The sequence below is a fragment of the Sphingobium sp. genome (assembly GCF_035511395.1).
Lineage (GTDB): Bacteria > Pseudomonadota > Alphaproteobacteria > Sphingomonadales > Sphingomonadaceae > Sphingobium.
Genome location: NZ_DATKFP010000199.1, coordinates 1 through 56702 on the forward strand (window position 1 = coordinate 1; position 56702 = coordinate 56702).

Sequence of the window (56702 nt, forward strand, 5' to 3'; positions counted from 1 at the left end):
TTCAAGAACAGCTCGGCTCAGCAGCCCAAAACCCGAAAGGAGAAAACCCCATCTTGACCCACCCCTGACATCCGAAACATAATCGCAAGGTGGGTCACTTCTCGATGAAAACCCCGGGTCACTTCTCAACGGCAATCAACAATCCCGCCACAGCATGAAATCGATGCTCTGATGATGAGCGGGCAAACAACCATGATCACCGTGCCGGACAGCAAGGGCGGTGGCGAATATCCTTTGGAGGTACACCCCGAGCTATTGAATCGCACGCGTCACTGGATCGAATTTGATCGGCCTGATGTCCTCCGCGCCGCACGCGAACGCACGAAGCAAAGTGGCCGCCGGTTTATCGAACCACCTGAAGTTTTCGTGACAGTGCGTGGCAAAGCCATCGATCCTCGCACGATCTCAAATACTGTCCGCAATGGCTGCAAAGCCGCGCAGGCCGCTGGCGACCTTGATCCAGGGGTCCGCGTCTGGGTGCACGGCCTCCGCCATAGAGAACTTAGTCACGACTATAAGTCGCGGGTTGATGCTGGCCAAAGAGGTGCCGAAGAACTGACCAAGCGCCGGGGTAATCACAAGAGCATCAAATCCACAGCGCCATACATCCATCTTGACCAAGGGCGTAGAAATCCAGCGCCGGCCAAAGGGAAACCGCGGGAAAAGGCGCCGAACTGAGATGCCGAACGTCCGCCTGAAGCGCCAAAAAATCGAATTACCCAAAGTCGCTACCGTCCATGCACCAGCGGCACAGCGAAGCCGAATCATTGTTGATGGCAAGCCGTTTCCTATAGACGAGATCGAGAGCCTTGAGAATCTTGGTCCCGTTCTCGATGTGGTTCAACGACGAGCGAGTTCGTTCAGGAAACCGATCGCCTATCTGCATCAAATCCGGCCATTCCTGCAATGCTGCGCTATGCACGGACGGATCGATCGATATGCCCTGGTGAAGTATAAAAAGATCGTAGGGAAACAGAATAAAAATGACCATAATACGAAGGCAGAGACTTTCGGATACGCTCTAAACCTGACCAGGTATCTTTTTGATATCGAGGTGCTTGGACATTTTGACCTGCCGAAGAATTTCAAAAGAAAGGAACAGAAGCCGAAAGCTAGTTTGTTTGATCTTGCGCCCATGGTTTGGGAGCAGGCGCCGGACGCCATCAGAGACCTTGCTACTGATGCATTCAGGCTCGATGAAGTTGGCCAAGAGGCAGCGCTGACGGCGGCAGTGCTTTCTGCGCGCTTGGAAGCGGTGAGGCGGGCTGCAAAAGCCGAAATTGCTCAAATTCACCATGCCTATGTTTCCACGCAAGCATTGATACATGAAGCCAAGCGGACTGGGAGGTTTAATGAGCTTATCAACCTACGGAATTTTCCCCATTCCCTGAGCGTCGACGACGCGATTGTATGGGCATTTGCCCGGTATGGATCGACACTTCCTCAATCTGATCAGTGTGATCAGGCTTTTTATTGGTTTGCAAAGAACAGGCTTGGCGGCTTTTCGTCTTTGCAAAAGCGATTTGCTCCTGACCTCGATGCTTTGACTCCGTTCATCGCCCTACAGCTGAGCGAACATGTGCTGGCTTGTAACGTCGATGGAGTCATTCGATACACTTATCGGGGGTGTCTGGGCGAAGGCGAATCCAATGCCACGCAGGTCGTCACCTTCGGAAAGTGGCGTGGTACGGCGCAAGAGATTTCACGTGAGTTGTTACGCGGCCGCAAAGGCGAATGGACTCTACCAAGGGCGCTCGACTTTCTCCATGTCTACACCGGGGAATTACTCGATGCGCAGCTTCCGATTGATCCCCGGATAAACGATTCCGAAGGCAGGCAGTGCCTCTATATTCATTTTGACAAGGTACGTAACAAATGGGTGACGTGGCTCAACGAGTCTTCGTCAAATAAGGCGCTACGCCGATTTTTCAGTCGTGCTGCCAAGACGGAGCCTATGCTGTCCCCTCTGGTGACGCCGATAAGAGGAGACAGTTTTCGGCCATCTATCGCTCTTTTGGATCGGATGGAGGGACGTTCGATATTCCAGACTCAGCGGTTACTTGCTCACGACAATCCCGAGACGACCGCCCAATATACCGATCGTCAATCCGTGGCCTCTCAAGCCCCGCTCCATGCGCTTGGCTTTCAGCGCTTCCTCACAGAAAAAATCACCACTGCTCGGACAGAGGTTCCGCCTGAAGCGAAACCTGTTGGCAATGGACTTTACTGCACGGATCCAGCTTCCGGGGGACCTCGTGGCGAAACCGTGGACGGCGTGTGTGCGTCGCACGACCTGTGCGATCACAAATGCGTCGCGTCGGTAATCGTCGTCGAAGATCCTCCGTCAGTGGCGCAGTGGATTGCCTGGTCAAAACACATTGAGGCTGGCCGATCGGCCCTCAAGGCCTCCAACCCGGACAGGTGGAAGGTTTGGGAACGTCGGGCAGCTCTCTATCAGGTCCTTCTCGATAAAACGTCAGCACGCTGCAAGCGCATTGCGGAAGCGTTCGTCGACGAAATCGCATCCACCCTGCCATCCCTGGTGTGAGGAAATGATGATAGATCGTTCTGAAAATGTGGCAGATCAGGAATTTCGTGCAGATGACTTTTCATCAGCGTTTGAGATTGATCCACGCACTACACGCACTGACTGGCTCATCGGCCACTTTGATGATCTTGATTGGATTTTAGCGACACCGATACCGGGAAATCCACCAGCCAGCGTAAGATTTTCTTGGAACTTCCCGGTCAGTGAGGGTGAGCGCCTAAGCGACTATCGCTATCACGATTGGCTGGAACTGGCTCGTTATGCGGCATGGTGGTATCGCGAAAGCGACAAGACAGAATGCAACAAAGATAGCAGCCGGCACTTATTTGCAACAGATCTTCGTCGCGGTATTGTTTGGTTTATCCAATATGGCTTGCAAGGACCAAAGGATCTAACACCTTATCACCTGACGAAATATGAAGATCATCTCTCGCAATTAAGCCTTAGCTGCTCGACAGTTCAAGGTCGACTGATAGCTATTCGAATGCTCTGGGTTCTCAGAGCTCATCTCCCAGTGAAAATCTCGTTTGAGCCGTATCGCTCCAAGCGATCGCTGTCAGAGGCTGTGCGAAGGATAGGTCGCCCAAATCAGCATACAACCACCATACCTCCTCGGCAGTTTTACGAATTATGTGAGCATGCCCTCCAGTGGATGGACCATGCCGATAGGATAATTACAATTCGCGATAATTACCTAATGGGGCTATCCACACTACGCAAAGAGAGAGGTTACAATGTAGCGCAAAAGGCTTGTAGGCGAGAAATGTCCGAATCATTGATCGAACATTCCCAATCATGGCCTTTTAATTTCTCTCAGAACGATAATGATCCGTTAGGTTTTCTAAAATCATGTCTTAAATGTCTTTATGCTTCTTGTATCGTGACCGTCATTGCATTTATCGCGATACGAAAGCATCAGTTCGCACTTATAAATGCAGATCCGATCAAAACGGTAGGAGATATCGAATATCTCGTTGGATCGGTACGAAAATCAAGCCCGGACGAGCAAGCTATTCCAACAGAACACGCAGTTGACAGCATCGTGCGTCAGGCCATTGCTCATCTTGATCATCTGTCGGATTTTGCTCGAACGGAAAAGCATTCCAGCCTTCTTATCTCCGACCCTTTCCTCTCGAGAGGCGAAGCGATTGGTTCGCCTCTTCTGACAGGTAGCCTATACAATATGCTAGACGAATTCGCAGTGTCTGCGGGTTTTGATACGGAACAGTTTGGGAGTTTACGCCCGCAAATGATCCGCCGAGCAAATACACTAATCTATGTCTGGCAATATGAAATTTCTGACCTCCAACTGCTTCAGAAACATTTGAATCAGACTAATATCAAGTCTAGTTCGGCATACACAAACGAAAAGAATCTTTCTCTCTATCAGAGCGACGCCAATAGGCAGTTGGCCTACCGCGTTCTCGAAGAGTCGCTGACAGGCCAGAAGCCTATAGTCGGTGGCTTCTCTCATTATATCGCGAAGCTTCGTTCCAAACTGAAAGTCTTGACGGTCGATCGCCTTCAGATTTTCGTCGCGCAGCTTGTCGAGAAACATGACATTAGGTTCACTGCGCATCCCCATGGGTATTGCGTACTCGCATCCCACCGTAAGCAATTCGCTCGTTGTAGCACTGACGGTATGGGTCCTGATTACGCTCAGCGGCGTGATGTAGACTGTGCGGTCTGCCCGAACTTCGCGACCCACCGCCTGTTCCGTGGGCACTGGGTCAATCAACAGCGGATACATCAGCTTGTTATCGACGATGCCCGCTCTACGTGGAATGCCGTTGCCGCTGCGAAGTTGGGCTTGAAAGCCTCTGCCAAAATGCTGGAGGATATCGATGGCACATAAGCCAAAGACCAGCCGGAAGACCGTGTCCGAGCCAAGCGCACGCAAAACGCCGTCAATCGCTTCAAGACGCCAGGGTGAGTATCACGCAGCAGCCATGCGGGAACTACAACGCCGAGAAGAGTCAGGTGAATCTCTCGATGTGTCGTCGATCATCGCGGCGGCAACCTACCAAGGGTCCCCGGAGCACGCAGACGGCACTCCCCTAAACCGCACGACAGTGTATGCTAGGAAGTCGGCTGATCGCACGCGCGTCCATGAAGCCTTCTTCACAGCGATCGAGGCCGCAGTGAAGAAACGAGCGGCCCTGACCAAGCGCGTCCGATCCAAGCGCTCCGCAGCGGATTATGAACGTGAAATCGCGGAATTGAGGGAGAGCAAGGTCTCTTTGGCCAACCAACTCGTCGAGGCGCGCATTTCCGAACAGCAAGCACTGGGGAGTAAGGGGGGATCTGATACCTTTGTCCGGAACCACCGCAATGAAACGTATGTCATGTGCAAAGTGATATCGTCGATCACACCCGCGAGGCCTTTCAGGATCCGATCCATTATCGAAAATTTCGAGCGCGATTTGGACCCGAAGGATCTAGCCGAACTCAATGTGCAGGCCGAAGAAATAGTGCGCGATGTGCGCTCCAGAGATCCATAGGCCCATTCGGTATAGATCCGCCGTTAACCGACGGGCGATTGCGTACATTAATGCCCGATAGCCTATCCTTGTTTGGTCGCGATTGCAGGCGGCGCGGCTCTCGCCAACCAAGAGGAGCACGGAGCATTTGACATAACGGATCGGCACCATATTTCAGGCATGCAATGCACCTCCCTATAGGTGTATTTGATATTTATCTCTGCCCGCCTGCTCATGCTGACCGCAGGCGGCAGGCGCAAATTAATGTTCTCTAATGACGGGTTCCCGGTTTCAGGGTAGAATTGTGAGGAACTCCAGATCGCCAGTCCCAGACCCTCTCGGTTATCCAGACTGTCGGGATAGAAAGACGACCAATTCTGGTGCTCGAAACGCACCTTAAGGCGTTGAGAACGCTAGATGAAAGGAATGTAAGACAGTGAGTGGAAGTGTGAACAAAGTCATGCTGGTCGGCAATCTCGGCGCCGACCCGGAGGTCAAGAGCTTCCAGAATGGCGGCAAGGTGTGCAACCTGCGCATCGCCACGTCCGAAAGCTGGAAGGACCGCATGACCGGGGAGCGCAAGGAGCGCACCGAGTGGCACAGCGTGTCGATCTTTTCCGAAGGCCTGGCAGGCGTCGCCGAACGGTTCCTGCGCAAGGGATCGAAAATCTATGTCGAGGGCCAACTGCGCACCCGCAAGTGGCAGGACAATAATGGCAATGACCGCTACACCACCGAAGTCGTACTCCAGGGGCCGAGCGCGGTTCTGACCATGCTGGACGGCGCGCAGGGCGGCGGCAGCCAGGGCGGTGGCTTTGGCGGCGGCGGTGGTGGTCGCTCGCAGCAGGGCGTCAGCGACTGGAGCGGCGGGTCGAGCGGCTTCGGCGGCGGCGACTATGACGATTTCGGTGGCGGTTCGGGCGGCGGCCAGAGTGGCGGCGGCTTTGGCGGCGGTCGCTCCTCGTCCGGTGGCGGCAGCCGCGGCGGCACCGGCAGCCCTAATTTCGACAACGACCTGGACGATGAAGTGCCGTTCTGAGTTTGCATCGCCGATCGTCCGGTAAATCCGCGTCGATCATTGGCGGCATTGTATCCATGGCGATCTGGAAGCACTTCGGGAGCTGCCGCTTCCGGGGTGTTTTCTTTGCGAATGACTGCTCCCGTCGTTCCCATCAGGTGTTGGAGCGCCTAATCTGGCCTCTTTCTTCGATCCCTCGAACGGCCGCCAGTCCCGACTGATTGACGCCGCAAGCCCGCGTCGCCATGGTGCGCCCCGATAATCTCTACAGGAGAATCTTTGTCGCGCCCGGACGGTCTGCGCTGTCCCGTGGAATCAAAGTGTCAATTTTGCGCGTTACTGAATCATGGTTTTCGAGAAGAGGGACAATATGAAGACGGCGTTAGTGACCGGCATTTCTGGGCAGGACGGAGCTTATCTGGCGGAACTTCTGCTGCATAAGGGTTACAAGGTCTACGGAACATATCGCCGCACGAGTTCCGTGAACTTCTGGCGTATCGAAGAACTGGGCATCGCCAATCACCCCAATTTGTCGCTGGTCGAATATGACCTGACCGATCTGTCTTCCAGCATCCGGCTGCTCCAGTCGACCGAGGCCACCGAAGTCTATAATCTGGCTGCCCAGAGCTTCGTCGGCGTTTCCTTCGACCAGCCGATCACGACCGCGGAGATTACCGGCATCGGGCCGCTCAATCTTTTGGAGGCGATCCGGATCGTCAATCCCAAGATCCGTTTCTACCAGGCCAGCACGTCCGAGATGTTCGGCAAGGTTCAGGCCGTGCCGCAGGTGGAAGACACGCCCTTCTATCCGCGCAGCCCCTATGGCGTCGCCAAGCTGTACGCCCACTGGATCACGGTGAACTATCGCGAAAGCTACGATATTTTCGGTTGCAGCGGCATCCTGTTCAACCATGAAAGCCCGCTGCGTGGCCGCGAGTTCGTGACCCGCAAGATCACCGACAGCGTCGCCAAGGTGAAGCTGGGCAAGCTCGATTGCCTGGAACTGGGCAATCTCGATCCCAAGCGCGACTGGGGCTTCGCCAAGGAATATGTCGAGGGCATGTGGCGGATGCTGCAAGCCGATGAGGCCGACACTTATGTGCTGGCGACCAACCGCACGGAAACGGTCCGCGACTTCGTGCGGATGGCGTTCAAGGCGGCCGAGATCGACGTCGAATTTTCCGGCAAGGAAGACCATGAGGTCGCGATCGACACCGAAACCGGCAAGACGGTGATGCGCGTCAACCCGCGCTTCTATCGTCCGGCCGAGGTGGACCTGCTGATCGGCAATCCCGAAAAGGCGACCAAGAAGCTGGGCTGGAAACCGCAGACCAGCCTGGAACAGCTGTGCAAGATGATGGTGGATGCCGACCTCGTCCGCAACAGCGTGAACGCATCCTTCTGATCTCCTGAAAAGGGATTTCGGGGTTATATATAGCGTGACGACCTGGCGGCGCCTGCCGCCGCCGGACCTCGCGTCAACGCAGCTACGGTGACATGTCTATGAGCAGGATCTTGATTACGGGTGTGGACGGCTTCACCGGCCGCCATCTGACCGCGTTGCTGGCGCGCCAGGGCCATGACGTCATCGGCATTTCGCATCGTCCGATCGCCCATCCGGTCGAAGGGCTGGCCGCTTCGCATGTGTGCGACCTGACCGATGCGGAAGGGCTGAAGCAGGTGGTAGCCGAGCTGCGACCCGACAAGGTGGCGCATCTGGCGGCCATCGCCTTCGTCTCCCACGGGGTGGTGGAGGATATCTATCGGACGAACATCGTCGGCACCCGCAACCTGCTGGAGGCGGTCGTCGCCGCAGGCAGCGCCGATGCCGTGCTGCTGGCGAGCAGCGCCAATATCTACGGCAACCGTGTGAGCGGCGCGATCGACGAGAGCGTCGCGCCCGATCCGGTCAATGACTATGCCGTCAGCAAGCTGTCGATGGAATATGTCGCCCAGCTCTATCGCGAGCGCCTGCCGATCATCCTCGCCCGCCCGTTCAACTATACCGGGGTCGGGCAGTCGATCGATTTCGTCATTCCCAAGATCATCGACCATGTGCTGCGCAAGGTCGACCGGATCGAACTCGGCAATCTGGACGTTGCGCGCGACTTTTCCGACGTGCGGGACGTCGTGCTCGCCTATGAAGCGCTGCTGTCGACGCCCGGCGCGATCGGCAATATCGTCAACATCTGCTCGGGCGAGGCGCATTCGCTTCAGGACGTGATTTCGGCGATCAAGGATATTTCCGGGCATGATTTCACCATCAGCGTCAACCCGGCCTTCGTCCGCAAGAATGAGGTGAAGATGCTCTGGGGCGATCGCACCCGGCTGGAGGCGCTGACGGGCCTGCGCCCGACCTACGGCCTGCGCGACACGCTGGCGTGGATGCTGGGTCGGCAGTGACGCGCAGGAGGTATTGAGAGCCAGGGAAGGGCGCTGCGTCGAACTGGAAGCAGCGCTCCTGGCTTTTGTTGTCGCATCGTTTTAGGCGCAAAACCGGTTCCCACCTTCGCGTTATGCTCCATGGGCATGGCGCAGCGCAGTGATTTCACGCGGTGGGCCGTCGCTCATCCGGAAGGTTGGGAAGCCATGCTGCGAAGGTCCGCGCGACTGGCGCCGGCCCGAAGTCTTTTCCGACCCTATCGGAAATCTGGAGCGGGCGAAGGGATTCGAACCCTCGACCCCAACCTTGGCAAGGTTGTGCTCTACCCCTGAGCTACGCCCGCTCGGGCGGCCGGAAGGATATGTCCTTCACGGCTATGGTGGCCAAATGGCTTTGAAAACTGGAGCGGGCGAAGGGATTCGAACCCTCGACCCCAACCTTGGCAAGGTTGTGCTCTACCCCTGAGCTACGCCCGCTCTTGGCGGCCGGGAGAGTGTGTCCCTCTCGGCGGGTGGCGGCCAACTAGCAAGGCTTTCCCATATCGGCAAGGGGGAGAATTGCAGAAAAATGAAATTCTCTTTCGCGGCCAGGAAGATTGACGGATTTCCGTTGGTTGGCCAATGGCTGACGCGGTGCGGCCGGTAGCGTCTCTACCGGGCATATTCGAATCAGCTGGAGAATCCCGATCGCCTGGCCTTTGGAGCGGGCCCAACATCTGCTAATCTGACACCAGTTTCCCGGCGGCCGGGATCATTTGCCGCCGCACTTCGTACTCATCAGCGTATCAACAGGGAGGACCAGCCATGACGTCCGATCACCTGACGCGTCGCGGCCTGTTGCGGGGCAGCGCAGCCCTTGCGGCTGCCGCGCCGGTCGTTTCGCAGACAGCGAGCGCCGCCGCGCCGCCCAGCAGCAAAGGAGCCAGCATGAGTCCCGTCGAACTGATCGTCAACGGGCGGGAGGTGCATCTGCAACTCGACCCGCGCACCACCCTGCTGGATGCGCTGCGCGAGCATCTGCATCTGACGGGTACCAAGAAGGGGTGCGACCATGGCCAGTGCGGCGCCTGCACGGTGATCGTGGAGGGGCGGCGGATCAACAGCTGCCTGACGCTGGCGGCGATGCATGATGGCGAGAAGGTGACGACGATCGAGGGGCTGGGTACGCCCGAATCGCTCCACCCGATGCAGCGCGCCTTCATCGTCCATGACGGCTATCAGTGTGGCTATTGCACGCCGGGGCAGATCTGCTCGGCAGTCGCGGTGCTGGACGAGATCGAGGCGGGCTTCCCCAGCCATGTGACCGAGGATCTCGACCATGTCGCGATGAGCGATGTCGAACTGCGCGAGCGGATGAGCGGCAATATCTGCCGCTGCGCCGCCTATCCCAATATCATCGCCGCGATGCGCGAAGTCGCAGGGGAGAAGCAGGCATGAAAGCCTTCACCTATGAACGCGCGACGAGCGTCGAAGCGGCGGCGAAGGCCGCAGCTTCCGTCCAGGGCGCACGATTCATCGCCGGCGGCACCAACCTGCTCGACCTGATGAAGCTTCAGATCGAGACGCCGACGCACCTGATCGACGTCAATCATCTCGGCCTCGACCGGATCGAGCCGACGGCGGAGGGCGGGCTGCGCATCGGCGCGCTGGTGCGCAATACCGATCTGGCCGCCGACAAGGCGGTGCGCCGCGACTATGCCGTGCTCAGCCGCGCGCTGGTGGCGGGCGCGTCGGGGCAGCTGCGCAACAAGGCGACGACCGGCGGCAACCTGCTGCAACGTACGCGCTGCCCCTATTTCTACGACACGCGGATGCCATGCAACAAGCGCCAGCCGGGCAGCGGCTGCGGCGCGATGAAGGGGATGAGCCGCAGCCTCGCCATATTGGGCGTGAGCGATGCCTGCCTCGCCCAGCATCCCAGCGACATGGCGGTGGCGATGCGCCTGCTCGACGCGCAGATCGACATGGTCGGCCCGGACGGGACGAAGCGTTCGGTCCCTGTCGCCGACTTCCATCTGCTGCCGGGCGATACGCCGGAAAAGGAAACGGTGCTGAAGCCAGGCGAGATGATCACGTCGGTCACGCTCCCCAGGCCGATCGCCGGCACCCATGTCTATCGCAAGGTACGCGACCGCGCCTCCTATGCCTTCGCGCTGGTGTCGGTGGCGGCGATATTCGGCAAGGATGGCACCGCGCGCTTCGCCTTTGGCGGGGTCGGCGCGAAACCCTGGCGCGTGCCTGCGGCCGATGCGGCGGCGAAGCAGGGCGCGAAGGCCGTGGCCGAAGCCGCGCTTGGCGGTGCCCGCACTACCCATCATAACGACTTCAAGAAGCCGCTGGTCGAACGCACGCTCGCGTCGCTCTATCGGCAGCAGGAGGCACGGGCATGAAGTTCGATACGCCAGCCGGCACCAACCCGATCGACAAGGGGCGGGTGATCGGCATCCCGCATGACCGGATCGACGGCGCCGCCAAGGTGACGGGCAGTGCGCCCTATGCCTATGAGCGCCATGATGCTGCCCCCAACGCCGCCTATGGCTGGATCGTCGGCTCGGCCATCGCCAAGGGGCGGATCGCGGCCATGGACCTGCGCGCTGCCGAGGCCGCACCTGGCGTGCTGGGCGTTGTCACCCATGCCAATGCCGGCAAGCTTGGCAAGGGCAGCATGAACACCGCACCGCTGCTCGGCGGGCCGCAGGTCGACCATTATGAGCAGGCGGTTGCGCTGGTCATCGCCGACACGCTGGAAAATGCCCGCGACGCCGCCAGGCTGGTGCGCATCGACTATACATCGGAAAGCGGCAAATTCGACCTCGCGGCCGAGCGGCTGAACGGCGTGATCCCGCCCGAAGGCTTTGGCGGCCCCGCCGACACCAAGGCGGGCGATTTCGATGCGGCCTTTGCGAACGCGGCGGTGAAGGTCGAGCAAACCTACACCACGCCCGACCACAGCCATGCGATGATGGAGCCGCACGCCACGACGGCGGCATGGAATGGCGACAAGCTGACGCTCTGGACCGCGAACCAGATGATCGCCTGGGGCGTGGGCGAAGTCGCCACCACCCTTAATATTCCCAAGGAAAATGTCCGGCTGGTGTCGCCCTATATCGGCGGCGGTTTCGGCGCCAAGCTGTTCCTGCGCGCCGACGCGATACTGGCGGCGCTGGGCGCGAAGCAAATCGGTCGCCCGGTCAAGGTCGCCATCGCCCGCCCGCAAATCCCCAACAACACCACCCATCGCCCCGCGACCATCCAGCGCATCCGGCTGGGCGCGGACAAGGCCGGGGTGATCGACGCGATCGCGCATGAAGTCTGGTCGGGCGACCTGCCCGGCGGCGGTGCGGAAACGGCGGCGCAGCAGACGCGCCTCCTCTATCGTGGCGCCAACCGCATGACCGCGCACCGGCTCGTCACGCTCAACCTGCCCGAAGGCAATGCCATGCGCGCGCCCGGTGAGGCGGTCGGTCTGCTGGCGCTGGAAGTGGCGATGGACGAACTGGCCGAAGCCGCAGGCGTCGACCCGGTCGAGCTGCGCATCCGCAACGATGTCCAATATGATCCCGAAGCCGGGCCGCAGCGCCCCTTCTCCAGCCGCAAGCTGGTGGAATGCCTGCGCGCGGGTGCAGATCGATTCGGCTGGGCGAAGCGCAACCCGAAGCCGGGGCAGGTGCATGACGGCCGCTGGCTGGTCGGCATGGGCATGGCCGCCGCCTTCCGCAACAATCTCGTCGCCAAATCGGGCGCGCGCATGGGCGTCGACGCGCAGGGGCGGGTGATCGTCGAAACCGACATGACCGACATCGGGACCGGCAGCTATACCATCATCGGCCAGACGGCGGCGGAAATGCTGGGCGTGCCGCTGGATCATGTGACGGTGCGCCTCGGCGACAGCCGTTTTCCCGAATCGGCGGGTTCGGGCGGTCAGTGGGGCGCGAACAGCAGCACGGCGGGCGTCTATGCCGCCGCCATGGCGTTGCGCGCGAAGCTGGCGGAAAAGGCAGGCTATCCCGCCGATCAGGCGCAGTTCGAGGATGGCCTGGTCAAGCTGAACAACAAGTCGCAGACCCTCGCCGCGTTGGCGGGCCGAAACGGTGTGTGGGCAGAAGACAGCATGGATTATGGCGATCTCGACAAGCGCTATGCCCAGGCGACCTTCGGCGCGCATTTCTGCGAGGTCGGGGTCGATATCGACACGGCCGAAGTGCGTATCCGCCGGATGGGCGGGGCGTTCGCCGCCGGTCGCATCCTCAATCCCAAATCGGCGCGCAGTCAGGTGATCGGCGCCATGACCATGGGCGCGGGCGCTGCCCTCATGGAGGCGCTGGATGTCGACACGCGCTTCGGCTTCTTCGTGAACCACGACATGGCCGAATATCTGGTGCCGGTCCATGCCGACATCCCCGAACAGGATGTGCTGTTCATCGAGGAACTGGACGACAAAAGTTCGCCGATGAAGGCCAAGGGCGTAGGCGAACTGGGAATCTGCGGCGCGGGCGCGGCGGTGGCCAATGCGATCTACAACGCCACCGGGATCAGGCTGCGCGACTATCCGCTGACGATCGACAAGCTGCTCAAGGCGCAGGCGGCCTGAGAGAAGCAGTAACTGAAATCCGTTCGTTTCGAGCGAAGTCGAGAAACAGTGCCACAGCGCTATCCGCTTCTCGACTCCATCCGCCCGGCGGATGAAGTTTATCCTGAGCGCCTGCTGCAAGCAGGTAGTCGAAGGGCTCGAAGCGAACGGACGTCGACGTCACACGAAGTTCGCCGCCACCTCCGATGGCACGCGCAGGATCCGGCCCGACGCCTTGTCGATGATCGCCCAGGTCGATCTGGCCGCAACCTTCACCTTGCCGTCCGGCCCGGTGAACTCGATCAGCCGATCGAACCGCGCCCCGCGCGGTCCTTCCGGAATCCAGGTGCGGGCCGTCACCGTCTCCCCCTCGGTCACATTGCCGCGATAGTCGACCTCATGCCGGGTCACGACCCAGATATAGGCTTCGACATGGGCAGGATCGGCGTCCTGCCGCCAATGCTCGACCGACACCTGCTCCATCCACTGGACCCAGACCGCGTTGTTCACATGGCCCAGCTCGTCGATATGCTCGGGAAGGGCCGTGATCTGCTTGGTGAAACTCGAAGCCATCAGCCCTCCACACCCAATTGCCACAGGATGAAGGCGAATTCCTCCGCCGTTTCGTGCAGGCTTTCAAAGCGCCCCGACTTGCCGCCATGGCCCGCACCCATATTGGTCTTGAGCAGCAGGATGTTGCTGTCGGTTTTGGTCGCGCGCAGCTTCGCAACCCACTTCGCCGGCTCCCAATAGGTCACGCGCGGATCGTTGAGGCCCGCCGTCACCATCAGCGGCGGATAGTCCTGCGCGCGGACATGGGTGTAGGGATCGTAGCTCTGGATCGTGCGGAACGCGGCTTCATCCTCGATCGGATTGCCCCATTCCGGCCATTCGCCCGGCGTCAGCGGCAGCGTCTCGTCCAGCATGGTGTTGAGCACGTCGACGAACGGCACATGCGCCACGACCGCGCCCCACAGGTCGGGATCGGAGTTGATGACCGCGCCCATCAGCTCGCCACCGGCCGACCCGCCCGAAATGCTGATCCTGCCCTTCGAAGCATAGCCAAGGTCGATCAGCCCCTGCGCCACATCGACGAAATCGGTGAAGGTGTTGACCCGCTTGTCCAGCTTGCCGTCCAGATACCATTGCTGGCCCAGGTCGTCGCCGCCGCGAATATGGGCGATGGCGAAGGCGAAGCCGCGATCCAGCAGCGACAGGCGGCTGGTCGAAAAGCCCGGCTCCATCGCCAGCCCATAGGCGCCATAGCCATAAAGGTGCAGCGGGGCGCTGCCGTCACGGGGGAAATCCCTGGGATAGACGATCGACACCGGAATTTCGGTCCCGTCGCGCGCCGCGATCATCAGCCGCTCGGCGGCGTAGCGGGTCGCGTCATAGCCCGAGGGGATTTCCTGGACCTTCAACACCTCCAGTGCGCCCGTTTCCAGATGATAGTCGTAGATGGTGTCGGGTGTGACCATCGATTCATAGCCGATACGCAGCTTGGTCACGTCATATTCTGGGTTGTCGTCCAGCGACGCCGAATAGCTGGCTTCGGGGAAGGGGATGCGCTTCGCCGAATGCGTGGCGTAATCGCGCAACTCGATCTGGTCGAGGCCGTCCTGCCGCCCTTCGGTGACGTAGAAGCCCTTGAACAGGGTGAAATCGGTCAGGTAGAAATGCGCGTCCGCGCCGATCACCTCCTCCCACTGGTCCGGCGCGTCCAGCGTCGCCTTTACCAGCCGGAAATTGGGATGGCTGTCGTTGGTGCGGATGTAGAGCGTGCCTTCATGCTCATCGACATCATATTCGCGCCCCGGCTTGCGGGCGGCCACCAGCATGGGCGTCGCGGTCGGATTGTCGGCCGGCACCAGCCAGGCTTCGCTGGTGACATGATCGCCGGTCGCGATGACGATCCACTTTTCCGAGGAGGTGAGACCGATCGAGACGCGGAACCCCTCATCATCCTCGTGGAACAGCTCGACGTCGCTCTCGACGCCCTGGCCCAGCCAGTGCAGCCGCGCATTGTCGGTCCGCCAATTTTCATTGGCAAGGCCATAGAGCAGCCCCTTGCTGTCCGCCGTCCACACCAGCGACGACAGCGTATCGGGGATCACTTCGGGCAATATCTCGCCGCTGAACAGATCCTTGATCCGCGCCTCGAACCGTTCCGACCCGTTGGTGTCGATGGCGTAGGCAAGGTAGCGGCCATCGGGGCTGACCGACATTGCGCCCAGCCGGAAATAGTCATGCCCCTCCGCGAGCGCAGGTTCGTCCAGGATCAACTGGTCGTCACCGCCTGCGACCGGCTTGCGATACCATTTGCGATATTGCGCGCCCGTCTCGAACGCGCGCCAGTAGACATAGTCGCCATCCTTCTGCGGCACCGACTGGTCGTCTTCCTTGATGCGGCCCTTCATTTCCTGGAACAGCGTGTCGAGTAACGGCTTGTGCGGCGCCATCGCGCCCTCGAACCAGCCATTCTCGGCCTCAAGATAGGCCAGCACATCCTTGTCCTGCACATCGGGATAGCCCGGATCGCGCAGCCATGCCCAGGGATCGTCCACCGTGATGCCATGATGCGTGACGCTGTGCGGGCGGCGTTCGGCAATCGGGGGAAGGGCAGTAGGCTGGCTTTGATCGGTCATTAACTATCCATGGTTCAGACAGGGGCTGCGCTGGAATAAGCGCGCCTGCCCCTCTATGTTGTCGGCATTGTCGCCGGTGCAAGAGGCCGGAATGATCCAAGGAAGTGTTGATGTCCAGTTATGAAGATCGCCTGAAGGCTTTGCGCGCGCAGCTGGTGCGCCAGAAGCTCGACGGTTTCGTGGTCCCCCTGACCGACGAGCATATGAGCGAATATGTCGGCGCCTATGCCCAGCGGCTCGCCTGGCTGACGGGATTTCAGGGGTCTGCGGGCAGCGCCGTGGTGCTGCCGGAGGAAGCCGCGATCTTCGTCGACGGCCGCTACACGCTCCAGGTGCGCGAGCAGGTGGACGGCGCCCACTGGCAATATGAGAGCGTGCCGCAGACCTCGATCGCTGCCTGGCTGAAGGATCATGCCGGGCAGGGCGCGCGCATCGGATACGACCCCTGGCTCCACACCCGCGCCTGGGTGAAGCAGGCCACCGAAGCCCTGGCCGACAAGGGCGCCGAACTGGTCGCTGTGGACACCAATCCCGTCGACGCCGTCTGGCCCGACCGTCCGGCCCGCAGCGACGCCAAGCTGGTCGTGCATGGCGACGATTTTGCCGGTCAGTCGGCCGCCGAAAAGCGCGCCGCCATGGCCGACTGGCTGGTGTCGAAAAAGGCCGACGCCGCTATCCTCTCCGCGCTCGATTCGATCGCCTGGACCTTCAACATCCGTGGCAAGGACGTGGAGCGCACGCCGGTCGCGCTCGCCTATGCCATCGTCCATGCCGATGCGACCGCCGACCTCTATGTCGCGCCGGAGAAGATGGACGAGGCCGTCGCCAAGCATCTGGGCAATGGCGTGCGCGTGCATGACGCTATGAACTTCGCCGCCGCACTCGAAGATTTCGCCGGCAAGACCGTCGTCGCGGACCCCGAACGGGCCGTCGCCGCGATCTTCAATGGCCTCGATGACGGCGGCGCCACCGTGCTGTCGCTGCGCGATCCCGCCGTCCTGCCAAAGGCGATCAAGAACGCCACCGAAATCGCCGGTCACAAGGCAGCACAGGCCCGCGACGGCGCGGCGCTCAGCCGCTTCCTCCACTGGGTTACGGTGGAAGCGTCCAGTGGCGACCTCACCGAACTCTCCGCCTCTGATCGGCTGGAGGCATTCCGCAAGGATACCGGGCTGCTCGAAGACCTGTCCTTCGACACGATCAGCGGCGCGGGCCCGAACGGCGCGGTCGTCCATTATCGCGTCGAGGAGAAGACGAATCGCCCGATCGAGCTGAACAGCCTCTATCTGGTCGATTCGGGCGGCCAATATCGCGACGGCACCACCGACGTGACCCGCACGCTCGCCATCGGCACGCCGACCGACGAGATGCGCCGCCGCTTCACGCTCGTGCTAAAGGGCCATATCGCGCTCGCCCGCGCCATCTTCCCGAAGGGGACGCGCGGCGGCCAGCTCGACGCGCTCGCCCGCCAATATCTCTGGGCCGAAGGGCTGGATTATGCCCATGGCACCGGCCATGGCGTCGGCAGCTTCCTGTCGGTGCATGAAGGGCCGCAGCGAATCGCGACCTTCGGCGGCGGCGACGAGCCGCTGGCGGCGGGCATGATCCTCTCGAACGAGCCGGGCTATTACAAGACCGGCGAATATGGCATCCGCATCGAGAATCTGGTGCTGGTTGAGGAACGCGACATTCCCGGCGCGGAAAAGCCGATGCTGGGCTTCCAGACGCTGACCTTCGCGCCGATCGACCGGACGCTCATCGCCACGGATATCCTGAGCGAAGAAGAACACGCCTGGCTCGACACCTACCACGCCGCCGTGCTGGACCTTGTCGGCCCGCAACTGGAGGGCGACGCGCTGTCCTGGCTCAAGGCCGCCTGCGCACCGCTTTGACCTGAAATAGCCCCTCTCCTTCAGGGGAGGGGTTGGGATGGGGGTTCAGTTCTTTTCATCTGCAACGGGAGGGGGCGGTGCCGTTCCCTCCTGCCCTGTTTCGGGATTTTGGGCTTCCCGGCTCTGCGCCTTGCGCCGCCGCAGATTGTCCCGCAACGCTTGCGCCAATCGCGCCTTTTTCTCGTCGTTCGTCTCAGCCATGACGATGCGCATAAGCAAAATGCAACTTCCGCCGCAAGTCGCCTTGACATGGGCAGCACAGGCGGCCATAGGCGCGACCTCCGAAGCGCAGACGCGCCTCGGCGAAGAAACAGAGTGCTGCCGTAGCTCAGTGGTAGAGCGCATCCTTGGTAAGGCTGAGGTCGGGAGTTCAATCCTCCCCGGCAGCACCATTTCTTCTCTTTTCCGATATTTGCCGGTTTGAAGCAGCCCTTCGGGGGCGGCGGAGACATGTGGGCGCCAGCGCTGCCCCTATGCGGATACTATCCACATCCGTTCGGGCTGAGCCTGTCGAAGCCCCGCACTTTTCTTCAGGAAAGAACAGCCCTTCGACAAGCTCAGGGCGAACGGTGGCGAGCAGGATTCGGAACCCTACACCAGCCCCAGTCGCGTCAGTTCGCCCAGCAGCTTGGGTGGCATCGCGTCCAGATCGTCGGCCTCGCCGTCGTTCAGGTCGGGCGGCGCGTCCTTCTCCTCCAGATAGCGCCAGCCCTGATGCGCGCGTTTCGGCATGGCGCGCAAGGGGATCAGCATCGGCGCCAGCCTGATCCAGTAGCGCCCCTGTCCCGTCTCCTGAAAGCCCAGCAGCGGACTGCGCCCGACCAGCGCATGGGCGTGGATCCAGTAAAGCGACCCGCCGGTCATCTCCTCCACCCGCTTGGGCAGATAACGGGTGGTGAGGCGCGCTTCGCCCTCATGGCTTTCGAGCCAGGCGCGCAGGGAGGCAGGGCTTTCGCTCTGGAAGGCGATCTTGGTGAGGTTCAGCGGCATGGAAGGCCCTAGATGGGCCTTCGCATCAGCCGGTCAATCCCGCAGCCGTCGCCAGGCCCAGGAAAGCGAAGAAACCCATCGAATCGGTGATCATCGTGACGAAGATGGACGATGCGACCGCCGGGTCGAGGTTCATCCGGTCGAACGCCAGCGGCACCGCCGCCCCGGCCAAGCCCGCAGTTACGATATTGGTGATCATCGCCGCGGCTATCACCCCGCCCAGCGCCATATTCTGGAATACCAGCCCGACGCCGATTCCCAGCACTACCGCCACGGTCGCGCCGTTGAGCAACGCCACGCGAAGCTCCCGGATGATGGTGCGGCGGGCGTTCGACCCGGTAATCTGGTTGGTGGCGAGCGCGCGCACCGTCACCGCCATGGTCTGGCTGCCGGCATTGCCGCCCACGCCCGCGACGATCGGCATCAGCGTGGCGAGCGCCACCATCTGCTGGATCGTGCCTTCGAAGATGCCGATGATGGTCGATGCCACCAGCGCGGTCAGCAAATTGGTGAGCAGCCAGCGCACGCGCGCGCGATAGCTGTCCATCACCGGTTCGTTGATGTCGCCTTCGCCGGCGCCCGACAGGCGAAGAATATCCTCGCCGGCTTCCTCGGAAATGATGTGGACGATGTCGTCCACCGTGATCATGCCGACCAGCCGGCCCGACGAATCGACCACGGCGGCGGAGATCAGCGCATATTTCTGGAAGCGCAGCGCGACTTCTTCCTGGTCCATGTCGACCGGGATCAGCGTCTGTTCGCGCTTCATCAGGTCGGCCATGGCGATGCCGCGCGGGCAGGTCAGCACCCAGCTCAGCTGGCAGGTGCCGATCGGCTTGTGCGCCGCGTCGACCACGAAGATTTCCCAGAAATCGCGGGTCAGATCGTGATTGTCACGCAGATAGTCGATCACCTGGCCGACTGTCATATGTTCGGGCACCGCGACCAGATCGCGCTGCATCAGGCGGCCGGCGGATTCTTCGGGGTAGGACAGGGCGGATTCGATCGCGGCGCGATCTTCCGGCTCCATCGCGTCGAGGACGGCCTGCTGGTCGGCCTCCTCCATGTCTTCGATGATCGCGACCGCGTCGTCGGTGTCGAGTTCGGACGCGAACTCGGCCACCTGTTCGGGCGCTAGCGCGCCGATCAGGTCGTCGCGGACATAGTCGTTCAGTTCCGACAGCACTTCCGCGCCGACCAGATCGCCGAGCGCGGCGGCGACGTCCGCGCGCTGGTCCGACGGGGTCAGTTCGAGAAGATCGGCAATGTCGGCAGGATGCAGCGGCGAAACGAGGTCGCGCGCCTTTTCGCTGTCGCCTTCCTCCACCGCGTCGAGCACGGCGGTCAGATATTCGGGCTTCAGGCGATCGTCCTCGTCGTGGCTGGCCTCGGCCGCCTCGATCAGGATGTCTTCAAATTCTTCCCCGTGCACAAGGGGTTCGGCGGAATCGCCGCGCTCGCTCATGGCGCCCCCTACTGTCCGGTTCCTGTAACATTCTGCCGCTTTCGCCCATGCTCACGCGAAATGCAATGGGGAGACAGCGCTTCCATCGGCCTCATTAGCCCTTATATGGGCACATTGCATATTTCCCCCGGCAAGAGAGGACTTCATGGCCGACGAAACCCTTACCCTCACCCTCGACAGCGGCGGCGACGTCGTGATCAAGCTGCGTCCGGACCTCGCGCCCGGCCATGTCGAGCGCATCGTCGAGAACGCCAAGGAAGGCTTCTATGACGGCGTCGTCTTCCACCGCGTCATCCCCGGCTTCATGGCGCAGGGCGGCGACCCGACTGGCACCGGCATGGGCGGGCACCCGAACAAGCCCGACCTGAAGGCCGAATTCAGCCGCGAACCGCACGTCCGTGGCGTCTGCTCGATGGCCCGCGCGGCCAACCCGAACAGCGCCAACAGCCAGTTCTTCATCTGCTTCGACGACGCGACCTTCCTCGACGGACAGTATACCGTCTGGGGCGAAGTGACGTCGGGCATGGACCATGTCGACGCGCTGCCCAAGGGCGAGCCGCCCAAGACCCCCGGCAAGATCGTCAAGGCCACCGTCGCCTGATCTGCCCGGTCTGAAAGCCGAAACAAAAGAACGCCCGGCCCCTCGAAAGGCCGGGCGTTTCTGTGTTCAGTGCGGCTTGCGCGCCATGCCGTCGGTCATGGAAATGGCCTTGGCCGGCTCCGCGCCATTCGCTGCCTCGTCGGTCGCGGGCGGAGGCACATAGGCGCCGATCGCCTCGATGTGCCAGCGCTTCTGCTCTTCGGTCGCTCCGGGGACGTCATTGATCCGGCGCAGCGTCACCTGCCGCAGCGTATAGAAGGGTTTGCCATTGGCCGCGATCCGGCCATAGACCTGCACCGGCACGACCACATATTCCGAACCGGCGGCGCCTTCGGGGTCGGACGGTGCGCCGATATGGGCGTGGATTTCGCTGAAACCGCGGAAGCGCGCCTCGAAATGCGCGTCATCCTGCGCCCCGATCGCGCCCTCCTGGTTCCACAGATCCTGTGCATCCTCGAACCGCTTTTCCTCCAGCAGGCCATAATAGCCCTGCACCACCTGCGCAGCGCCCTGCGCACTGTCCGGCTCGATCGCACCCTCGGCGATCGGCGCGGGATCGACGGGCAGGCCGCCCGGCGTGCCGGGCGGGGGCGGGTTCAGCGGTTCCATCAGCGCCATCGCCTCGGCACGGACGTTGTTTTCCACCTGTGTCGAATTGGCGCCATTGGCGATATTGTCGATCGCGCTCTCCTCCCGCCCGTCGCAGGCTGCGACGAGCAGGAGGGGAAGCAGCATGGCGGGCCTGATGAATCCCCGCATCAGTCCGGGCGCACCCGTGCGCCAGGCTCGCGGCCGCCGCCCGATCGGACGGGACGATCGGCGCGCATGCCGGGGGAGGGGCGGGCGCCCCATTCGCGCTGCGGGCGCGGTTGGCTCATCTGTGGACGTCCTTGCTGTGGTGGGCGGAAATTGGGTTGCGCGCCGGCGGAAGGCGCCGGGCGGGCGCCGTCATTGCCGCGCCAGCGTCCGGGGCCGCGACCATCGCCGCGCGACGACGGTGCCGGCCGGGTCCAGTTGCCGTTGGCATCGCGCCGCGGCGGGTTCCAGTTGCCGGTGCCCGGTCGGTTGCGATCACGGTCGCGCCAGTTGCCACCCGGACGATTCCCGTGCCAGCGGCCATCATCGGGACGGTTGCCACGGCGGCCTTCCCAATAGCGGCGCTGTCCGTCGGTCCAGCGATGGCGCCGCCCGCCACGGTCATACACATAGTAGCCGTTACCCGGATAATAATAATTGTCGTACCAGCCATAGCCGCCTGGATAGTAGCCGGGGCTGTAATAGGGGTCGTAATAGCCCCCGCCACCATAATAGCCGCTGCCGACACTCACTCCGCCATAGCCATAGCCGTCGTCATAGGCGCAGCCACCCAGGGCCAGCGCACCGGCAAGGCCAAGGGCGGCGAGAAACCTCCGCGTGGTCCCAGTCATCGCCTGTCTCCTTCAACAGTCCTTCTGATGACGGGATAACGCCCTCAGTTTGAATTGGTTGTGAATGGTTAAAGGGGCGCTGCGCAAGCATTTATTCCCCGTTCAGAAAAGTCGCCTTCCGTTCATCTGGCTGACAGAAACCGTGTTCTTTCCGTCACATAATCGGCTTTTGCCCGATTTTCGCGATCCGTTCAGGAAACCTTCCGGCGGTCCGGGCCATTTCTTCCCCGTCGCCCGGATGCTTGCAGCGCCGACCATGCGACCCGGCGGGTCCACACCGCCGCAAAATTCCAACAGACAAAAAGGGTCACACCCATGAAGACACTGCTTTTCACGGCAGCCGCTGCCGCGTCGCTGATTCCCGCCGCCGCCCTCGCTCAGGACGATGCCGGCTCCGGCAAGCGCATCGAACCCTATGTCGGCGTAATGGCCGGCGTGCATAATTATGACAGCGAAACCAGCAAGGAAGGCATCCCGCCGGTCGGCTACAAGGGCCGCATGGTCGAAGGCGTCGCGGGCGTGAACTATAATGTCGCCGGCCCGGTCGTGCTGGGCGTCGAGGGCACCGCATCCAAGGGCGTGTCGGGCGACATCGACTGGGAATATGGCGTCGCGGGCCGCGCCGGCGTGAAGGCGGGCAAGGACAGCCTGATCTTCGGCAAGGTCGGCTATCAGTGGACCAATTTCGCCGCGCTCGGCAAGGATAGCCCGGACTTCCACGGCATGACCTATGGCGCGGGCATCGAATTGTCGCCGGCCGACATGGGCGGATCGGCCCAGAGCAGCAATGTCCGCCTGCGCGTTCAGGCCGACACCACCGGCAATTTCCACTCGATCCGCCCGATGGCGGGCGTCGTCGCGAAATTCTGATGTCATGACGGGGCGGGTCTGAAGGATCCGCCCCGTCCTTAGTCGGTTACTCCCGTGGCGGGAGTTGGGGTGCGGAACGGTTTTAGGACTGCAACCGTTCCGCATTCCCCGCGCCAAGCCCGGCCGCCCGCTTGCCAATCCGCCCCGGTACCGTCATCAGGTCGCGCATGACCTGGCAATTCTGGATCGACCGCGGCGGCACTTTCACGGACGTGGTGGCGCGCGACCCCGGCGGGCGGTTGCACACCGCGAAACTTCTTTCCAGCGATCCCGAACGCTATGACGACGCCGCCGTCGAAGCGGTCCGCCGCCTGACATGTGCGGGTGATAGTGGCGCGGGCAATGGCCCGATCCCGCCCTGTTCGCTGCGTATCGGCACCACCATCGCCACCAACGCTTTGCTGGAGCGCAAGGGCGAGCCGGTGCTGCTCGCGGTGACGCGCGGTTTCCGCGATGCGCTGCGCATCGGCACGCAGGAACGGCCTGACCTGTTCGCCCGCCACATCATCCTGCCCGATCCGCTCCATGCCGACGTGGTCGAGATCGACGAGCGGCTGATGGCTGACGGCAGCGTCCGCACGCCGCTGGACGAAGACGCCGCCCGCGCCACGCTGCAATCCGCCTATGATCGCGGCCTGCGCGCGATCGCGATCCTGCTGATGCACGGCTATCGCTACTCCGCCCATGAACGGCGCCTCATCGAAATCGCGACCGGGATCGGCTTCACCCAGATCAGCGCCAGCCATGACGTCGCTCCGCTCATCAAGCTGGTGGGGCGCGGCGACACGACGCTGGCCGACGCCTATCTCTCCCCTGTGCTGCGCGCCTATGTCGACGGGCTGAAGGCCGCGCTGGGCGACGATACCGACATGCTGTTCATGCAGTCGAACGGCGGCCTGACGCAGGGCGACCTGTTCCGGGGCAAGGACGCGGTCCTTTCCGGTCCGGCCGGCGGCATCGTCGGCCTCGCCCGCACGTCGGAGCAGGCGGGTTTCCATGACGTCATCGGCTTCGACATGGGCGGCACCTCGACCGACGTGTCGCATTATGCCGGCGCCTATGAGCGGGACAATGAAGCGCGGGTGGCGGGCGTGCGCCTGCGCGCGCCGATGATGCGCATCCACACCATCGCGGCGGGTGGCGGCTCCATCTGTTCCTTCGTCGACGGCCGTTTCCGCGTCGGCCCCGAATCGGCGGGCGCGGTGCCGGGACCGGCCTGCTACCGGCGCGGCGGCCCGCTCACCATCACCGACTGCAACGTCATGCTGGGCAAGGTCCAGCCTGGCTTCTTCCCCAGCCTGTTCGGCCCGAACGGCGACCAGCCGCTTGATCGGCACATCGTCGAACAGCGTTTCACGTCTCTCTGCGCGCAGGTGCAGGCGGAAACCGGCCGCACCATGATCCCGCAGGAGGCCGCGCAGGGCTTCATTGCCGTCGCCGTCGCCAACATGGCCAATGCGATCAAGCGCATCTCGGTCGCACGCGGCCATGACGTCGGCCGCTACACGCTCGCCAGCTTCGGCGGGGCAGGGGGGCAACATGCCTGCCTGGTCGCCGACGCGCTGGGCATGGACCGGGTGATGATCCACCCGCTGGGCGGCGTGCTGTCCGCCTATGGCATGGGCCTCGCCGATCGCCGTTCGGTGCGGGAACGTACGCTGGCCCTGCCGCTCGACCCCGAAACCATGGCCGATCTGCACGCCGCCATCGATGCGCTGGCCGACGATGCGCGTGCCGACCTGCCGGGGGCCGACCTCACTGAAGCGCTGCTGCGCCTGCGCTATGATCGCACCGACAGCCTGTTCGACGTGCCGCTCGCCGATCATGACACCATGCACGCCGACTTCCTCGCCCAGCATCGCGCCCGCTTCGGGTTCGAGGGGCAGGGCCGCATCCTGGTCGACATGGCGCGGGTCGAGGCGATCGCTTCGACGCAGGAGGCAATGGACGGCATCGTCGCCATCGCCGACGAAGCCGCGCCGCCTCTGGCGCAGGTCGACTATGCCGGCGCGCCCGCGCCCGTTTACGATCGCGCGGGCCTGTCCGCCGACAGCGCGATTGACGGTCCCGCACTGATCATCGATCCCGTCTCCACCACCGCCGTCGAGCCGGGCTGGCGCGCGCGGATCGACGCGATCGGCAATCTGATCCTCACCCGCCACCTGTCGCGCCCCCTGCCCGAAACCGGTGAGGCCGGCGCGGTCGATCCGGTGCGGCTGGAGGTGATGGGCGGCCTGTTCATGGCCATTGCCGAGGAAATGGGGGCTGCGCTCCAGCACAGCGCCTCCTCCGTCAATATCCGCGAACGGCTCGATTTTTCCTGCGCCCTGTTCGATGCGCAGGGCAACCTCGTCGCCAATGCGCCGCACATGCCGGTGCATCTGGGCAGCATGGGCGAAAGCATCCGCGCCATCATGCGCCGCCGCGGAATCGGGCCGGATGGCGCGGCGCTGGACGGGCGTGGGATGTTGCCGGGTGACGTCTATGCGCTGAACGCCCCCTATGACGGCGGCACCCATCTGCCCGACGTCACCGTGGTTATGCCGGTGTTCGTGGATGGCCGCGACGCGCCCTCCTTCTACGTCGCCGCGCGCGGCCATCATGCCGATATCGGCGGCATCACTCCGGGGTCGATGCCGCCGGGCAGCCGTTCGGTGGAGGAAGAAGGCATTATCCTCGACAATCTGCTGGTGGTGGACCGGGGCGATTTCCGCGAGGACGCGATTCGCGCCCTGCTTGCCTCCGGCCCTTTCCCTGCGCGCAGCATCGACCAGAATATCGCCGACCTGTCCGCCCAGATCGCCGCCTGCGCCAAGGGGGTGACGGAATTGTTACGGATAAGCAATGATTATGGCGTCGACACCGTCGCTGCCTATATGGGTCATGTGCAGGATCAGGCCGAAGCCGCCGTCCGCCGCCTGATCGGTCGTCTGTCCGATGGCCATTTCGCCTATCCGATGGATAATGGCGCGATTGTCCGGGTCGCTGTCACCATCGATGCCGACACGCGCTCCGCCACCATCGACTTCACCGGCTCGTCCGACCAGCTCCCTAGCAATTTCAACGCTCCGCTGTCGGTCGCCCGTGCCGCCGTGCTGTACGTGGTGCGCACGTTGATAGACGAAGCCGTGCCGATGAATGACGGCTGCCTGAAGCCGATCACCATCATCGTGCCCGAAGGATCGATGCTGCGTCCCCGCCATCCCGCCGCCGTGGTCGCGGGCAATGTCGAAACCAGCCAGGTCGTGACCGACGCGCTGTTCGGCGCGCTCGGCGTCATGGCGGGCGCGCAGGGGACGATGAACAACTTCACCTTCGGCAACGACCGCCACCAATATTATGAGACGATCGCGGGCGGCTCGGGCGCCGGGCCAGATTTCGACGGCGCCGATGTGGTCCAGACCCACATGACCAACAGCCGCCTCACCGACCCGGAGATTCTCGAAACCCGCTTCCCCGTGCTGCTGGAGGAATTTTCGATCCGATCCGATTCGGGCGGCGAGGGGCGGCATCGCGGCGGCCATGGCGGCCTGCGCCGCATCCGCTTCCTCGAAGCCATGACTGCCGGCATCCTCGCGAATCGCCGCAGCGTTCCGCCCTTCGGTCTCGACGGCGGCGCGCCGGGCGGACTGGGACGTAACTGGGTGGAGCGCACCGACGGCAGCATCGAGCCGCTCGGCTCAACCGCGACGGCGGAATTGCGGACGGGCGACGCCTTCGTCATCGAAACGCCGGGTGGCGGGGGATTCGGCCAATCCTGAACGAACGGGTGTTGGCCGTTACCGCTGCCAGCTCGAATCGATCCGATCGATCACCCGCACCATCGACTGGAAATCCGGCACACCCGGCCCGACCGGCAACTGCACGCCTGCCAGATCGCGCTGATGCACCGCGATCACCTCCGGCGGAATGTCGACCGGCGTTCCCGCCGCGCCTGCCGCCACCTGAATCTCGCAGGCCCGCTGGAGCAGCCAATGCTTCAGGAACGCCTCCGGCAAAGTCGAGGCCATCACCAAAGTCCCATGGTTGCGCAGCATCATGATTCGCTTGTCGCCGAGATGCGCGATCAGCCTTTCGCCCTCTTCTGGCCGAATCGTGACCCCCTCAAAGTCATGATAGGCGATATGGCCGATGAAGGCGGCGGCGTAGAAGCTGATCGGCCGCAGTCCTTCTTTCGTCGCACTCACCGCCATGCCCGCTGTCGTATGGGTATGGATGATGCAATGGGCGTCGGGCAGATGCCGGTGAAAAACGCTGTGCTGGGTGAAGCCGGCGCGGTTGACCGGATAGGGGCTGCCGTCCAGCACATGACCGTCGATGTCGATCTTCACCAGGTTGGACGCCGTCACCTCATGATAGCCAAGGCCGAAGGGGTTGATCAGGAAGGCATTTTCGTCCCCCGGCACGCGTAGCGTGATGTGATTGTAGATCAGTTCCGACCATCCCAGATGATCGAAAATGCGATAGCAGGCGGCGAGCTGCTGGCGCGCCTCCCATTCCTGGGTGGACATGTGGGGCTTGTGCGCGGCTGTTGCCATGGCGATCCTCCTGTGTCTTTTATGGCCGCACTATCCGCCCGCTCGTCGCAAATGTCGAGATTGCGGCCTTTTGGGTTGAATTTGCGTGCATGCGCTGGTAGGGCGCCGCCCACATGGCGCAGGGTGACCTGCGACGACTCATTGGCTTTGCTATTCGGTCGGGCCGTCGGGAAGGACTAGATGTCCCGGCGAACCGCTCGTTTTGATTGGAGATTGACGGACTTATGCAGATCATCGTTCGCGACAACAATGTCGACCAGGCCCTCCGCGCGCTCAAGAAGAAGCTGCAGCGTGAAGGCGTGTATCGCGAAATGAAGCTGCGTCGCCACTATGAGAAGCCGTCGGAAAAGCGCGCCCGTGAAAAGGCCGCTGCGGTCCGCCGCGCGCGCAAGATGGAGCGCAAGCGCGCCGAGCGCGACGGCGCGAAGTAAGCGCCGTATCGGGGCGGCATCCGCTGCCCCGTCTGCCGACGACTTTCCTGCCCTGAATTAGCGAGCGCACGCCTATGTCCACGACGGCCGTTCCCCTTCGTCCTATCGCCAAGGGGTCGCTGACGCGACTTTGGGTTGGCATTGCCGCCGTCGCGCTGGCCGCGGGTGGCCTTGCCTGGGCGGGGCAGCAGGGCGTTGCGGCGTCGCCTGCGGCCTTCCTGTCGCAGAATGCGCATGAATCCGGCGTGGTGACGACCCCATCGGGCCTCCAGTACAAGGTACTGGAAGAAGGCACGGGCGCCAGCCCGACCGTCTCGGACGTCGCGCTGGTCGGCTATAAGGGCGCGCTGCTCGACGGCACGGTCTTCGACGAGAATCCGCAGGCCCCGATGCCGATCGACGGCGTGGTACCCGGATTTTCCGAAGGCCTTCAGAAGATGAAGAAGGGCGGCAAGTATCGCCTGTGGATTCCGCCGCAGCTTGGTTATGGCGACGCCGACAATGGTCCGATCCCCGGTGGTTCGGTGCTGGTGTTCGACGTGTCGCTGCATGACTTCAAGTCGAAGGCGGAACTGATGCAGTTGCAGCAGCAGATGATGCAGCAGCAGGGCGGCATTCCGCCGCAGGGCGCCATGCCGGGCGGAGCGCCGCCGGCGGGTCGCTGACCCGCACAGCCAGATGAGTCGAGGAAGGGGCCGCCAATCGGCCCCTTTTCTTTTGTCCGGTCAGTGCTTGTCCTGGCCGAAGCTGTCCGGCCGGACACCGAAGGCCAGCGCGTCCGCACTGCCGATCTTGGCCTCGCCGGAGAAGATCTGGTCCAGCCGACCCTTGATATCCTGTCGGTAGGACGCGGTCGCGACGGAGCGGGGGGCCGATATTTCGATGTCGCAGGCGATGGCGCCCTTGATCCGCTCGATCGCCGCATCGTCCAATATGCCCGCGCTGCGCAATTCCCGGCATAGCTGCAACAGGCCGACCGCCGTCGCCTGCGCCCGCATGCCGACATTGGTTAGGTCGAAATGAAGTTTCTTTTCCTTGTCCAGGCCCACCGTCATCGTGCGACTCCTCTTCCCATGATTGTCGAACACTATCATGTTGAAAAAGCGCAAGACAGGCAGGACGTTCCACTATTGCAACGCACAGCTGTCCTATTGTGGGTGAGTCTGGTAGGGATGAACGCCGGGGCGAAATCTGCCGCTCATGCGAACGATAATTTCCAACATCAGACAGTTAATGTCGCAATCGGCGGGAAATGTGCGAAGTTAAGCGGCGACTTTCCTATTTCCGCACGATCCGCTTCGTCGCCAGCGCCTTGGATCGTTCCTCCAGATAGACCTTGATCATCGCGACGATCGGATCGGCCAGGAACAGGCCCATGATCCCGAACAGCGCCCCGAACAATATCTGCGCCGCCAGCACCAGCGCCGGGGCGAGGTCGGTCGCGCGTTTCGCCACCATCGGCACGATCAGATAGCCGTCGACGATCTGCACTGCCATGTAGACGCCGAAGGCATAGAGACCGGTATGCGTTCCGCCCGAAAATCCGACGATGATGATCAGGGCGCCGGAAATTATCGACCCGATATTGGGCAGGAAGGCGAACAGGCCGGTCAGGATGCCGAGCAACCCCGCCATCGGCACGCCACCCGCCCACAGCAGCAGCCAGGTGCCCACGCCTTCGACCGTCATGCCGATGATTCGCCCGAACATTAGCCGTCGCAGCGTCCAGCCCATCTTGTCGGCGATACTGTAGAAATGCGTCCGCTTCTCCATCGGCAGCATCCAGGCGACGCCGCGTTCATAGAGTTTGGGTTCGACCGCGATGAAGATGGCGAGCACCAGCATCATGACCCCGCTGGTGATCGCGCCGACCGCCGTACCGACGGCCGCCGTTACCCGGCCCATGCTGCTCATCGCCTGCTGCGCAAGCCCCTTGAGATCATCGGGTGTGGTCGAAATGCCCAACTGCTGCATCCAGCCGCCGATCCGCGCCACCTGCGACTCCACGATCGTGCGCATCGCCTGCGCCTGCTGCGCCAGGCTCGAACCGGTGAGGTAGAACGTATAAGCTAGGAAAGCGACCGCTCCCAGCAGCACGATCGTCAGCCGCCAGCCACGCCCGATCGGCAATATCCGGCCCAGCAGTCGCGTACCGCCGTCCATCATCGTCGCCAGCACCAGCGCGCCCATCACCAGCATCAGCGGCTGCGCCAGCAGCACCACCAATGCGACGGCGATGCCTAGCGCGAACCACACGCCCGCGCGTTTCAGTTCCTGCTGGACGAGCGGGCTGTGGACTTCGCTGGGACCGGGTTCCTCGACATGATGCCGCTGCTTGTCGCTCAAAACCCGATGCCCCCTTCGATGGTTATTTCGGGGGTGCAACGCTCTCCGGGCGCAGGCTGTTCCCTGCCCGGCCGCTGCGGAAGGCGTGAATCCATGTCGTCGGGTTCCAGCTCGAATCGCCGTCCAGGCTGAAGGTGATGAACTCCGCCCGGCCGCCGATCGCCTCCCATGGCACCGGCCCGCCCAGGCCATTTTCCTCCAGCGGCGCGCGGCTGTCGGCGCTGTTGTCGCGATTGTCGCCCATCAGGAAGACATGGTCCCTGGGCACGCGCACCGGGCCATACCAGTCGAGCGCGCTCGGCCCCATGTCGATCGTCACATAGGTCTTGCCGTTGGGCAGGATTTCCTGCCGCACCGGCAGCTCGCAATAGTCGCGGCCATCCTTGCCCGTCACCCGCGCGCCGGGGAATTGCAGCGGCGAACAGGGGGCGTTGCCGTCGACCGGGATACGCATCGGCTTCAGCACCTTCTGCGGCACCGCGACGCCGTTCAGGATCACCTGGCCGCCGCGCACCTCGATGATGTCGCCGGGCAGGCCGATGACGCGCTTGATATAATCTTCGCGGCGGTTCTGGGGGCTGACGATGACGATGTCGCCGCGTTCGGGCAGGCGGCCCAGGATTCGGCCCTTCAGGAAGGGCAGGGGATGGAAGCTGGGCGAGACATAAGACCAGCCATAGGGGAATTTGCTCACCACCAGCCGGTCGCCCGTCAGCAGCACCGGCATCATCGATTCGCTGGGAATGTAAAAGGGCTTGGCGACGAAGCTGTGGAAGGCCAGCACCGCCAGGATCAGCAGCGTGATGCTCTTCACCTCATGCAGCCAGTTGACCGAGGCGCCCCTGTCCTCGCTGTCCTGCGTTTCGGGGGCGGGTGTCTCTGGCAGATCGATGGCCGTCACGGGCTGGCTTTCACTGGAAGCGTTGGGATCGTCGCTCGACGTCGTCATTGGGGCACTATCATAGGGGCAGCGCCTCGATGATGACGAAGGCCTGCGCCCATGGATGATCGTCGGTGAGCGTCAGGTGAATGACGGGCTTGTGCCCGGCGGGAACCATCGATTCCAGCCGCGCCAGCGCGCCGCCGGTCAGCTTGAGCGTCGGCGCGCCCGACGGCGCGTTGACGACGCCGATATCCTTCATGAAGACACCTGCCTTGAAACCGGTGCCGACCGCCTTGGAAAAGGCCTCCTTGGCGGCGAAGCGCTTGGCGAGCGTTCCGGCCTTGGTGAAGGGCCGGCGATTGGCCTTGGCCTGCTCGACCTCTGTGAACACGCGGATCTCGAAGCGTGTGCCGAAGCGATCAAGCGAATTCTGGATCCGCTCGATATTGCACAGGTCGGAGCCGAGGCCGATGATCACGCCTGCATCACCTTTACCGGGCCAGGTCCATCTGGCGCCGCATCTCGCGGATGCTGCCCTCCAGACCACCGAAGATCGCCTCGCCGATCAGGAAATGACCGATATTGAGTTCGGCAACCTGCGGGATGGCGGCGATCGGCGCGACATTGTCGAAGGTCAGGCCATGGCCGGCATGGGGTTCGATGCCGTTCTTGGCCGCGAGCGCCGCGGCGTCGGCGATCCGCCGCAATTCTGTAGCGCGCGCTTCGCCGCTCAGGTGCGCATAGGCGCCGGTGTGGAATTCGACCACGGGCGCGCCCAACTGGATCGCCGCCTCGATCTGCGCAGCGTCCGCCTCGATGAACAGGCTGACGCGAATGCCTGCCTCGTTGAGCTTGCCGACGATCGGCTTCAGCACCTCGATCTGCCCGGCGGCGTCGAGGCCGCCCTCGGTCGTGCGCTCCTCGCGCTTTTCGGGCACGATGCAGGCGGCATGTGGTTTGTGGCGCAGCGCGATGTCGAGCATCTCCTGCGTCGCCGCCATCTCCAGGTTGAGCGGCACGTCCAGCGCCGCCATCAACATGGCGATATCCTCGTCGCGGATGTGGCGGCGATCCTCGCGCAGATGCGCGGTGATGCCGTCGGCGCCGGCCTTCACCGCCAGCAAGGCGGCCTTGACCGGGTCGGGATGTTCGCCGCCCCGCGCGTTGCGGATGGTCGCCACATGGTCGATGTTGACGCCAAGGCGAAGGGGGGCGCTCATCGGATTACTGCTTCCGGCTGCCGGGCTTGATCGCCGGGACCGCCGCCAGTTCGGGCGGGATCGCGTCTTCGTCATAGACCGGGAAATTGATGGAGACGAGCGGGTAGAAGGGGACACCCAGATCGACTTCGCCGGCCGACCGGTCGACCAGCGCGACTTCGGCGACGACGACGCCGCCTTCCGCCTCGACCGCCTCGATCGCCTGGCGCGAGGACAGGCCGGTGGTGACGACGTCCTCGACCATCAGCACCTTCTGGCCCGGCGTGATCGCGAAGCCGCGGCGCAGCTCGAACGTGCCTTCGGGGCGTTCCAGGAACACGGCGTCCTTGTCCAGCGCGCGGCCGACTTCATGTCCGATGATCAGGCCGCCCATCGCGGGCGAGACCACCAGGTCGATGTCCTGACGCAGTTCGCGGGGCAGTTGCTGCACCATGGCGCGGGCAAGTTTGCCGGCGCGCTCGGCGTTCATCAGCACACGGGCGCACTGAAGATAATTGGCGCTGCGGCGACCCGACGACAGGATGAAATGCCCTTCGAGCAGCGCCCCTGCCGCCCGGAATTCCGCCAATACTTCCTCGTCTGTCATGCCGTCCACTATTCCTGTCGCGCGGCCCCGGCGCCTGTTCGCGTTCCGGGCCGCTGCCTTGTATCAAAAGAGGCGCTTCAAAGCGTCCCGCCCGCACCCCCATGCGCGGACCTGCGAGATAGGCGGGTGGGGAGTGCGTTGCAACAGCGAAGAAAATCTGCTCCATCTACGCTTGAGGCTGGCAGAAAGCCTGCCTATAAGCCGCGGCAGAACCGACCGGGCGAAGTCCATGCGCGAAAAGCGCAGCTTCGTCGCAGCGGCGACAAGGGGTTAGGGGTATGAAGAGGCTATGAAAAAGGTGAAGTCACTCGTTCTCGCCGGATTATTGGCCTTTGCGCCCGCCCTGGCAATGAGCGGCCCGGCACTGGCTCAGGAAAATGCCACCGTCGCCGCACCGGCAGCAGACAATGTGGCGGCTCCCGCCGAATCAGCCGCCAACGCCACCGCCCCGGCAGCCGACGCTGTCCCCGCCGAGAAGGTCGCGGCTCCGCCCCGGATGAAGCCGACCGAAGGCATCGGCATGCCCCGCCCCGGCGAAATCACGCTCCAGGAACAGTTCACCGACACCGGCAAGACGGCACGCTGGCTGCACGACGTGATGCTGGTGCCGATCATCACCATCATCTCCGTTTTCGTGCTGGTGCTGATGCTTTGGGTGATGTGGCGTTATCGCCGCTCCGCCAATCCGGTGCCGTCCAAGACATCGCACAATACCCTGATCGAGGTGCTGTGGACCGTTGTTCCGGTGCTGATCCTGCTGGCGATCGCGGTGCCTTCGATCGGCCTGCTCGCCGACCAGTACAAGCCCGCGCCCAAGGATGCGTTGACTGTCAAGGTCACGGGCTATCAATGGTATTGGGGCTATGAATATCCCGACGCAGGCATCCCCGAATTCGTGTCCAACCTGCTGCCCGAGGACAAGGCGAAGGCCAATGGCGAGCCATATCTGCTCGCGCCCGACAATCGCCTGGTCCTGCCCGCCGGCCGCCCGGTCAAACTCATCATCACCGCCGCCGACGTTATCCACAGCTTTGCCGTGCCGTCGCTCTGGGTGAAGATGGATGCCGTGCCGGGCCGCCTGAACGAAAAGAGCTTCACCATCGAGAAGCCGGGCGTCTATTACGGCCAATGTTCCGAACTGTGCGGCGCGCGCCATGGCTTCATGCCGATCGCGATCGAGGCGCTGCCGCCCGAACAGTTCGACCAGTGGGTTCTGTCGCAGGGCGGTTCGCTCAAGGGCGGCACCGCCGCGCCTGCGGGCGAAATGGGACCGCAACAGGGCAGCCGACTGCCCGGACCGCCGGCCGGTGACGCCGCCGCAAAGACGCTTTGAGAGGGGGCGACGCCATGACCACCATCACCGCAGATCATCATGCCGATCATGCCCATGACCATCATGATGCCGATCACAAGCCCGCTTTCTTCCAGCGCTGGTTCATGTCCACGAACCACAAGGACATCGGCACTCTCTACCTGATCTTCGCGATCGTCGCCGGCATCATCGGCGGCGGCATTTCGGGCCTGATGCGGGCCGAACTGGCGCATCCCGGCATCCAGTATCTGCATACTTGGGCCATGTTCATGGACGGCCCGGAAGCGACGCTCGACCAGGCTTATCACCTCTGGAACGTGCTCATCACCGCTCACGGCCTCATCATGGTCTTCTTCATGGTGATGCCCGCGATGATCGGCGGCTTCGGCAACTGGTTCGTGCCGATCATGATCGGCGCGCCCGACATGGCCTTCCCGCGGATGAACAATATCAGCTTCTGGTTGCTCATCCCCGCCTTTGCCCTGCTGCTCGGCTCGACCTTCGTCCCCGGCGGCACCGGCAATGGTGCGGGCACCGGCTGGACGGTCTACGCCCCGCTCTCGACCAGCGGGTCTGCGGGACCGGCGGTCGACATGGCGATCCTGTCACTCCATATCGCGGGCGCAAGCTCGATCCTTGGCGCGATCAACTTCATCACCACCATCCTCAACATGCGCGCGCCGGGCATGACCCTGCACAAGATGCCGCTGTTCGTCTGGTCGGTGCTGGTCACCGCCTTCCTGCTGCTGCTCGCGCTGCCGGTTCTGGCCGCCGCGATCACCATGCTGCTGACCGATCGCAATTTCGGCACGACCTTCTATGATGCCGCCGGCGGTGGCGATCCGGAGCTGTACCAGCATCTCTTCTGGTTCTTCGGCCACCCCGAAGTCTACATCATGATCCTGCCGGGCTTCGGCATCATCAGCCAGATCGTCTCGACCTTCAGCCGCAAGCCGGTGTTCGGCTATCTCGGCATGGCCTATGCCATGGTCGCGATCGGCGTGGTCGGCTTCGTCGTCTGGGCGCACCACATGTTCACCACCGGCATGTCGGTGAATGTGAAGATGTATTTCACTGCCGCGACCATGATCATCGCGGTGCCGACCGGCATCAAGATATTCTCCTGGATCGCGACCATCTGGGGCGGTTCGATCAGCTTCAAGACGCCGATGGTCTGGGCGCTGGGCTTCATCTTCCTCTTCACCGTGGGCGGCGTCACCGGCGTGGTGCTGGCCAATGGCGGCGTCGACGACGTGCTGCACGACACTTATTATGTCGTCGCCCACTTCCACTATGTGCTGTCGCTGGGTGCAGTGTTCGGCCTGTTCGCGGGCTTCTACTACTGGTTCCCGAAAATGTCGGGTCGCATGTACAATGAGTTCCTTGGCCAGCTGCATTTCTGGGTCTTCTTCATCGGCGTGAATATGCTGTTCTTCCCGATGCACTTCCTGGGGCTCAGCGGGATGCCGCGTCGCTATCCGGATTATCCGGCCGCGTTCGAGCATTGGAACTGGGTCGCGACCACCGGCTATATGGTCATGGCCGCCGGCATGGCCGTCTTCTTCATCAACCTCGCCTGGTCGCTCGTCGCGGGCAAGAAGGCAGAGGGCAATCCCTGGGGCGAAGGCGCCACGACGCTGGAATGGACGCTGACCAGCCCGCCGCCTTTCCACCAGTTTGAAACGCTGCCGGTCGTCGACTGACGATCGGGACGCCGCCGCGCCCGGTTCCGGCCGGGCGCGCGTCGCAAGGGATAGGTACCGGATTGGACAGGCGCCGGGGGGTGGGACCGTCTGTCCATTGCGGGAATCGGCCCGCGCCTCTATGGGGCGCGCGGCTGATTGAATGAGGAGTTTATGGCAAGTTCGCCGATCATGTCCGGGACAAGTGCGTCCGTAATGCCCGCTCACTGGCGGGATTTCGTCGCGCTGACCAAACCGCGCGTCATGACCTTGGTCGTGTTCACGGGCCTGTGCGGGCTGCTCGCCGCGCCGGGGCATATCAATTCGATCCTCGGTTTCACCGCGATCCTCTGCATCGCCCTGGGCGCAGGCGCCGCCGCCACGCTCAACCAGTGGTGGGAAGCCGACATCGACGCGAAGATGAAGCGCACCGCCAACCGGCCGTTGCCGTCCGGGCGGATGGACCGCCAGTCCGCGCTGCATTTCGGCGTCGGCCTCGCCGTCTTTTCGGTCCTGCTGATGGGCATGGCGACCAACTGGCTCGCTGCGACGGTGCTGACCGTCTCGATCCTCTTCTACGTCTTCATCTATACCATCTGGCTCAAGCCCCGCACGGCGCAGAACATCGTCATCGGCGGCGCGGCGGGCGCTTTCCCGCCGGTGATCGGCTGGGCTGCGGTGACGGGCGACATCGGCGCATTGCCGGTCGCGCTGTTCATGCTCACCTTCTTCTGGACGCCGCCCCATTTCTGGGCGCTGGCCCTGTTCGTGCGTCCCGATTATGCGGCGGCGGGCATCCCCATGCTGCCGGTCGTCGCGGGAGAACGTGCGACCCGTCGCCAGATCTGGCTCTACACCGCGATCATGGCGGTTGCGGCACTGGCGCCGGTGCTGATGCGCCTGACCGGCATCATCTACGGCGCCACCGCGCTCGCCGGAACGGGGCTGTTCGTCGCATTCGCCTTCCAGGTCTATCGCAGCCGCGAGACCGATCCCGCGCTGATGAAGCCGGAACGGCGGCTGTTCAAATATTCGATCCTCTATCTCTTCCTGCTGTTCGGGGCAGTGGTCGTCGACCGCTGGCTGCTGCCGTGACGCCCGAAGAGCAGGACCAGATCCGAGCCCGGCAAAAGTCGCGGGCGCTCGTCACCGGGCTGCTGCTGGGCTTCCTCGTCATCCTCTTCTTCGCCATCACCCTGGCGAAGATCGGCGCGAGCCACGCAATCTGATGGCCTCGCTGCCCCCTTCGCCCTTCGACCGGAACCGGCGCAACCGCCGGACGCTGGTGGCGATGGCGGGCGTGGGCCTGGCGATGCTGGGGCTGGGCTTCGCCTCGGTCCCACTCTACCGCATATTCTGCGAGCGCACAGGTTTTGGCGGCACGACCCAGCGGGCAGAGGCATCGGCCAATGTCCAGGTCGCGACCGGCCACACCCTGTCGATCCGCTTCGATTCGAATGTCCAGCCGGGCATGCCGTGGAAATTCTATCCCGAACATCCGACCGATACGGTGACGGTGGGTGCCAAGGACATGGCGATCTTCATCGCGAAGAACATGTCGGACAAGCCCGTCACCGGCACCGCCAGCTTCAACGTCACCCCGACGCAGGCGGGCGCCTATTTCACAAAGATCCAGTGCTTCTGCTTCACCGAGCAGACATTGCAGCCGGGTGAGGAAGTGCGGATGCCCGTCCTCTATTATGTCGATCCGAAGATACTGAACGATCCGGACAACAGGGACACGCAACAGATAACGCTTAGCTACACTTTCTACCCTGTTGAGCAGGGGAAGAAGGCAAGCTAAGAAAATAGCCAAGAACAGGAGCAGGGAAGAGAAGGTCATGGCAGGCGCGAAGAATCACGATTATCATATCCTTCCACCCAGCATCTGGCCGTTGTTCGGTTCGATGTCCGCCCTCGTCATGGCGCTGGGCGCGGTCATGTGGATGCACCCTGACGCGCTGCCCGCCGGCGGTGGCTGGATCTTCCTGATCGGCCTTGCAGGCGTGCTGTTCACCATGTTCAGCTGGTGGGGCAACGTCATTGCCGAAGCTCATGCCGGCGACCATACGCCGGTCGTTCAGCTGCATCTGCGCTACGGCATGATCCTGTTCATCGCGTCGGAGGTGATGTTCTTCGTCGGCTGGTTCTGGGCCTTTTTCGACTTTTCCCTCTTCCCCAGCCAGCTCGCGCCGATCGAGGGGATGTTCCCGTCCAAGGGCGTGGAGGTGATGAACGCGTTCGAGCTGCCGCTGCTCAACACGCTGATCCTGCTCTGTTCGGGTACGACCGTCACCTGGGCGCATCATGCGCTGATCCATGGTGATCGCGACGGCCTGATAAAGGGACTGTGGTGCACCATCATCCTGGGCGCGATCTTCTCGTCGGTGCAGGCCTATGAATATGCCCATGCCCCTTTCGATTTCGGCGGCAATCCCTACAGCTCGGCCTTCTACATGGCGACCGGCTTCCATGGCTTCCACGTCCTGATCGGTACCATCTTCCTGACCGTGAACCTGGTTCGCGCCTATCAGGGGCATTTCACCCCGCGCCAGCATTTCGGCTTCGAAGCCGCTGCCTGGTACTGGCATTTTGTCGACGTGGTGTGGCTGTTCCTGTTCGTCGCCATCTATGTCTGGGGCGGCTGGGGCGCGCCGGTCCATGGCGGCTGATCCGACCGGATCGCACTGACGGGATAGCGGCCGGGGCGTTACGTTCCGGCCGTTTTCTTTTGCCCGACCGATCGCTACCAAGGACCGGCCATGACCGATCAGCCTGCCAAAGCCCGCATTCCCCTGATCCCGACGATTCTCGTCGGGCTGGCGGTGCTGACGATGATTGCTCTGGGCGTCTGGCAGCTACAGCGCCGCGCGGAAAAGGCGGAAGCATTGGCGCTCGCCGCCGCCAATCCCGGCCGGCCCGCCGTCGCCTTCCCCAAATTGCCGCCGGTCGAAACCGACATCCTCTTCCGCCCCTCCTCGGTCCATTGCCTGACCGTCGTCAGTTGGCAGGTGGAGGCAGGGCGCGCCGCCGATGGTAGCACCGGCTATCGCCACATCGCCCATTGTTCGACCGGGGCCGAGGGGCCGGGCGTGCTGGTCGCGGTCGGTGTCGGCCAGAAACCGGACGACAAGCCCGCATGGACCGGCGGCCAGGTCGCAGGCTGGATCAGCGAGGAGCCGAACCATCGCGCGCTGCTGACGCGCATCGATGGCAAGGCGCCGCCGCTCCGCCCGATGCTGATCGCCCGGCAGGCACCCGCCGGCCTCAAGCCCGTCGCGCCGCCCACCGCTGCCGACCTGCCCAACAACCATCTCGCCTATGCGGTGCAATGGTTCATCTTCGCCGCCGTCGCGGTCATCATCTATATTCTCGCCCTGCGTCGCAGGAACGCCACAAAAGCCGCCTAAACGCTTGCTCCCCGGCCCGGCTGGCGCTACCGCGCTTTCCCATTATGCAATATCAGAGCACCAGGGGGAGCGCGCCCGCGCTCGGGTTCGAGGATGTGACGCTGGCTGGGCTGGCGTCCGATGGTGGCCTGTATCTGCCGACCAGCTGGCCGGCCTTTACCGCCGACCAGATTCGCGCCCTTTCCGGCCTCTCCTATGTCGAAACCGCCGTGCGCGTGATGGCGCCCTTCGTCGCCGGTTCGCTGACCGAGGATGAGCTGCGGGAACTCTGCACTGCTGCCTATGGCCGCTTCAGCCATCAGGCGGTGACCCCGCTGGTCCAGCTCGACCATCAGCACTGGATGCTGGAACTGTTCCACGGCCCGACGCTGGCGTTCAAGGATGTTGCGCTCCAGCTGCTCGGCCAGCTGTTCGAGCGCTTCCTGTCGCGTCGTGACGATCATCTGACCATCGTCGGCGCCACGTCGGGCGACACTGGTTCGGCGGCGATCGATGCCGTGGCTGGCCGGGCGAAGATCGACATCTTCATGCTCCATCCCGATGGCCGCGTGTCGGACGTTCAGCGCCGCCAGATGACCACGGTGCGCGCGCCCAACGTCTACAACATCGCCATCGACGGCAGCTTCGACGATGCGCAGGCGCTGGTGAAGGCGATGTTCAACGACGCCGACTTCAAGAGCCGCTTCAACCTGTCGGCCGTGAACAGCATCAACTGGGCGCGACTGATGGCGCAGGTCGTCTATTATTTCTACGCCGCTGTACGCCTGGGCGCGCCCGATCGTGAAGTCGCCTTCTCCGTCCCGACCGGCAATTTCGGCGACGTGTTCGCGGGCTATGTCGCGGCGCAGATGGGACTGCCGGTTGCGAAGCTGATCGTCGCCACCAACGTCAACGACATTCTTCACCGCGCGCTGGCCGAGGGCGACTATAGCCAGGGCCAGGTCGTGGCGACCGCTACCCCCAGCATGGATATCCAGGTCAGCTCCAATTTCGAGCGGCTGCTGTTCGCTGCCGGCGGCCGTGATGGCGTCGCGCTGGCCGAGCAGATGCGCGCGTTCGAGGCGAGCAAGGCCATGCGCCTCACCAATGCCCAGCGGGAAGGCGCGTCGCGGCTCTTCGCCTCCTCGCGAATCGATGCCGACGGCATGACAATGGCGATGCGCTGGGCCTATGACGCGGCCGGGCAGGTGATAGACCCGCATAGCGCGATCGGTCTGGCGGCGGCACGCGAAGCGGGTGTGGATGCGTCCATCCCGGTGGTGACGCTGGCGACCGCGCATGCGGCCAAGTTCCCCGACGCGGTCGAGCGCGCGACCGGCACCCGCCCGCCGCTGCCGGCGCGCGTGGGCGACCTGTTCTCGCGCGAGGAAGCCTATGCCAAGCTGCCCGCGACCTTCGAGGCGATCACCGCCTATGTCGCCGAGCGGGCGACGCCGCGGGGCTAGATAAAAGATCCGTTCGGTTCGAGCTTGTCGAGAACCGGGCGCGTGACGGTTCTCGACAGGCTCGAACCAAACGGGATTGTTATGGAACTCAAGACCCTCATCGGCGAACCCTGGTCGGATTATGGCCTGCTCGATTCGGGCGACGGCCGTAAGCTGGAGCGCTATGGCCGCTTCCGCTTCATTCGCCCCGAACCGCAGGCGATGTGGAAGCCGGCGACGACCGACTGGCGCGCCGATGGAGAATTCATTCCCGGTTCGGACGAGGATGGCGGTGGCCGCTGGTATTATGACCAGCCGGTGCCGGCGGAAGGCTGGCCGCTGCATTGGAAGGAAGTCACTTTCCAGTCGAGCTGCACCCCCTTCCGACATCTGGGCTTCTTCCCCGACATGGCGCCGATCTGGGACGATCTGCGGTCCGCCATCGCCGACAAGCCGGATGCCGAGGTGATGAACCTGTTCGGCTATACCGGCGTCGGCACGTTGGCGCTGTCGGCGGGCGGGGCGCGCATGGTCCATGTTGACGCGTCGAAGAAATCGGTGGCCCAGGCCCGCGCCAATGCCGCGCTGTCGGGCATGGAGGACAGGCCGGTCCGCTGGATCGTGGAGGACGCGGCGAAGTTCGTCGCGCGCGAGGTGCGTCGCAATCGCCGCTATGACGGCATCTTGCTCGATCCGCCCAAATATGGCCGTGGTCCCGATGGCGAAGTCTGGCGGCTGGAGGAGGATCTTCCCGGCCTGATCGCCAATTGCCGCGCACTGCTCGACGCCGACAGCCGTTTCCTGTTCCTGACCGTCTATGCGGTGCGGATGTCGGCGCTGGCCATCGGCGAACTGCTGCGCCAGGCCTTCGCCGACCTGCCGGGCACGGTGGAGGCGGGCGAATTGGCGGTGCGGGAAGAGGCACGCGGCATCGCCCTGCCGACAGCCATCTGGGCGCGCTGGCGGCGCTGAGCATCGCCTCGCCCTTTTCGGGTTGAGCGGCCCGGCATGGTCCGGCATGACTAGGTCCATGCGTTTCTCCCCCGCCCTTGCGGCTGCTTCGTCCCTGATGGTCCTGCTTGCATCCTGCGTCGGTCCGCCGAGCCGACCGCCGGCCCCCGCGCGCCCGACGCCCGCGCCGCGTCCAGTGGCACCCGCCCCAGCCCCAGCCCCGGCACCGGCCGCCACGCCTGCGCCGCCCGCCGCCAACTGGGAGGACAGGGCGCTGACGCCGGGCAATTGGAGCTATCGTCAGGACGCGGGCGGCAGCGCAGCGCTGTTCGGCACGCCCGCCCAGCCGCTCTTCACCCTGCGCTGCGACCGCGCCACCCGCCGCATCACCGCGCTGCGCGCCGGGGCCGGGCAGGGCGCCATGGTGATCCGCACCAGCTATGGCGCGGTCAACTGGCCCGCGACGGTCGATGCTGGCGCCCAGACCGTCGCCGCGAGGAGCGCGACCGACAGCGTGCTGGACCAGATGGCCTATAGCCGCGGCAAGATCGGCGTGGAGGTGCAGGGGCTGGCGTCGCTGGTCCTGCCCGCCTGGGCCGAAGCCGCGCGGGTGATCGAGGATTGCCGAACCTGAGGGGGAATTTCGACGCGCCTTGGTCGACGCGCGAGCGCATAATTATGATTCCAAAAAAGAAAAATACAAGGCTTGAAGATCGGCTCCGTCTGATTCACATTTCGGTTCATGGACGGATGAAGGGGTGATCCAGCTCCGGCCATAGGGCTCAACAAAGCGAAAGGAGGTGATCCGATGTCTCATGGTTCAGCAATGGGGTCGGTCAAGTCCATTCGGGAAATGCGCCGCTGAGCGACGCCTTAGCGTCGATCCCCTGTCACAGCCTCTGAGCGCCAATACACAGGCACCTATCTCAGACCCAGTCTGCTGACGGGCGATAGCGCGACACACATTTCCCCTGGGCGGCGCTTCCGGCCGCTGACCATGTCAATGATGGGCCGTCGGGCATGTCCCGGCGGCCCCTCTCATGTTTGCGTGGCGTATTTGAGTGGTTTCCTGCCATTCCCCTCCCGCTGCGGGAGGGGCAACAAGACTTGCGCGCGCAGCGCGTTGGTCGCAGCGGAGTAGGCGCTCGCGACGTCCAGCCCACCCCCTAGCCCCTTCCCGTAAACGGGAGGGGGAACTGTCCACTCTTGGTCGATAGCTGACCACATCTACCTGCTCGTCCGCACCACGCCCCCCAAAAAAAAGGCGGACCTGCGTGTGCGCTGCGCAGGCCCGCCGGGCATGATGCGGTCAGGGACCGGCAGAGGGGTTGCCATGTCCCAGCTCCATCCTGGATGTGCAGCATCCGGCCCAAGGTCGCTTTGGGCCGAACGATGCCTATACCCGCATCGTGCCTGTCTCGATATAGCGCTGGTGCCAGGCCAGCGCCTCGCCCGGCAGCATCGGCGATTGCAGGCCGAAACTGCCCTTCAACGCCCGCGCATAATAATCCTCCAGCATCGGTCGGAAATCGGGGTGGGCGCAGTTGGCGATGATGACCTCCGCACGCTGGCGCGGGGCGAGGCCGCGCAGGTCGGCCAGACCCTGCTCGGTCACGATCACCTGTACATCCTGGTTGATATGGTCGACATGGCTGCAATGCGGCACGATGGCGGAAATCGCGCCGCCCTTGGCCGTCGAGGGCGTCATGAACACCGACAGATAGGCGTTGCGGGCAAAATCGCCCGAACCGCCGATGCCGTTCTGGATGCGTGACCCCATCAGATGCGTCGAATTGACGTTGCCATAGATGTCCGCCTCAATGAGGCCGTTCATCGCGATGCAGCCCAAACGCCGGATCAGTTCGGGATGGTTGCTGATCTCCTGTGGGCGCAGGACCATCTTGTCGCGGAAACGGTGCATGTCCACATTGAGCCGCGCGGCGGCCTCCGGCGACAGGGAGAAGGCGGTGGCGCTCGCCATGCGCAGCTTGCCCGCTTCCAGCAGGTCCAGCATCCCGTCCTGGATCACTTCGGTATAGGCGACCATGTCGTCGAACGGCGCGTCGATCAGGCCGGTCAGCACGGCATTGGCGATATTGCCGACACCCGACTGCAAAGGCAGCAGAGAAGCGGGCAGGCGGCCCTTGCGCACTTCATGGCTCAGGAAATCGAGCAGATGGCCCGCAATGGCATGGGCGGTTGCGTCCGGCGGAGAAAAGGGTGCATTGCGATCGGGTGCGTCGGTTTCCACCACCGCGATCACCTTGTCCGGATCGCAGCGGAAGGTCGGCTGACCGATGCGCTGGTCGGCGCGGACGAGGGGGATGGGCACGCGATGCGGCGGCAGGGCGGTGCCGTAATAAATGTCGTGCATCCCCTCCAGCGCGGGATTCTGCCAGCGATTGACCTCCAGGATCACGCCCTTGGCGCGATCGATCCAGGTCTTGTTGTTGCCGACCGAGGCGGAGGGGATAAGGTCGCCATCGGGGGTGATCCCGGTCACTTCGATCACCGCGACGTCGAGTTCGCCGAGGAAACCCTGCCACGCCATCGGCGCGACCTGGCTCAGATGCATGTCGAAATAGTTCATCTCGCCGCGATTGATGCGTTCGCGGGCAATGGGATCGCTGTTGTAGGGCAGGCGGAACTCGACGCCGTCTGCCTTGGCCAGCGCGCCGTCCAGTTCCGGGCCGGTCGATGCGCCGGTCCAGATCTTCACGCGGAAGCGGTCGCCAGCCTGATGCGCGGCGGTCATGCGATCGGCCAGCGCCAGCGGCACCGATTTGGGATAGCCCGATCCGGTGAAGCCGCTCATGCCGACGGTCATCCCGTCCTTGATCAGGGCTGCGGCATCCTGCACGGAACGGCTTTTGGCCGCCAGTCCGGCATGGGCGATACGATCGGTCATTTTATCCTCTCCACATGGCGGTCAACCGGGCCGCTACGCGCTTTCCGTTCTGGCTTTTCGGGCCGCGACACAATAGGGATTGGTCGCACAATATTTGTGCAGGGACCGTGCAGATGTCCGATCTTCTGGTCGCAATGCGGACATTCGTCCGTCTCCATGAAGTACCCAATTTCTCGCGCGTGGCGCAGGAACTGCACGCAAGCCATACCACGATCGCCCGGCGGCTGGATCAGGTGGAAGCGCATTTCGGCGTGCCGCTATTTCATCGCACGACGCGCCGTCTGGTTCCCACGGCGGAGGCTGACCGGCTGCTCATCCATGCCCGCGCCATGCTCGACGCGCTCGACGCGGCGGAGGCGGATTTCGGTCCGGCGAAAAACCAGCCGCGCGGGTTGGTGCGGGTCGGGCTGACGACGGCGCTCGGCCTCCATTATGTCGAGCGGCTGGGGACGTTGACCGCAAGCCATCCCGGCCTCCAGATCGATTGCGCCATGACCGACTGGCAGCGCGACGTGGTGGAGGATCGCCTGGACCTCGCCCTGCGCGTGGGGCCGGTGGCGGACGACAGTCTGGTGGTGCATCCGCTGGGGCAACTCGCGCGGCGGCTGGTGGCGCATCCTGACTATTTGGCGCGTCATGGTATGCCGGCATCGGCCGACGACCTGATGGCGCATCAATGCATCGCCTATGCCTATGGCGACATGCCGGCGCGCTGGATGATCGACGGGCGGGAGCGGCTGGTGGCGGGCGTCTTTCGCTCCGACAATAGCGAGGCGGTGCATCGCGCGGCGCTTAGCGGTCTCGGCATCGTGCTGCTCCCGGCGATCCGCGTGGCGGCGGACATGTCGGCGGGGCGATTGCTGCCGCTATTGCCCGACAGCGCCATCGCCCCGCTCGACATTTTTGCGGTTCACCCTTCGCACCGTCGCCTGCCGCCCCGCGCCCGGCTGGTGCTGGACTTCATGAAAGCCAATTTTCCTGGTGAGGATGTTCAAGGGAAATAGCTATTGTCTTCTCTGGGATGACACGCTTCCATGTAAGAGCCGAGTTGCGCCCCCACCGGAGTATCATCATGCGCCCATCGCCCTTGTTGATCCTGACGCCTATCCTTCTCCTTGCCCCGCCGGCCATGGCCCAGACGCCGCCCGACGTCGCCGATCTGGTAGGCGCAAAGGGGGCAGGGGGCGAAACCCAGTTGCAGGCGCGGGGCTATCGCTTCGTGCGGGTCCAGACCGGGGACGATCGCAAATGGAGCTATTGGTGGAATGCGGAGCGGCGCCAGTGCCTGAGCGTCGCCACTTATGACGGCCGATACCAGTCTATTACAGACAGCCCGGCGCCCGATTGCGGAGAAGCGGTGCGGGCACATCGCGACGACGGCCATGATGGGAAACGTGACGAGCGCGGAGCGGGCTATCATCCCGACATCGGCTATGGCCGGCCCCAGCCCGGCCGCGAATCGCCCAGCTATGCCGCGCCCGATCAGGCGCCGGTGATGGTCGATGGCCAGCCTGTGGATATGGGCCTCGTCTGCTTCGGCGATGGGCAGCGCCCCGGAGTCGCCAACAGCTATGGCTGGACCTGGGATCACGACCGCAAACGCTATGTCTACGGCAATCGCGTCGAAATGACGGCGCAGCAGTTCGACGCATCGGTGATGCTGCAATTCTGGCCGGGTGGCGGGCGGATCAAGCTGCCCAGGAAGCTGGTGCCGCCCATTCATTCGCGCGGCACGGAGGATGGCTGGTGGGACGTCTATAATGTCTCGATGCAGCCCGACCGCATCAGCGGCGAATATCGGCTGAACGGCCTTAACAAACCACGCATCCTGATCAATCGGGTAAGCGGCCAGATCAGCATAAACGGTACGGGCGATTATGCGTTCCGGGGCAGCTGCGATACGGTGGACGCGGCGGCCCACCGGCGTTTCTGAAGCAAAGCGGGCGGAGCATCCTGCCCCGCCCGCCTCATTCAGCGTTCGACCCCCTTGGCCTTGCCCCATGCGCGCGCGGCGGTGTAGCCAAGATAGCCGGTGCCGAAGAGCGCATAGAGCGGTTCGGGCAGTGCATTGAGATAGGCCCGCATGCCCGCGATGATCGCCCCTGCCGTCTCCGGCCGGCCGCCCGCGATCAGGCCCATCGGGATCGACCAGAGCAGCAGGGCATACATGACATAGAGGAAGGCGGGCCGGGCGCGCATCGCCCAGGGATCACATTCCTCCGGTGCGGTTTCGATCGTGCTTTTCATGGCTGACCGATCCGGTTGGCAAGCCAGCCATAGAGGAAGGCTTCGTTGGCAGGGCGGCTTTCGGCGAGGGCGATATAGCGTTCCCCCTGCAACGCCTCGATCGCCTTCAGCAGCACCCTGTCGCCTGCCGCCCCGCGCAGCGCCCGGAAGGCCCGGAGCGCAGACAACGTGCGCGCGCCAAGAATGCGATCGACCTTGAGGTCGGGATAGTCTTTCTGGTTGCGGTTGAGCGCATTGAGTGCGCGCTGGAGGAAACCGGTCGATGTCGCGACGCCCATATTGACCGCGGTGTCGAACAGTTCCGCCGCAATCGGCCAGCTTGTCTCCGCAACGAAAGCATAGCCGGGCTGGTCCCAGTAGAGGCGGCGATAGATATTTTCCGCCACGCTGCGTGGCAGCGCCTTCATGTCGCCAGGATAGCCATTCGCGCGTGCCACCGTCTGGGTAATGCCCATATTGGTCGGGCCACCGCGGTCGGCTGGGTGGTCGCTATAACCGCCTTCGCGGGCGATCACCTCGTCGATCAGGTCCGAAATGTCCATTTGTCCGCCTCCTGCTGTCGAAAGAGGCGAATCATTTATCCCATATGGTTCGCTGTAGGACAGCGAAAATATGCTGACCGGAATGAGCGACGGAAATTGCTGCGGAGAGGGCAGAAAATAAAAATGCCGCTGTCTGCGCTGAGCAGAAAGCGGCATTTTTCTTGGTCGGGACGAGAGGATTCGAACCTCCGACCCCCACACCCCCAGTGTGATGCGCTACCAGGCTGCGCTACGTCCCGACCGGAGGGCGCCCAATAGAAGCCCCGGGCAAAAGTTGCAAGCGCTCAATCGCAGCTCTTTTAACGGCTGGACGGAATCCCTATTCATATTGCCTCGCCGGGCGCATCTGTGGTAGCCGCCCGCCCTTGATCCGTGGGTGCCTCTGGGCGTCCCGCGACCGACAGAAAACAAGGCAGTCCCACCCATGTTCATTACCCCAGCCTTTGCCCAGACCGCGGGCGGGCAAGCCTCCGGTGCCGGCGTCCTGGTGCAGATGGCGCCGCTGGTCCTGATCTTCGTGGTCTTCTATTTCCTGCTGATCCGTCCGCAGCAAAAGAAGCTGAAGGATCACAAGACCAAGATCGATGCCGTGAAGAAGGGCGACCAGGTCGTCACCGGCGGTGGCCTCGTCGGCAAGGTCGTTCGCGTCGACGAAATCTACGCCGATGTCGAACTGGCGCCGGGCATGAAGGTCAAGGCGGTCAAGTCGACCCTGACCGACGTGATCGATCCCGCCACCGCCAAGCCCGCGAACGACTGAGCGGCATCATGCTGAACTTCTCGCGCTGGGCGGTCGCCGCGATCCTCCTGCCGTTGGTCATCGGCGTCCTGTGCTCCGTGCCGACCTTCCTGCCGGAAGCCACCGTGGCCAGGCTGCCCGGCTTCATGCAGACGCGCGTCAATCTGGGTCTCGACCTTGCCGGCGGCAGCCATCTGCTGCTCGAAGCGTCGACCCAGGATGTCGCCAAGCAGCGGCTCACCAATATGGAGGAGCAGGTCCGCACCGAACTGCGCCGGGGTGAGCCGAAGATCGCGATCGGTGACATCTCCGGGCGCGACGGGAAACTCAGCTTCATGGTCCGCGATCCGTCGCAGGTCGATGCCGCCGTAGAGCGCATCCGTCCGCTGACGCAGGGCGCGGGCCTGACCGGGCAGCGCGACTTCAATGTCGAGGTCGTGAACAGCTCGACCATCGTCATCACGCCGACCGATGCCGGCATCAACAACGCGGTCAAGAGCGCGATGGAAGTCGCGACCGAAGTGATTCGCAAGCGCATCGACGAGATGGGCACGCGCGAGCCAACCATCCAGCAGCAGGGCGGCAACCGCATCGTCGTGCAGGTGCCGGGCCTTCAGGATCCCAAGGCGCTGAAGGATTTGCTGGGCCAGACCGCCAAGCTCGAATTCAAGCTGGTCGACATCAGCGCCAACCCCGCCGAAGTGGCGCAGGGCCGCGCGCCGGTCGGCAGCGAAGTCCTGCCCTATCCGAACAACCCGACCGGCGTGCCGGTGATCGCAGTGAAGCGTCAGGTGATGGTGTCGGGCGAGGATCTGACCGACGCCACGCAGGGCTATGGCCAGAGCAATGAAGCGATCGTCAACATCCGCTTCAACGGATCGGGCGGCCGCAAGTTCGGCCAGGTGACATCGCAGAATGTCAATCGCCCCTTCGCCATCATCCTCGACGGCAAGGTGCTGTCTGCGCCCAACATCAACGAGCCGATCCTGGGCGGCAGCGCACAGATCGCCGGCAGCTTCACTGTCGAAAGCGCCAACCAGCTCGCCATCGCGCTGCGCTCGGGCAAGCTGCCCGTCGCGCTGACCGTGGTGGAGGAGCGCACCGTCGGGCCAGGCCTTGGCGCCGACTCGATCCGCGCGGGCCTGATCGCCTCGATCATCGCGGTGGTCGCGGTCGCGGCCTTCATGTTCCTGAGCTACGGCCGCTTCGGCATCTATGCGAACATCGCCGTCGCCATCAACGTGCTGGTCATTCTGGGCGTGATGGGCATTCTCGGCGCGACGCTGACCCTGCCCGGTATCGCCGGCTTCGTGCTGACCATCGGTACGGCGGTCGACGCGAACGTGCTCATCTATGAGCGCATCCGTGAAGAGCGGCGGCGCGGGCGCGGCGTGGTGCAGGCGATCGAGTTCGGCTACAAGGAAGCCAGCCGCACCATTTTCGAGGCGAACGTGACCCACGCCATTGCCGGCGGGATCATGCTCGCGCTGGGCTCCGGGCCGGTCAAGGGCTTCGCTATCGTTCTGCTGATCGGTATCGCGACCAGCGTGTTCACGGCCGTGACCTTCACGCGCCTGCTCGCCGCGCGGTGGGTCCGCACCAAGCGCCCGACCGAAATCATCATCTGACGGGGCGGGAGAGAAAAATCATGAAACTGCTCAAGCTTGTCCCCGACAACACCAATATCGGCTTCGTCGCGATGCGGAAATGGGCGTTCGCGCTCACCGCGTTGCTGACGGTGCTCGCGGTCGGCGCGACGCTGCACAAGGGTCTCAATATGGGCGTCGACTTTGTCGGCGGCCTGATGATCGAAGCGAAATTCCCGCAGGCCGTGGAAACCGACAAGGTCCGCACCACCATCGGTCGCCTCGGCGTGGGCGAAAGCTCGCTCCAGCAGTTCGGCGATCCCAAGACGGTGCAGATCCGCCTGCCGCTACCCGAACAGGGCGGTGCCGGTGCGGCCAATACGGTCGTGGAAAAGACGCGCGCGGCGATGACGGCGGAATTCCCCGGCGTCACCTTCTCCCGCTACGATACCGTATCGGGCAAGGTGTCGGGGGAACTGATCCAGACCGGCGTGCTGGCGGTGATGCTGGCGGTGATCGGCATCGCGATCTTTTCCTGGTTCCGCTACGAATGGCAGTTCGGCGTCTCGACGTTCGTCGCGATCATGCACGACGTGCTGATGACACTGGGCTTCTTCGCCGTCACCCAGATGGAGTTCGACCTCAACATCGTGGCGGCCGTGCTGACGATCGTGGGCTATTCGATCAACGACAAGATGGTGATCGACGACCGTATCCGCGAGAATATGCGTAAATATCGCAAGATGGACATGAAGGCGCTGATCGACCTGTCCGTCAACGAAACGCTGCCGCGCACGGTGATGACGTCGCTGACCATCCTGCTGGCGCTGGGTTCGCTGCTGCTGTTCGGCGGTCATGTGCTGCGCGGCTTCACTGCCGCGATGATGCTGGGCGTCGTGGTCGGCACCTATTCGTCCATCTATGTGTCCTCCTCGCTGTTGATCTCGCTGGGGCTGACGCCCGCCGCGGCGGAGAAGAAGGCGACCAAGAAGGGCTATGCCGGCAATGCCGAGCGCGTCGGTCCGCGCGACGACGGAGCGCGGCCCTGACCGGCGCCATGTCCAGAGATGGGGGCATCAAGCTGCGCCGGGACGATGATGGCCAGGGGCCGATCGTCACCGGTTTCCAAGGCCGGGGCTTCCGGGTGCGCGACGACGTGTTCCCGGACGGCCTGCTGCTCAGCCCCGTCCGCGCGCTGGCCTGGATCGATGCGCCGATGGTCGACGCGCTGACGCTGGAGGCGCTGGGCGACCTGTTCGACATCGATCCGCGGCCGGAATTTCTGCTGCTCGGCACCGGTGCGAACCTGCGCCAGCCGCCGCGCCCTTTCGTCCGCGCGGTCGAGGCGCTGGGGATTGGCGTCGAGGCGATGGACAGCCGCGCCGCCGCCCGTGCTTGGGGCGTGCTGCGCGCCGAGGAGCGGCAGATCGTGGCGGCGCTGCTGCCGCTCTAACCCCATATGCCACCGCTATGGGAGAGGAGGCCTTGCCCTCCTCCGACGCTTTGGCCAATGTCGCCCCCTCATTGAACCGAGGGGGCTTTTTCATGTCATTCCGCCGTCCCGCCGCTGCCTTCGTCGCGGCGCTGCTTGTCACCACCAGCGCCCATGCCGCGACCCCGGACGCGCAGGCGAGGGGCGGCGAGGCCGAGTTCCGCGCCCTCTACAAGGAACTGGTCGAAACCGATTCGAGCTGGCCGGACGGCAGTTGTACCATCGCGGCCGAACGCATGGGCGCGCGGCTCAAGGCGGCGGGCTTTGCCGGCGAGGATGTCCAGATCGTCGTCGATCCCGCGCACCCGAAGGAAGGCAATCTCACTGCCGTTCTGCGCGGCAGCAATGCGAAGCTGCCCGCCGTCCTGCTGCTTGCCCATATCGACGTGGTTGCCGCCAAGCGCGCCGACTGGGAGCGCGACCCCTTCACCCTGATTGAAGAGGGTGGCTATTTCTACGGGCGTGGCACCTCCGACGACAAGGCGATGGCGGCGGCCTTCACGGACCAGATGATCCGCTACAAGGCAGAGGGCTTTAAGCCCAGGCGCACGATCAAACTGGCGCTGACCTGCGGCGAAGAAACCGAGAAGGCGCTGAACGGCGTCGAATATTTGCTGAAGAACCGGCCCGATGCGTTGAAGGCTGGCTGGGCGCTTAACGAAGGCGGCGGCGGGTCGCTGGACGAAACAGGCAAGCCCGTGAGCCAGGGTGTGCAGGCGGGTGAGAAAGTCTATCAGGACTTCACGTTCGCCGTGACCGCGCCGGGCGGCCATAGTTCGCGCCAGACGCCGCATGTCAATGCGATCGGCTGGATGGCGACGGCGCTGGCACGGGTCAACGACTATGACTTCCCGGTCGATCTGACCCCGGCGGCCAAGGCCTATTTCGGCGCATCGGCACCGCTCTATCCGGGCAAGGTATCGGAAGCGATGGCTGCCATCGGTGCCGGCAAGGCGGCCGAGGCGGATTATGCCGTGGTGTCGGCGGAGAATGCGAGCTGGAACGCGACCCTGCGCACCACCTGCATCCCGACGCTCATCTCCGGCGGCCATGCGCCCAATGCCCAGCCGCAGTCGGTGACGGCCAACGTCAACTGCCGCATCATTCCCGGCGAGAGCGTCGATGCGATTCTCCAGCGGCTGAAGGATGTGGCGGCCGACCCCCGAGTCAAGGTGACGCTGGCCGATCCGCCCCAGCCCAAATCCTCCGCTCCCGAACTGACGCCCCAGATCATGGGACCGATCGAGGCGCTGACCAAGGAGATGTGGCCTGGTGTGCCGGTAATCCCGCGTCTGGCGACCGGGGCGACCGATGGGCGCTTCACCAATGCTGCGGGGATCCCGACCTATGGCGTGTCGGGCATGTTCGCCGATCCGGACGGACAGGGCGTCCATGGCCTGAACGAGCGCATCCGCGTGAAATCGTTGATGGACGGTCGCGCCTTTCTCTATCGACTGGTCAAGACCTACACGAATTAAGAAAATGCGCTGAAGCGCGCATTTTGAAGCCGCTGGTGCCACATCACTTCCAGACAAGCGGGGAGCCGTCCGCGACAGGCGGTGGCCCCCTCCTTGCGCATCGGTCCGTATCTGCTTAAGCATGATGGCAAGTTCCGGTCCCGTCTTTGGGACTGGCGAGTGCAGAAGTGAGTTACGGCATGGTGCAGCAAAGCCGCCCATCGCCGCAGAGTTCCGGCCCGGCCGGCCGTTACGCGGGCAAGCGCGCCTGCTCCGGTCCGGGAGAAGGGAGCAAGGCTGCGGCCATTCCTCCCCCGTCGAAGCAGCGGGGATTTGCGCTTCCCGGCGCACGCGAGCGGCGATCCTATGCCGCGATCGACCTTGGCACCAATAATTGCCGGCTCTTGATCGCGAAGCCTTCGGCGGACGGCTTCATCGTCGTGGACGCCTTTTCGCGAATCGTCCGGTTGGGCGAAGGGCTGGCCGCCACTGGTCGGATCAGCGACGCCGCGATCGATCGCGCGATCGCCGCCTTGTCCGTCTGCGCGGACAAGCTGCGCCGCCGGCATGTGACGCTCGCCCGCTCGGTCGCGACCGAGGCCTGCCGTCGCGCCTCCAACGGGGCCGAGTTCATCCAGCGCGTCTACAAGGAGACCGGCATCGCGCTCGACATCATCAGCGCGCAGGAAGAAGCGCGGCTGGCGGTGCTGGGCTGCCATGCGCTATTGGAACCGGGCGACGGCCCTGCGCTGATCTTCGACATTGGCGGCGGATCGACCGAACTGGTGCTGGTAGATGCTCATGGGGATGGCGCGCCGCGCATCGTCGATTGGGTGAGCGCGCCTTGGGGCGTGGTGTCGCTGACTGAGAGCGAGGCGTTCGAGCATGACGATCCCGCCGAACGGTTGGCCGCTTATGGTCGGATGCGCGGGCGGGTATCCGAAGCCTTTTCCCCGCTGGCCCGTCGCTTGCCGAAGGCGGCGGAGGGCATCCGCCTGCTCGGCACGTCGGGCACGGTGACGACGCTGGCCAGTCTGCATCTGGGGTTGCCGCGTTACGATCGACAGGCGATCGATGGGCTGATCGTGCCTTGCGAATCGATGCGCTCCATCTCCGACCGGTTGTCGGGCATGGGGCTGGCGGATCGACAGAAGCTCCCCTGCATAGGCACGGAGCGCGCCGATCTGGTGGTGGCGGGCTGCGCCATTTTGGAATCGATCCTCGACATCTGGCCGGCCGAGCGACTGGGCGTCGCCGACCGGGGCATTCGGGAAGGCATATTGCGCGGGCTGATGGACCGCGACGGGAGAGTGATGTGAGAGGCAGTGGCGCCGGCAAGGTGCGGGTCAAGTCGGCCAAGGGGCGCACGGCGCAGTCGGTACGCTGGCTGGAACGGCATTTGAACGATCCCTATGTCCACAAGGCGAAGCAGGAAGGCTGGCGCAGTCGCGCCGCCTTCAAGCTGATCGAACTGGATGAGAAATTCCATTTCGTGAAGGGATCGCGCGCGGTCGTCGATCTTGGCGTCGCACCCGGCGGCTGGGCGCAGGTGGTGCGCAAGATGGCGCCCAAGGCGGCGGTCGTCGGCATCGACCTGCTGCCGGTCGATCCGATTCCGGGCGTCACCCTGTTCGAAATGGACTTCATGGACGACAAGGCGCCCGGCCTGCTGCGCGACGCGCTGGGGCACGAGCCGGATCTGGTGATCTCCGACATGGCGGCCAATACGGTCGGTCATGCCCAGACCGATCACCTGCGCACCATGGGACTGGTCGAGGCCGCGGCCTTGTTCGCGGTGGAGAATCTGCGCAAGGGCGGCACCTTCGTCGCGAAGGTCTTTGCCGGGGGCACGGACGGCGATCTGCTGGTCATGCTCAAGAAGAATTTCACGACGATCAAGCATGCCAAGCCGCCGGCCAGCCGCAAGGGCAGCGTCGAATGGTATGTCGTGGCGCAGGGGTTCAAGGGGCGGCCGGAGCAACCGGTCGAATGATCCTGCTGCGGTAAACTGCTTCTCAACTGAATTGGGGGATTCAGGACTTTGGTCGCTACGGTTTCGACGGTTGCCTATCTGGGGCTGGAGGCGCGCGCGGTGGAGGTGCAGTGCCAACTGGTGCCCGGCCTCCCCAATTTCATCCTCGTCGGCCTGCCGGACAAGGCGGTGGCCGAAAGCCGCGAGCGAGTCCGCAACGCCATCGCCGCAATCGGCCTTTCCCTGCCCCCCAAGCGGATCACGGTGAACCTGTCCCCCGCCGACCTGCCGAAGGAAGGCGTGCCTCTCACGTTTCTCAAACCTATCAATTTGGGTTAAGGTATCGGAAAACCCTGATTTTTTTGATACCGTCGAATTGATAGGCTGCCATAAAATCTGAGCGACCAGGGAAGTTCGAATTTTATATTCGAACTTCCCTGGTCGCAACCGCCGAAGGCGGCACTTCCTTAGCGCCACACGTCAACGTGTGCGACAGGGCCTGAGGGGGCTGAAGACGGCTCCTACGCTACCGTCTGCGACGAGCTCCATGGCTGCCACTTTGTCATCCACGCTACACATCAGGTGTCTGATGCCGCTCAAGAGCAAACAAAACTTGTGGCAGGCGGCATCGCAGACGCGAGATGAGGCAGCGACTGAGCGGGTTTTGTTGTCGATCAACGTCGGCGGTTGCTTTTCTCATTTTGGGACATTGAGAGGTCTGGCCGCAGATGCTCTCTTTAGCGACTAAGATGGCACTCGAACTTTTTGAGGTTTTCGACATGCTAGACCTAATTCAGATAGTCTCATCTACAAGCAATGATATCGCGCTGAAACAAGTCGAAAAGAAGTTGTTGGAGTCTGATTTTAAGGTGATAACTGTCGACGCTGGCGGACAAAATGATATTCTCGACTCTGGCGCGAAGATGATTGAGCAGATTGTTGAGAACTCTATCAATCCGACGCAAGTGCAAATTATTTTAGCAGATTCTTTGGACAGATTGATGCGATCCGACGCACTTGCGGCGAGTTTGGGGAGAGATATGTCTGACCCCGCCGCTTACGGCGGATATCCGCCAGTCTTGGTTGTTGTTGGTTCTCCCAAGTCTGCGATCACCCGTCCGAACGTCTTTTCAATCGATGAATTCGTCGATCTTGAACTCGGCCAACTGCGTGACCTGTTTAATTCGGATGACAGCGAACAGTAGCAGGAGCCGGACGGTCAGGGGCGACAGCTAACCTGATCCAGGAGAAGTACCTGTCGTCCCGCAACCTCCCGTTTCCATGTGGGGCGGGGTAATTCGCGCAGCACTTGTTGCGGTTCCCGCGTCAGATGCCATGGATAAGATCGCCGATTTGCCCTGTCGCGCAATTTCGATTTGCCGATCGGCGATCTCTTTGAAGTCAGGAGGATTGCACTTCCTAAGAGGTGGCAGGGCATCGCTTATCTCCAGCGACTAGCCATAGATCACGACAACGATTGTGCCGCCGGCTCTCTTGCGCGCCTTATTCCGCCGGAAGGCCAACGAAAAGTTTCGGGCACAGCCAAAATCGAAAGCCTGACAGCAGGCTTCCACAGGCGCTAAGTCGGCAGTTCATGCATCCCACGCGCTCAAGCAGGCATCAGTTCTACTGCTGCCTGCATTGTCATTCGTTGAGCCGAAACCGAGAATTTTTGACGCGACGTTCCGCGCCGGCCCCGCTCAGCCCGCAGAATCAAGCTATGCTTGGGAGTCTTCAGGAAGAACGTCAACCGAATCAGGCTGACAATCTGTGAGCTCGATTTCTCCGAGGATCTCGGAAGGCTTCACACCCAAGCCAGCCGCTAAGGCAAATAGGACATTGAGCGAGATGTTGAGCTCCCCTCGCTCGATACGTCCGTAACGTGCGCGCTCCACGTTTGCGAGTTGCGCGAATCGCTCCTGAGAAACGCCTTTGGCTTCTCTAAGGCTGCGAATGGTCGCCGCGAGTTTCTTTTGGGCCGTGCTGTACACTTGGCCGTTCAACGAAATACTTGCAATCACGGCAACGCCATATATAGCCACGCCATATATGGCGCTATGTGTTAGCACGCTCGATAGGCAGGTCGGA

54 protein-coding genes, 4 tRNA genes and 1 pseudogene are annotated in these 56702 nt (G+C 63.3%); 38 read left to right on the forward strand and 21 right to left on the reverse strand.

Annotation, left to right across the window (positions count from 1 at the left end):
• Positions 1–192: 192 nt before the first annotated feature.
• The 7 genes from VMR39_RS13520 to VMR39_RS13550 all read left to right on the forward strand — a co-directional run bounded on the left by VMR39_RS13520 (position 193) and on the right by VMR39_RS13550 (position 8449).
• The gene (locus VMR39_RS13520) at positions 193–678 is read left to right on the forward strand and encodes a hypothetical protein (protein WP_325416516.1); all 486 of its coding nucleotides are present in this window, start codon (positions 193–195) and stop codon (positions 676–678) included.
• 1 nt (position 679) lies between these two features.
• The gene (locus VMR39_RS13525; RefSeq protein ID WP_325416517.1) at positions 680–2548 is read left to right on the forward strand and encodes a hypothetical protein; all 1869 of its coding nucleotides are present in this window, start codon (positions 680–682) and stop codon (positions 2546–2548) included.
• A 4-nt stretch (positions 2549–2552) separates the two neighbouring features.
• Positions 2553–4403 (forward strand): hypothetical protein, encoded by a 1851-nt coding sequence (locus VMR39_RS13530; RefSeq protein ID WP_325416518.1) that lies wholly within the window; start codon positions 2553–2555, stop codon positions 4401–4403.
• Positions 4393–5049 carry a hypothetical protein gene (locus tag VMR39_RS13535; RefSeq protein ID WP_325416519.1) on the forward strand — a complete coding sequence of 219 codons (657 nt, stop codon included), beginning with the start codon at positions 4393–4395 and terminating at the stop codon, positions 5047–5049. Before VMR39_RS13530 ends, VMR39_RS13535 begins: the two co-directional genes overlap by 11 nt.
• A gap of 415 nt (positions 5050–5464) precedes the next feature.
• Positions 5465–6067: a single-stranded DNA-binding protein gene (ssb, locus tag VMR39_RS13540; RefSeq protein WP_325416520.1), complete on the forward strand. Its 603-nt coding sequence runs from the start codon at positions 5465–5467 to the stop codon at positions 6065–6067.
• A 349-nt stretch (positions 6068–6416) separates the two neighbouring features.
• Positions 6417–7451 carry a GDP-mannose 4,6-dehydratase gene (gmd, locus tag VMR39_RS13545; RefSeq protein WP_325416521.1) on the forward strand — a complete coding sequence of 345 codons (1035 nt, stop codon included), beginning with the start codon at positions 6417–6419 and terminating at the stop codon, positions 7449–7451.
• A gap of 98 nt (positions 7452–7549) precedes the next feature.
• Positions 7550–8449 (forward strand): GDP-mannose 4,6-dehydratase, encoded by a 900-nt coding sequence (locus VMR39_RS13550; protein WP_325416522.1) that lies wholly within the window; start codon positions 7550–7552, stop codon positions 8447–8449.
• A gap of 248 nt (positions 8450–8697) precedes the next feature.
• On the opposite strand, the gene VMR39_RS13555 is transcribed toward VMR39_RS13550, so the two are convergent.
• Positions 8698–8772, reverse strand: a tRNA-Gly gene (locus tag VMR39_RS13555).
• Positions 8773–8830: 58 nt separating this feature from the next.
• Positions 8831–8905 (reverse strand) — tRNA-Gly (locus VMR39_RS13560).
• Between the two features lie 327 nt (positions 8906–9232).
• Here VMR39_RS13560 and paoA point away from each other — a divergent pair.
• From paoA to paoC, 3 genes are read left to right on the forward strand one after another with little or no spacing between them, the layout of a single operon-like run.
• Positions 9233–9865, forward strand: coding sequence for an aldehyde dehydrogenase iron-sulfur subunit PaoA (paoA, locus tag VMR39_RS13565; protein WP_325416523.1), 633 nt, complete (start codon positions 9233–9235; stop codon positions 9863–9865).
• Complete coding sequence (locus tag VMR39_RS13570; protein WP_325416524.1) at positions 9862–10818, forward strand: xanthine dehydrogenase family protein subunit M; 957 nt, start codon at positions 9862–9864, stop codon at positions 10816–10818. Before paoA ends, VMR39_RS13570 begins: the two co-directional genes overlap by 4 nt.
• Positions 10815–13019 carry an aldehyde oxidoreductase molybdenum-binding subunit PaoC gene (gene paoC / locus VMR39_RS13575; protein ID WP_325416525.1) on the forward strand — a complete coding sequence of 735 codons (2205 nt, stop codon included), beginning with the start codon at positions 10815–10817 and terminating at the stop codon, positions 13017–13019. Before VMR39_RS13570 ends, paoC begins: the two co-directional genes overlap by 4 nt.
• 159 nt (positions 13020–13178) lie before the next feature.
• On the opposite strand, the gene VMR39_RS13580 is transcribed toward paoC, so the two are convergent.
• A complete protein-coding gene (locus tag VMR39_RS13580) occupies positions 13179–13571 on the reverse strand; it encodes an acyl-CoA thioesterase (protein ID WP_325416526.1) in 393 nt (130 codons plus the stop codon).
• Positions 13571–15643, reverse strand: a complete 2073-nt coding sequence (locus VMR39_RS13585; RefSeq protein WP_325416527.1) for a S9 family peptidase — start codon at positions 15641–15643, stop codon at positions 13571–13573. Before VMR39_RS13585 ends, VMR39_RS13580 begins: the two co-directional genes overlap by 1 nt.
• 110 nt (positions 15644–15753) lie before the next feature.
• Here VMR39_RS13585 and VMR39_RS13590 point away from each other — a divergent pair, with 110 nt between their 5' ends.
• The gene (locus tag VMR39_RS13590) at positions 15754–17535 is read left to right on the forward strand and encodes an aminopeptidase P family protein (protein WP_325416528.1); all 1782 of its coding nucleotides are present in this window, start codon (positions 15754–15756) and stop codon (positions 17533–17535) included.
• Between the two features lie 45 nt (positions 17536–17580).
• On the opposite strand, the gene VMR39_RS13595 is transcribed toward VMR39_RS13590, so the two are convergent.
• Positions 17581–17748 carry a hypothetical protein gene (locus VMR39_RS13595; protein WP_325416529.1) on the reverse strand — a complete coding sequence of 56 codons (168 nt, stop codon included), beginning with the start codon at positions 17746–17748 and terminating at the stop codon, positions 17581–17583.
• Positions 17749–17852: 104 nt separating this feature from the next.
• Here VMR39_RS13595 and VMR39_RS13600 point away from each other — a divergent pair.
• Positions 17853–17927, forward strand: a tRNA-Thr gene (locus VMR39_RS13600).
• Positions 17928–18126: 199 nt separating this feature from the next.
• Here the strand turns inward: VMR39_RS13600 and VMR39_RS13605 are convergent.
• Both VMR39_RS13605 and mgtE read right to left on the reverse strand, forming a co-directional pair.
• Positions 18127–18525: a DUF1489 domain-containing protein gene (locus VMR39_RS13605; protein WP_325416530.1), complete on the reverse strand. Its 399-nt coding sequence runs from the start codon at positions 18523–18525 to the stop codon at positions 18127–18129.
• A gap of 25 nt (positions 18526–18550) precedes the next feature.
• Positions 18551–19990, reverse strand: a complete 1440-nt coding sequence (gene mgtE / locus VMR39_RS13610) for a magnesium transporter (RefSeq protein WP_325416531.1) — start codon at positions 19988–19990, stop codon at positions 18551–18553.
• A gap of 145 nt (positions 19991–20135) precedes the next feature.
• On the opposite strand from mgtE, the gene VMR39_RS13615 reads away from it, so the two are divergent.
• Positions 20136–20591, forward strand: coding sequence for a peptidylprolyl isomerase (locus tag VMR39_RS13615; protein ID WP_325416532.1), 456 nt, complete (start codon positions 20136–20138; stop codon positions 20589–20591).
• 66 nt (positions 20592–20657) lie between these two features.
• Here the strand turns inward: VMR39_RS13615 and VMR39_RS13620 are convergent, their stop codons facing one another.
• On the reverse strand, positions 20658–21326 hold the full coding sequence (locus VMR39_RS13620; RefSeq protein WP_325416533.1) for a hypothetical protein: 669 nt from the start codon (positions 21324–21326) through the stop codon (positions 20658–20660).
• A gap of 23 nt (positions 21327–21349) precedes the next feature.
• Complete coding sequence (locus VMR39_RS13625) at positions 21350–22018, reverse strand: peptidase (RefSeq protein WP_325416534.1); 669 nt, start codon at positions 22016–22018, stop codon at positions 21350–21352.
• Between the two features lie 315 nt (positions 22019–22333).
• Between VMR39_RS13625 and VMR39_RS13630 the strand changes: the two genes are divergently transcribed.
• A complete protein-coding gene (locus VMR39_RS13630; protein WP_325416535.1) occupies positions 22334–22888 on the forward strand; it encodes an outer membrane protein in 555 nt (184 codons plus the stop codon).
• 167 nt (positions 22889–23055) lie between these two features.
• Positions 23056–26649: a hydantoinase B/oxoprolinase family protein gene (locus tag VMR39_RS13635; RefSeq protein ID WP_325416536.1), complete on the forward strand. Its 3594-nt coding sequence runs from the start codon at positions 23056–23058 to the stop codon at positions 26647–26649.
• A gap of 18 nt (positions 26650–26667) precedes the next feature.
• Here the strand turns inward: VMR39_RS13635 and VMR39_RS13640 are convergent, their stop codons facing one another.
• Positions 26668–27426, reverse strand: a complete 759-nt coding sequence (locus VMR39_RS13640) for a class II aldolase/adducin family protein (RefSeq protein ID WP_325416537.1) — start codon at positions 27424–27426, stop codon at positions 26668–26670.
• 224 nt (positions 27427–27650) lie between these two features.
• Here VMR39_RS13640 and rpsU point away from each other — a divergent pair, with 224 nt between their 5' ends.
• Both rpsU and VMR39_RS13650 read left to right on the forward strand, forming a co-directional pair.
• Positions 27651–27857: a 30S ribosomal protein S21 gene (rpsU, locus tag VMR39_RS13645; RefSeq protein ID WP_056686590.1), complete on the forward strand. Its 207-nt coding sequence runs from the start codon at positions 27651–27653 to the stop codon at positions 27855–27857.
• Positions 27858–27931: 74 nt separating this feature from the next.
• Complete coding sequence (locus VMR39_RS13650; RefSeq protein ID WP_325416538.1) at positions 27932–28522, forward strand: FKBP-type peptidyl-prolyl cis-trans isomerase; 591 nt, start codon at positions 27932–27934, stop codon at positions 28520–28522.
• A 60-nt stretch (positions 28523–28582) separates the two neighbouring features.
• Here the strand turns inward: VMR39_RS13650 and VMR39_RS13655 are convergent, their stop codons facing one another.
• The 6 genes from VMR39_RS13655 to pyrE all read right to left on the reverse strand — a co-directional run bounded on the left by VMR39_RS13655 (position 28583) and on the right by pyrE (position 32892).
• Complete coding sequence (locus VMR39_RS13655) at positions 28583–28912, reverse strand: hypothetical protein (RefSeq protein WP_325416539.1); 330 nt, start codon at positions 28910–28912, stop codon at positions 28583–28585.
• A 223-nt stretch (positions 28913–29135) separates the two neighbouring features.
• Positions 29136–30203, reverse strand: coding sequence for an AI-2E family transporter (locus VMR39_RS13660; protein ID WP_325416540.1), 1068 nt, complete (start codon positions 30201–30203; stop codon positions 29136–29138).
• A gap of 22 nt (positions 30204–30225) precedes the next feature.
• A complete protein-coding gene (lepB, locus tag VMR39_RS13665; RefSeq protein ID WP_414712513.1) occupies positions 30226–31104 on the reverse strand; it encodes a signal peptidase I in 879 nt (292 codons plus the stop codon).
• Between the two features lie 58 nt (positions 31105–31162).
• On the reverse strand, positions 31163–31564 hold the full coding sequence (gene acpS / locus VMR39_RS13670; protein WP_325416542.1) for a holo-ACP synthase: 402 nt from the start codon (positions 31562–31564) through the stop codon (positions 31163–31165).
• Positions 31565–31577: 13 nt separating this feature from the next.
• Positions 31578–32306, reverse strand: coding sequence for a pyridoxine 5'-phosphate synthase (locus VMR39_RS13675; protein WP_325416543.1), 729 nt, complete (start codon positions 32304–32306; stop codon positions 31578–31580).
• 4 nt (positions 32307–32310) lie between these two features.
• Positions 32311–32892, reverse strand: a complete 582-nt coding sequence (pyrE, locus tag VMR39_RS13680) for an orotate phosphoribosyltransferase (protein WP_325416544.1) — start codon at positions 32890–32892, stop codon at positions 32311–32313.
• A 289-nt stretch (positions 32893–33181) separates the two neighbouring features.
• Here pyrE and coxB point away from each other — a divergent pair, with 289 nt between their 5' ends.
• The 10 genes from coxB (at position 33182) to VMR39_RS13730 (ending at position 42305) form a co-directional block, all read left to right on the forward strand.
• Entirely contained in the window at positions 33182–34225 is a 1044-nt protein-coding gene (gene coxB / locus VMR39_RS13685; protein ID WP_325416545.1) for a cytochrome c oxidase subunit II, read from the forward strand.
• Positions 34226–34239: 14 nt separating this feature from the next.
• Positions 34240–35907, forward strand: a complete 1668-nt coding sequence (gene ctaD, locus VMR39_RS13690) for a cytochrome c oxidase subunit I (protein ID WP_325416546.1) — start codon at positions 34240–34242, stop codon at positions 35905–35907.
• Between the two features lie 153 nt (positions 35908–36060).
• Positions 36061–36981: a heme o synthase gene (locus tag VMR39_RS13695; protein ID WP_325416547.1), complete on the forward strand. Its 921-nt coding sequence runs from the start codon at positions 36061–36063 to the stop codon at positions 36979–36981.
• Positions 36978–37115, forward strand: a complete 138-nt coding sequence (locus tag VMR39_RS13700; RefSeq protein WP_325416548.1) for a hypothetical protein — start codon at positions 36978–36980, stop codon at positions 37113–37115. The genes VMR39_RS13695 and VMR39_RS13700 overlap by 4 nt, the downstream gene beginning before the upstream one ends.
• Complete coding sequence (locus VMR39_RS13705) at positions 37115–37690, forward strand: cytochrome c oxidase assembly protein (protein ID WP_325416549.1); 576 nt, start codon at positions 37115–37117, stop codon at positions 37688–37690. Before VMR39_RS13700 ends, VMR39_RS13705 begins: the two co-directional genes overlap by 1 nt.
• 37 nt (positions 37691–37727) lie before the next feature.
• Positions 37728–38558, forward strand: a complete 831-nt coding sequence (locus tag VMR39_RS13710) for a cytochrome c oxidase subunit 3 (protein WP_325416550.1) — start codon at positions 37728–37730, stop codon at positions 38556–38558.
• 90 nt (positions 38559–38648) lie between these two features.
• A complete protein-coding gene (locus VMR39_RS13715) occupies positions 38649–39296 on the forward strand; it encodes an SURF1 family protein (protein WP_325416551.1) in 648 nt (215 codons plus the stop codon).
• A gap of 44 nt (positions 39297–39340) precedes the next feature.
• Positions 39341–40741: a threonine synthase gene (gene thrC / locus VMR39_RS13720; RefSeq protein ID WP_325416552.1), complete on the forward strand. Its 1401-nt coding sequence runs from the start codon at positions 39341–39343 to the stop codon at positions 40739–40741.
• A gap of 81 nt (positions 40742–40822) precedes the next feature.
• Positions 40823–41692, forward strand: a complete 870-nt coding sequence (locus tag VMR39_RS13725) for a class I SAM-dependent methyltransferase (protein ID WP_325416553.1) — start codon at positions 40823–40825, stop codon at positions 41690–41692.
• Between the two features lie 58 nt (positions 41693–41750).
• A complete protein-coding gene (locus tag VMR39_RS13730) occupies positions 41751–42305 on the forward strand; it encodes a hypothetical protein (protein ID WP_325416554.1) in 555 nt (184 codons plus the stop codon).
• A gap of 762 nt (positions 42306–43067) precedes the next feature.
• Here the strand turns inward: VMR39_RS13730 and VMR39_RS13735 are convergent.
• A complete protein-coding gene (locus VMR39_RS13735; protein ID WP_325416555.1) occupies positions 43068–44579 on the reverse strand; it encodes an acetyl-CoA hydrolase/transferase family protein in 1512 nt (503 codons plus the stop codon).
• Positions 44580–44692: 113 nt separating this feature from the next.
• On the opposite strand from VMR39_RS13735, the gene VMR39_RS13740 reads away from it, so the two are divergent.
• The gene (locus tag VMR39_RS13740) at positions 44693–45583 is read left to right on the forward strand and encodes a LysR family transcriptional regulator (RefSeq protein ID WP_325416556.1); all 891 of its coding nucleotides are present in this window, start codon (positions 44693–44695) and stop codon (positions 45581–45583) included.
• Between the two features lie 68 nt (positions 45584–45651).
• The gene (locus tag VMR39_RS13745; protein WP_325416557.1) at positions 45652–46512 is read left to right on the forward strand and encodes a hypothetical protein; all 861 of its coding nucleotides are present in this window, start codon (positions 45652–45654) and stop codon (positions 46510–46512) included.
• 38 nt (positions 46513–46550) lie between these two features.
• Here VMR39_RS13745 and VMR39_RS13750 read toward each other — a convergent pair whose 3' ends face one another.
• The 3 genes from VMR39_RS13750 to VMR39_RS13760 all read right to left on the reverse strand — a co-directional run bounded on the left by VMR39_RS13750 (position 46551) and on the right by VMR39_RS13760 (position 47607).
• Complete coding sequence (locus VMR39_RS13750) at positions 46551–46826, reverse strand: 3TM-type holin (RefSeq protein WP_325416558.1); 276 nt, start codon at positions 46824–46826, stop codon at positions 46551–46553.
• Positions 46823–47368, reverse strand: coding sequence for a glycoside hydrolase family 108 protein (locus VMR39_RS13755; RefSeq protein WP_325416559.1), 546 nt, complete (start codon positions 47366–47368; stop codon positions 46823–46825). Before VMR39_RS13755 ends, VMR39_RS13750 begins: the two co-directional genes overlap by 4 nt.
• A 162-nt stretch (positions 47369–47530) precedes the next feature.
• Positions 47531–47607: transfer RNA gene (locus VMR39_RS13760), tRNA-Pro, on the reverse strand.
• Positions 47608–47792: 185 nt separating this feature from the next.
• Here VMR39_RS13760 and yajC point away from each other — a divergent pair.
• The 9 genes and pseudogenes from yajC to VMR39_RS13805 all read left to right on the forward strand — a co-directional run bounded on the left by yajC (position 47793) and on the right by VMR39_RS13805 (position 55819).
• Positions 47793–48128, forward strand: coding sequence for a preprotein translocase subunit YajC (gene yajC / locus VMR39_RS13765; protein WP_325416560.1), 336 nt, complete (start codon positions 47793–47795; stop codon positions 48126–48128).
• Positions 48129–48136: 8 nt separating this feature from the next.
• Complete coding sequence (gene secD, locus VMR39_RS13770) at positions 48137–49735, forward strand: protein translocase subunit SecD (protein ID WP_325416561.1); 1599 nt, start codon at positions 48137–48139, stop codon at positions 49733–49735.
• A 20-nt stretch (positions 49736–49755) separates the two neighbouring features.
• The gene (gene secF / locus VMR39_RS13775; RefSeq protein ID WP_325416562.1) at positions 49756–50742 is read left to right on the forward strand and encodes a protein translocase subunit SecF; all 987 of its coding nucleotides are present in this window, start codon (positions 49756–49758) and stop codon (positions 50740–50742) included.
• Positions 50743–50750: 8 nt separating this feature from the next.
• The gene (locus VMR39_RS13780; protein WP_325416563.1) at positions 50751–51146 is read left to right on the forward strand and encodes an Mth938-like domain-containing protein; all 396 of its coding nucleotides are present in this window, start codon (positions 50751–50753) and stop codon (positions 51144–51146) included.
• A gap of 92 nt (positions 51147–51238) precedes the next feature.
• On the forward strand, positions 51239–52663 hold the full coding sequence (locus VMR39_RS13785; protein WP_325416564.1) for a M20/M25/M40 family metallo-hydrolase: 1425 nt from the start codon (positions 51239–51241) through the stop codon (positions 52661–52663).
• A gap of 179 nt (positions 52664–52842) precedes the next feature.
• Complete coding sequence (locus VMR39_RS13790) at positions 52843–53961, forward strand: Ppx/GppA phosphatase family protein (RefSeq protein WP_325416565.1); 1119 nt, start codon at positions 52843–52845, stop codon at positions 53959–53961.
• Positions 53958–54635, forward strand: a complete 678-nt coding sequence (locus VMR39_RS13795; RefSeq protein ID WP_325416566.1) for an RlmE family RNA methyltransferase — start codon at positions 53958–53960, stop codon at positions 54633–54635. Before VMR39_RS13790 ends, VMR39_RS13795 begins: the two co-directional genes overlap by 4 nt.
• A 48-nt stretch (positions 54636–54683) precedes the next feature.
• A pseudogene (locus VMR39_RS13800) lies at positions 54684–54914 on the forward strand (magnesium chelatase domain-containing protein); the annotation flags it as partial.
• A gap of 449 nt (positions 54915–55363) precedes the next feature.
• Positions 55364–55819, forward strand: a complete 456-nt coding sequence (locus tag VMR39_RS13805) for a hypothetical protein (protein ID WP_325416567.1) — start codon at positions 55364–55366, stop codon at positions 55817–55819.
• Between the two features lie 513 nt (positions 55820–56332).
• Here VMR39_RS13805 and VMR39_RS13810 read toward each other — a convergent pair.
• Entirely contained in the window at positions 56333–56635 is a 303-nt protein-coding gene (locus tag VMR39_RS13810; protein ID WP_325416568.1) for a helix-turn-helix transcriptional regulator, read from the reverse strand.
• Between the last annotated feature and the right edge of the window lie 67 nt (positions 56636–56702).

Bases quoted from the DNA above. Each gene is read 5' to 3' on its own strand.
- coxB (WP_325416545.1), top strand. From the start codon at position 33,182: ATGAAAAAGGTGAAGTCACTCGTTCTCGCCGGATTATTGGCCTTTGCG.
- VMR39_RS13725 (WP_325416553.1), top strand. From the start codon at position 40,823: ATGGAACTCAAGACCCTCATCGGCGAACCCTGGTCGGATTATGGCCTG.
- VMR39_RS13590 (WP_325416528.1), top strand. From the start codon at position 15,754: ATGTCCAGTTATGAAGATCGCCTGAAGGCTTTGCGCGCGCAGCTGGTG.
- VMR39_RS13535 (WP_325416519.1), top strand. From the start codon at position 4,393: ATGGCACATAAGCCAAAGACCAGCCGGAAGACCGTGTCCGAGCCAAGC.
- VMR39_RS13615 (WP_325416532.1), top strand. From the start codon at position 20,136: ATGGCCGACGAAACCCTTACCCTCACCCTCGACAGCGGCGGCGACGTC.
- thrC (WP_325416552.1), top strand. From the start codon at position 39,341: ATGCAATATCAGAGCACCAGGGGGAGCGCGCCCGCGCTCGGGTTCGAG.
- secD (WP_325416561.1), top strand. From the start codon at position 48,137: ATGCTGAACTTCTCGCGCTGGGCGGTCGCCGCGATCCTCCTGCCGTTG.
- VMR39_RS13785 (WP_325416564.1), top strand. From the start codon at position 51,239: ATGTCATTCCGCCGTCCCGCCGCTGCCTTCGTCGCGGCGCTGCTTGTC.
- VMR39_RS13525 (WP_325416517.1), top strand. From the start codon at position 680: ATGCCGAACGTCCGCCTGAAGCGCCAAAAAATCGAATTACCCAAAGTC.
- VMR39_RS13605 (WP_325416530.1), bottom strand. From the start codon at position 18,525: ATGCCGCTGAACCTCACCAAGATCGCCTTCCAGAGCGAAAGCCCTGCC.
- VMR39_RS13655 (WP_325416539.1), bottom strand. From the start codon at position 28,912: ATGACGGTGGGCCTGGACAAGGAAAAGAAACTTCATTTCGACCTAACC.
- VMR39_RS13595 (WP_325416529.1), bottom strand. From the start codon at position 17,748: ATGCGCATCGTCATGGCTGAGACGAACGACGAGAAAAAGGCGCGATTG.
- VMR39_RS13635 (WP_325416536.1), top strand. From the start codon at position 23,056: ATGACCTGGCAATTCTGGATCGACCGCGGCGGCACTTTCACGGACGTG.
- VMR39_RS13805 (WP_325416567.1), top strand. From the start codon at position 55,364: ATGGCACTCGAACTTTTTGAGGTTTTCGACATGCTAGACCTAATTCAG.
- VMR39_RS13740 (WP_325416556.1), top strand. From the start codon at position 44,693: ATGTCCGATCTTCTGGTCGCAATGCGGACATTCGTCCGTCTCCATGAA.
- VMR39_RS13650 (WP_325416538.1), top strand. From the start codon at position 27,932: ATGTCCACGACGGCCGTTCCCCTTCGTCCTATCGCCAAGGGGTCGCTG.
- paoA (WP_325416523.1), top strand. From the start codon at position 9,233: ATGACGTCCGATCACCTGACGCGTCGCGGCCTGTTGCGGGGCAGCGCA.
- VMR39_RS13520 (WP_325416516.1), top strand. From the start codon at position 193: ATGATCACCGTGCCGGACAGCAAGGGCGGTGGCGAATATCCTTTGGAG.
- VMR39_RS13730 (WP_325416554.1), top strand. From the start codon at position 41,751: ATGCGTTTCTCCCCCGCCCTTGCGGCTGCTTCGTCCCTGATGGTCCTG.
- VMR39_RS13570 (WP_325416524.1), top strand. From the start codon at position 9,862: ATGAAAGCCTTCACCTATGAACGCGCGACGAGCGTCGAAGCGGCGGCG.
- mgtE (WP_325416531.1), bottom strand. From the start codon at position 19,990: ATGAGCGAGCGCGGCGATTCCGCCGAACCCCTTGTGCACGGGGAAGAA.
- VMR39_RS13625 (WP_325416534.1), bottom strand. From the start codon at position 22,018: ATGACTGGGACCACGCGGAGGTTTCTCGCCGCCCTTGGCCTTGCCGGT.
- VMR39_RS13710 (WP_325416550.1), top strand. From the start codon at position 37,728: ATGGCAGGCGCGAAGAATCACGATTATCATATCCTTCCACCCAGCATC.
- VMR39_RS13735 (WP_325416555.1), bottom strand. From the start codon at position 44,579: ATGACCGATCGTATCGCCCATGCCGGACTGGCGGCCAAAAGCCGTTCC.
- paoC (WP_325416525.1), top strand. From the start codon at position 10,815: ATGAAGTTCGATACGCCAGCCGGCACCAACCCGATCGACAAGGGGCGG.
- secF (WP_325416562.1), top strand. From the start codon at position 49,756: ATGAAACTGCTCAAGCTTGTCCCCGACAACACCAATATCGGCTTCGTC.
- pyrE (WP_325416544.1), bottom strand. From the start codon at position 32,892: ATGACAGACGAGGAAGTATTGGCGGAATTCCGGGCGGCAGGGGCGCTG.
- VMR39_RS13530 (WP_325416518.1), top strand. From the start codon at position 2,553: ATGATGATAGATCGTTCTGAAAATGTGGCAGATCAGGAATTTCGTGCA.
- VMR39_RS13620 (WP_325416533.1), bottom strand. From the start codon at position 21,326: ATGCTGCTTCCCCTCCTGCTCGTCGCAGCCTGCGACGGGCGGGAGGAG.
- VMR39_RS13550 (WP_325416522.1), top strand. From the start codon at position 7,550: ATGAGCAGGATCTTGATTACGGGTGTGGACGGCTTCACCGGCCGCCAT.
- VMR39_RS13695 (WP_325416547.1), top strand. From the start codon at position 36,061: ATGGCAAGTTCGCCGATCATGTCCGGGACAAGTGCGTCCGTAATGCCC.
- VMR39_RS13750 (WP_325416558.1), bottom strand. From the start codon at position 46,826: ATGAAAAGCACGATCGAAACCGCACCGGAGGAATGTGATCCCTGGGCG.
- VMR39_RS13790 (WP_325416565.1), top strand. From the start codon at position 52,843: ATGGTGCAGCAAAGCCGCCCATCGCCGCAGAGTTCCGGCCCGGCCGGC.
- yajC (WP_325416560.1), top strand. From the start codon at position 47,793: ATGTTCATTACCCCAGCCTTTGCCCAGACCGCGGGCGGGCAAGCCTCC.
- gmd (WP_325416521.1), top strand. From the start codon at position 6,417: ATGAAGACGGCGTTAGTGACCGGCATTTCTGGGCAGGACGGAGCTTAT.
- VMR39_RS13755 (WP_325416559.1), bottom strand. From the start codon at position 47,368: ATGGACATTTCGGACCTGATCGACGAGGTGATCGCCCGCGAAGGCGGT.
- rpsU (WP_056686590.1), top strand. From the start codon at position 27,651: ATGCAGATCATCGTTCGCGACAACAATGTCGACCAGGCCCTCCGCGCG.
- VMR39_RS13580 (WP_325416526.1), bottom strand. From the start codon at position 13,571: ATGGCTTCGAGTTTCACCAAGCAGATCACGGCCCTTCCCGAGCATATC.
- VMR39_RS13780 (WP_325416563.1), top strand. From the start codon at position 50,751: ATGTCCAGAGATGGGGGCATCAAGCTGCGCCGGGACGATGATGGCCAG.
- VMR39_RS13715 (WP_325416551.1), top strand. From the start codon at position 38,649: ATGACCGATCAGCCTGCCAAAGCCCGCATTCCCCTGATCCCGACGATT.
- VMR39_RS13705 (WP_325416549.1), top strand. From the start codon at position 37,115: ATGGCCTCGCTGCCCCCTTCGCCCTTCGACCGGAACCGGCGCAACCGC.
- VMR39_RS13585 (WP_325416527.1), bottom strand. From the start codon at position 15,643: ATGACCGATCAAAGCCAGCCTACTGCCCTTCCCCCGATTGCCGAACGC.
- VMR39_RS13640 (WP_325416537.1), bottom strand. From the start codon at position 27,426: ATGGCAACAGCCGCGCACAAGCCCCACATGTCCACCCAGGAATGGGAG.
- VMR39_RS13630 (WP_325416535.1), top strand. From the start codon at position 22,334: ATGAAGACACTGCTTTTCACGGCAGCCGCTGCCGCGTCGCTGATTCCC.
- ctaD (WP_325416546.1), top strand. From the start codon at position 34,240: ATGACCACCATCACCGCAGATCATCATGCCGATCATGCCCATGACCAT.
- VMR39_RS13745 (WP_325416557.1), top strand. From the start codon at position 45,652: ATGCGCCCATCGCCCTTGTTGATCCTGACGCCTATCCTTCTCCTTGCC.
- VMR39_RS13675 (WP_325416543.1), bottom strand. From the start codon at position 32,306: ATGAGCGCCCCCCTTCGCCTTGGCGTCAACATCGACCATGTGGCGACC.